Source organism: Sulfitobacter sp. 1A13496, assembly GCF_043557225.1.
Lineage (GTDB): Bacteria > Pseudomonadota > Alphaproteobacteria > Rhodobacterales > Rhodobacteraceae > Sulfitobacter > Sulfitobacter faviae.
Genome location: NZ_JBIFFP010000010.1, coordinates 1 through 57671, shown reverse-complemented (window position 1 = coordinate 57671; position 57671 = coordinate 1). Strand labels below are relative to the sequence as shown.

General features: G+C 55.6%; 52 protein-coding genes. 25 read left to right on the top strand and 27 right to left on the bottom strand.

The genetic code is table 11. The annotated features are described in order from the left end of the window. Positions 1 to 2 precede the first annotated feature (2 nt). From ACGYLX_RS17530 to virB11, 10 genes are all read left to right on the top strand, one after another. Positions 3 to 281, top strand: coding sequence for a type IV secretion system protein VirB3 (locus ACGYLX_RS17530; RefSeq protein WP_007121039.1), 279 nt, complete (start codon positions 3 to 5; stop codon positions 279 to 281). Beyond that, complete coding sequence (locus ACGYLX_RS17525) at positions 256 to 2646, top strand: type IV secretion system protein B4 (protein WP_007121040.1); 2391 nt, start codon at positions 256 to 258, stop codon at positions 2644 to 2646. The genes ACGYLX_RS17530 and ACGYLX_RS17525 overlap by 26 nt, the downstream gene beginning before the upstream one ends. Before the next feature lie 199 nt (positions 2647 to 2845). Beyond that, positions 2846 to 3958, top strand: a complete 1113-nt coding sequence (locus tag ACGYLX_RS17520) for a transglycosylase SLT domain-containing protein (protein ID WP_007121041.1) — start codon at positions 2846 to 2848, stop codon at positions 3956 to 3958. Next, complete coding sequence (locus ACGYLX_RS17515; protein WP_007121042.1) at positions 3955 to 4722, top strand: type IV secretion system protein; 768 nt, start codon at positions 3955 to 3957, stop codon at positions 4720 to 4722. Before ACGYLX_RS17520 ends, ACGYLX_RS17515 begins: the two co-directional genes overlap by 4 nt. Then, positions 4722 to 5141, top strand: a complete 420-nt coding sequence (locus ACGYLX_RS17510) for a hypothetical protein (RefSeq protein WP_254702678.1) — start codon at positions 4722 to 4724, stop codon at positions 5139 to 5141. The genes ACGYLX_RS17515 and ACGYLX_RS17510 overlap by 1 nt, the downstream gene beginning before the upstream one ends. Continuing rightward, the gene (locus ACGYLX_RS17505; protein ID WP_007121044.1) at positions 5142 to 6155 is read left to right on the top strand and encodes a type IV secretion system protein; all 1014 of its coding nucleotides are present in this window, start codon (positions 5142 to 5144) and stop codon (positions 6153 to 6155) included. Between the two features lie 19 nt (positions 6156 to 6174). After that, a complete protein-coding gene (locus ACGYLX_RS17500; protein WP_007121045.1) occupies positions 6175 to 6846 on the top strand; it encodes a virB8 family protein in 672 nt (223 codons plus the stop codon). 4 nt (positions 6847 to 6850) lie between these two features. Then, a complete protein-coding gene (locus tag ACGYLX_RS17495) occupies positions 6851 to 7582 on the top strand; it encodes a TrbG/VirB9 family P-type conjugative transfer protein (protein ID WP_007121046.1) in 732 nt (243 codons plus the stop codon). A gap of 2 nt (positions 7583 to 7584) precedes the next feature. Further along, positions 7585 to 9018 carry a TrbI/VirB10 family protein gene (locus ACGYLX_RS17490; protein ID WP_007121047.1) on the top strand — a complete coding sequence of 478 codons (1434 nt, stop codon included), beginning with the start codon at positions 7585 to 7587 and terminating at the stop codon, positions 9016 to 9018. After that, a complete protein-coding gene (gene virB11, locus ACGYLX_RS17485) occupies positions 9015 to 9995 on the top strand; it encodes a P-type DNA transfer ATPase VirB11 (protein ID WP_007121048.1) in 981 nt (326 codons plus the stop codon). The genes ACGYLX_RS17490 and virB11 overlap by 4 nt, the downstream gene beginning before the upstream one ends. A 139-nt stretch (positions 9996 to 10134) precedes the next feature. Here the strand turns inward: virB11 and ACGYLX_RS17480 are convergent, their stop codons facing one another. Both ACGYLX_RS17480 and ACGYLX_RS17475 read right to left on the bottom strand, forming a co-directional pair. Further along, positions 10135 to 10953 (bottom strand): hypothetical protein, encoded by an 819-nt coding sequence (locus tag ACGYLX_RS17480; RefSeq protein WP_007121049.1) that lies wholly within the window; start codon positions 10951 to 10953, stop codon positions 10135 to 10137. A 315-nt stretch (positions 10954 to 11268) separates the two neighbouring features. Then, a complete protein-coding gene (locus ACGYLX_RS17475; protein WP_040701957.1) occupies positions 11269 to 11901 on the bottom strand; it encodes a tyrosine-type recombinase/integrase in 633 nt (210 codons plus the stop codon). Between the two features lie 384 nt (positions 11902 to 12285). On the opposite strand from ACGYLX_RS17475, the gene ACGYLX_RS17470 reads away from it, so the two are divergent. The 6 genes from ACGYLX_RS17470 (at position 12286) to ACGYLX_RS17445 (ending at position 17859) form a co-directional block, all read left to right on the top strand. After that, the gene (locus tag ACGYLX_RS17470) at positions 12286 to 13137 is read left to right on the top strand and encodes a transketolase (RefSeq protein WP_152467648.1); all 852 of its coding nucleotides are present in this window, start codon (positions 12286 to 12288) and stop codon (positions 13135 to 13137) included. Next, on the top strand, positions 13134 to 14177 hold the full coding sequence (locus ACGYLX_RS17465; protein WP_007120917.1) for a transketolase family protein: 1044 nt from the start codon (positions 13134 to 13136) through the stop codon (positions 14175 to 14177). The genes ACGYLX_RS17470 and ACGYLX_RS17465 overlap by 4 nt, the downstream gene beginning before the upstream one ends. A 49-nt stretch (positions 14178 to 14226) precedes the next feature. Next, entirely contained in the window at positions 14227 to 14979 is a 753-nt protein-coding gene (locus ACGYLX_RS17460; protein WP_007120918.1) for an SDR family NAD(P)-dependent oxidoreductase, read from the top strand. Positions 14980 to 15052: 73 nt separating this feature from the next. Further along, complete coding sequence (locus ACGYLX_RS17455) at positions 15053 to 16018, top strand: TRAP transporter substrate-binding protein (RefSeq protein ID WP_040701884.1); 966 nt, start codon at positions 15053 to 15055, stop codon at positions 16016 to 16018. Next, the gene (locus tag ACGYLX_RS17450) at positions 16018 to 16590 is read left to right on the top strand and encodes a TRAP transporter small permease (RefSeq protein WP_007120920.1); all 573 of its coding nucleotides are present in this window, start codon (positions 16018 to 16020) and stop codon (positions 16588 to 16590) included. The genes ACGYLX_RS17455 and ACGYLX_RS17450 overlap by 1 nt, the downstream gene beginning before the upstream one ends. Positions 16591 to 16602: 12 nt before the next feature. Then, a complete protein-coding gene (locus tag ACGYLX_RS17445; RefSeq protein ID WP_007120921.1) occupies positions 16603 to 17859 on the top strand; it encodes a TRAP transporter large permease in 1257 nt (418 codons plus the stop codon). Here ACGYLX_RS17445 and ACGYLX_RS17440 read toward each other — a convergent pair. The 7 genes from ACGYLX_RS17440 to ACGYLX_RS17410 all read right to left on the bottom strand — a co-directional run bounded on the left by ACGYLX_RS17440 (position 17856) and on the right by ACGYLX_RS17410 (position 26522). Beyond that, the gene (locus ACGYLX_RS17440; protein WP_007120922.1) at positions 17856 to 18842 is read right to left on the bottom strand and encodes a LysR family transcriptional regulator; all 987 of its coding nucleotides are present in this window, start codon (positions 18840 to 18842) and stop codon (positions 17856 to 17858) included. The genes ACGYLX_RS17445 and ACGYLX_RS17440 overlap by 4 nt on opposite strands. 404 nt (positions 18843 to 19246) lie before the next feature. Next, the gene (locus tag ACGYLX_RS17435; RefSeq protein WP_007120923.1) at positions 19247 to 21160 is read right to left on the bottom strand and encodes a type IV secretory system conjugative DNA transfer family protein; all 1914 of its coding nucleotides are present in this window, start codon (positions 21158 to 21160) and stop codon (positions 19247 to 19249) included. Between the two features lie 15 nt (positions 21161 to 21175). Continuing rightward, complete coding sequence (locus ACGYLX_RS17430) at positions 21176 to 23104, bottom strand: relaxase/mobilization nuclease domain-containing protein (RefSeq protein ID WP_007120924.1); 1929 nt, start codon at positions 23102 to 23104, stop codon at positions 21176 to 21178. After that, positions 23097 to 23819, bottom strand: coding sequence for a helix-turn-helix domain-containing protein (locus ACGYLX_RS17425; protein WP_007120925.1), 723 nt, complete (start codon positions 23817 to 23819; stop codon positions 23097 to 23099). The genes ACGYLX_RS17430 and ACGYLX_RS17425 overlap by 8 nt, the downstream gene beginning before the upstream one ends. Before the next feature lie 512 nt (positions 23820 to 24331). After that, complete coding sequence (locus ACGYLX_RS17420) at positions 24332 to 24508, bottom strand: hypothetical protein (RefSeq protein ID WP_007120927.1); 177 nt, start codon at positions 24506 to 24508, stop codon at positions 24332 to 24334. 549 nt (positions 24509 to 25057) lie between these two features. Beyond that, complete coding sequence (locus ACGYLX_RS17415; protein ID WP_040701892.1) at positions 25058 to 25723, bottom strand: DUF6088 family protein; 666 nt, start codon at positions 25721 to 25723, stop codon at positions 25058 to 25060. Positions 25724 to 26183: 460 nt separating this feature from the next. Continuing rightward, positions 26184 to 26522, bottom strand: a complete 339-nt coding sequence (locus ACGYLX_RS17410) for a DUF736 family protein (RefSeq protein WP_007120930.1) — start codon at positions 26520 to 26522, stop codon at positions 26184 to 26186. A 560-nt stretch (positions 26523 to 27082) separates the two neighbouring features. Between ACGYLX_RS17410 and ACGYLX_RS17405 the strand changes: the two genes are divergently transcribed. Both ACGYLX_RS17405 and ACGYLX_RS17400 read left to right on the top strand, forming a co-directional pair. After that, entirely contained in the window at positions 27083 to 27415 is a 333-nt protein-coding gene (locus tag ACGYLX_RS17405) for a helix-turn-helix transcriptional regulator (RefSeq protein WP_050770458.1), read from the top strand. Further along, positions 27405 to 28721, top strand: a complete 1317-nt coding sequence (locus ACGYLX_RS17400) for a type II toxin-antitoxin system HipA family toxin (protein WP_007120932.1) — start codon at positions 27405 to 27407, stop codon at positions 28719 to 28721. Before ACGYLX_RS17405 ends, ACGYLX_RS17400 begins: the two co-directional genes overlap by 11 nt. Positions 28722 to 28945: 224 nt before the next feature. Here ACGYLX_RS17400 and ACGYLX_RS17395 read toward each other — a convergent pair whose 3' ends face one another. The 3 genes from ACGYLX_RS17395 to ACGYLX_RS17385 are packed head-to-tail and all read right to left on the bottom strand — an operon-like array spanning position 28946 to position 31958. Next, positions 28946 to 29857 (bottom strand): dihydrodipicolinate synthase family protein, encoded by a 912-nt coding sequence (locus tag ACGYLX_RS17395; protein ID WP_152464277.1) that lies wholly within the window; start codon positions 29855 to 29857, stop codon positions 28946 to 28948. 19 nt (positions 29858 to 29876) lie between these two features. Next, complete coding sequence (locus tag ACGYLX_RS17390; RefSeq protein WP_152464276.1) at positions 29877 to 31001, bottom strand: aminotransferase; 1125 nt, start codon at positions 30999 to 31001, stop codon at positions 29877 to 29879. Positions 31002 to 31013: 12 nt separating this feature from the next. Next, positions 31014 to 31958 (bottom strand): ornithine cyclodeaminase family protein, encoded by a 945-nt coding sequence (locus tag ACGYLX_RS17385; RefSeq protein WP_152464275.1) that lies wholly within the window; start codon positions 31956 to 31958, stop codon positions 31014 to 31016. A 91-nt stretch (positions 31959 to 32049) separates the two neighbouring features. On the opposite strand from ACGYLX_RS17385, the gene ACGYLX_RS17380 reads away from it, so the two are divergent. The 3 genes from ACGYLX_RS17380 to ACGYLX_RS17370 all read left to right on the top strand — a co-directional run bounded on the left by ACGYLX_RS17380 (position 32050) and on the right by ACGYLX_RS17370 (position 34641). Next, the gene (locus tag ACGYLX_RS17380; protein WP_284376190.1) at positions 32050 to 32856 is read left to right on the top strand and encodes a helix-turn-helix transcriptional regulator; all 807 of its coding nucleotides are present in this window, start codon (positions 32050 to 32052) and stop codon (positions 32854 to 32856) included. 295 nt (positions 32857 to 33151) lie between these two features. Continuing rightward, a complete protein-coding gene (locus ACGYLX_RS17375; RefSeq protein WP_208855124.1) occupies positions 33152 to 33706 on the top strand; it encodes an ankyrin repeat domain-containing protein in 555 nt (184 codons plus the stop codon). A 206-nt stretch (positions 33707 to 33912) separates the two neighbouring features. Continuing rightward, positions 33913 to 34641, top strand: a complete 729-nt coding sequence (locus ACGYLX_RS17370; protein WP_007120933.1) for a hypothetical protein — start codon at positions 33913 to 33915, stop codon at positions 34639 to 34641. A 163-nt stretch (positions 34642 to 34804) separates the two neighbouring features. Here ACGYLX_RS17370 and ACGYLX_RS17365 read toward each other — a convergent pair whose 3' ends face one another. The 13 genes from ACGYLX_RS17365 to ACGYLX_RS17305 form a co-directional block, all read right to left on the bottom strand. Next, positions 34805 to 36091 carry an ATP-binding protein gene (locus ACGYLX_RS17365; RefSeq protein WP_007120934.1) on the bottom strand — a complete coding sequence of 429 codons (1287 nt, stop codon included), beginning with the start codon at positions 36089 to 36091 and terminating at the stop codon, positions 34805 to 34807. A 629-nt stretch (positions 36092 to 36720) separates the two neighbouring features. Next, on the bottom strand, positions 36721 to 37773 hold the full coding sequence (locus ACGYLX_RS17360; RefSeq protein ID WP_243254683.1) for a helix-turn-helix domain-containing protein: 1053 nt from the start codon (positions 37771 to 37773) through the stop codon (positions 36721 to 36723). A gap of 170 nt (positions 37774 to 37943) precedes the next feature. Further along, on the bottom strand, positions 37944 to 38915 hold the full coding sequence (gene repB / locus ACGYLX_RS17355; RefSeq protein ID WP_007120936.1) for a plasmid partitioning protein RepB: 972 nt from the start codon (positions 38913 to 38915) through the stop codon (positions 37944 to 37946). Further along, complete coding sequence (gene repA, locus ACGYLX_RS17350) at positions 38915 to 40099, bottom strand: plasmid partitioning protein RepA (RefSeq protein WP_040701888.1); 1185 nt, start codon at positions 40097 to 40099, stop codon at positions 38915 to 38917. The genes repB and repA overlap by 1 nt, the downstream gene beginning before the upstream one ends. Before the next feature lie 376 nt (positions 40100 to 40475). After that, positions 40476 to 41390 (bottom strand): DUF2493 domain-containing protein, encoded by a 915-nt coding sequence (locus tag ACGYLX_RS17345; protein ID WP_007120938.1) that lies wholly within the window; start codon positions 41388 to 41390, stop codon positions 40476 to 40478. Between the two features lie 331 nt (positions 41391 to 41721). After that, the gene (locus ACGYLX_RS17340; protein ID WP_007120939.1) at positions 41722 to 42744 is read right to left on the bottom strand and encodes a toprim domain-containing protein; all 1023 of its coding nucleotides are present in this window, start codon (positions 42742 to 42744) and stop codon (positions 41722 to 41724) included. After that, the gene (locus tag ACGYLX_RS17335) at positions 42741 to 47132 is read right to left on the bottom strand and encodes a strawberry notch-like NTP hydrolase domain-containing protein (protein WP_176248650.1); all 4392 of its coding nucleotides are present in this window, start codon (positions 47130 to 47132) and stop codon (positions 42741 to 42743) included. The genes ACGYLX_RS17340 and ACGYLX_RS17335 overlap by 4 nt, the downstream gene beginning before the upstream one ends. A gap of 81 nt (positions 47133 to 47213) precedes the next feature. Beyond that, positions 47214 to 47510: a hypothetical protein gene (locus ACGYLX_RS17330; protein WP_007120563.1), complete on the bottom strand. Its 297-nt coding sequence runs from the start codon at positions 47508 to 47510 to the stop codon at positions 47214 to 47216. 118 nt (positions 47511 to 47628) lie between these two features. Beyond that, positions 47629 to 48009 carry a DUF3768 domain-containing protein gene (locus ACGYLX_RS17325; RefSeq protein WP_007120564.1) on the bottom strand — a complete coding sequence of 127 codons (381 nt, stop codon included), beginning with the start codon at positions 48007 to 48009 and terminating at the stop codon, positions 47629 to 47631. 118 nt (positions 48010 to 48127) lie between these two features. Further along, positions 48128 to 50308 (bottom strand): ParB/RepB/Spo0J family partition protein, encoded by a 2181-nt coding sequence (locus tag ACGYLX_RS17320; protein ID WP_007120565.1) that lies wholly within the window; start codon positions 50306 to 50308, stop codon positions 48128 to 48130. Positions 50309 to 50550: 242 nt separating this feature from the next. Continuing rightward, on the bottom strand, positions 50551 to 50730 hold the full coding sequence (locus ACGYLX_RS17315; RefSeq protein WP_394450997.1) for a DUF6527 family protein: 180 nt from the start codon (positions 50728 to 50730) through the stop codon (positions 50551 to 50553). A 146-nt stretch (positions 50731 to 50876) separates the two neighbouring features. Further along, a complete protein-coding gene (locus tag ACGYLX_RS17310) occupies positions 50877 to 52268 on the bottom strand; it encodes a ThiF family adenylyltransferase (RefSeq protein WP_289091960.1) in 1392 nt (463 codons plus the stop codon). After that, positions 52265 to 53407: a multiubiquitin domain-containing protein gene (locus ACGYLX_RS17305; RefSeq protein ID WP_289091961.1), complete on the bottom strand. Its 1143-nt coding sequence runs from the start codon at positions 53405 to 53407 to the stop codon at positions 52265 to 52267. The genes ACGYLX_RS17310 and ACGYLX_RS17305 overlap by 4 nt, the downstream gene beginning before the upstream one ends. A gap of 152 nt (positions 53408 to 53559) precedes the next feature. Here ACGYLX_RS17305 and ACGYLX_RS17300 point away from each other — a divergent pair, with 152 nt between their 5' ends. Genes ACGYLX_RS17300 through ACGYLX_RS17285 form a run of 4 tightly spaced genes read left to right on the top strand, consistent with a single transcriptional unit; the run spans position 53560 to position 55850 of the window. Further along, entirely contained in the window at positions 53560 to 53769 is a 210-nt protein-coding gene (locus ACGYLX_RS17300) for a ribbon-helix-helix protein, CopG family (RefSeq protein ID WP_067296767.1), read from the top strand. Then, complete coding sequence (locus ACGYLX_RS17295; protein WP_289091966.1) at positions 53766 to 54413, top strand: hypothetical protein; 648 nt, start codon at positions 53766 to 53768, stop codon at positions 54411 to 54413. The genes ACGYLX_RS17300 and ACGYLX_RS17295 overlap by 4 nt, the downstream gene beginning before the upstream one ends. Then, positions 54410 to 54898, top strand: coding sequence for a helix-turn-helix transcriptional regulator (locus ACGYLX_RS17290; RefSeq protein WP_289091967.1), 489 nt, complete (start codon positions 54410 to 54412; stop codon positions 54896 to 54898). The genes ACGYLX_RS17295 and ACGYLX_RS17290 overlap by 4 nt, the downstream gene beginning before the upstream one ends. A 19-nt stretch (positions 54899 to 54917) precedes the next feature. After that, positions 54918 to 55850, top strand: coding sequence for an ImmA/IrrE family metallo-endopeptidase (locus tag ACGYLX_RS17285; RefSeq protein WP_289092277.1), 933 nt, complete (start codon positions 54918 to 54920; stop codon positions 55848 to 55850). A gap of 234 nt (positions 55851 to 56084) precedes the next feature. On the opposite strand, the gene ACGYLX_RS17280 is transcribed toward ACGYLX_RS17285, so the two are convergent. Together ACGYLX_RS17280 and ACGYLX_RS17275 are read right to left on the bottom strand one after the other, a co-directional pair. Further along, complete coding sequence (locus ACGYLX_RS17280; protein WP_007120570.1) at positions 56085 to 57437, bottom strand: DUF6880 family protein; 1353 nt, start codon at positions 57435 to 57437, stop codon at positions 56085 to 56087. A 14-nt stretch (positions 57438 to 57451) separates the two neighbouring features. Then, positions 57452 to 57671 (bottom strand): hypothetical protein (locus ACGYLX_RS17275; RefSeq protein WP_394450972.1); only part of this gene is annotated, 220 nt, incomplete at its 5' end.

The window sequence follows — 57671 nt, the reverse complement described above, 5'->3', positions numbered from 1 at the left end:
AGATGGCAGAACGTTCCCCACTTTTCCTCGGCCTCGCACGCCCACCCAAGTATCTGGGTCTCCCTGTCGGATATCTGGTGGTCTTGGCCATGGGGGTCGTTCTGCCATTTATCTGGACGAAATCTCTGATCTTTTTCCTGATCGGGATCATTGCCTATCCAGTCCTTTGGTTCGTTGCGGACAAAGAGCCTCATTTCTTTGAAGTGCTGCGCATCTCCTTTGGCACCGTGCGCCCGACCAAAAACCGCGCACATCATGGGGGTGACAGCTTTGGCGCTTGATGGTGGAACTTTGAGCGGCATCGGCCCTGCGGTGCGTGAAGCTGGGGGAACAGGATTTGCCCGTGAAAGCTACCTTGCGGAGCACCTGCCCTATTTTGCTTTGGCAACGGACGATGTGATGGTGCTGCGCGAAGGCGATCTTCTGGCAACCCTACGCCTTGATGGTCTGAACCCGATGACTACCGAGGACGATCGCCTTGATGCGCTCAAGCGCGCGGTTGCCGCAATCGTGGCCCAAACCGGGAATACGTTCGGTTTTTACATCCACCGCGTCTCTGTTCCACAAAACTTAGACCTTAAGCCCGTCGAGGGTGATACCTTCGCGTCCCAAGTCGATGCCCGTTGGGCAGCTCACATCAAAGGCCTGCGACCTTCCAAGCGGCAGATGTATCTCAGCGTCATTCGCCGCCCCAATCTCGCAGCCCGCATCCCATTTTTGCGCGCACTCGCCCGCAAAGCTTGGGTCAAAGACCGCGCAGCGCGTGTTCAAGAGCTCAACGAGGTTATGGGCTTCTTTGCGGTGGCCCTCTCTTCGGCAAACCCTGTTCGCTTAACAAAGACGGGCGGTGAATGGCTCGGGTATCTGAACACGCTCAACGCAGGCAGCTTTTCACCCATCGCATTTGGTCAAAGCCCCCTGCCCCTGTCTCATACCATCAGTGATTGCCGCGCGACGTTCGATGGAGATGTGGCGACGATTACATGTGCCACAACAGGTGCCGTCAAATATGGCGCGCTCTTTAGCATCAAATCCTATCCCGCACTGACAGACGTGACGCTTCTCGATGCGTTAGATCTGCCTCTCGATATCGTACTGACCAATTCATTCAGTCCAATCCCGAACAACATCATGGCCGAGCGCATCCAGCGCATCATCAGACAGATGCATGCGTCAGATGATGCCGCCGTGTCATTGCGCGACCAATTGGCCTTGGCTGCAGACGATCAAGAGGCGGGACGCATCGCCTTTGGCGACCATCACCTTTCCATCGCCGTCTATGCGCCTGACCGCGACACACTTGAACGCGCCGCCGCACAGATCAAACGGGTCGGCCAAGAAATCATGGCTGTGATCGTGCGCGAAAACATGGCGCTGAAAGCCACCTATTTTGCACAGAGCCCGGGCAACTTTGGCTATCGCGCCCGAAAGACACCAATCTCATCGACCAATTTTTCTGATTTTGCAGCCCTTCACGGCAGTGTTGAAGGGCGTAGCAATGACGAGAGCCCGTGGGGTCAGAGCATTGCGGTTCTGCCAACAGTGGGTACATCAGGCTACCGTTTCAACTTCCACGAAGCGGGTTCTGCAAGCAAAGAACCTACTGTGGGCCACACACTGGTTTTAGGGCGCACGGGAACTGGCAAAACATTGACGACTGCCTTCCTCACCGCGCAAGCGCAACGGATCGGCGCACGCCTGTTCTTCTTTGACAAAGATCGCGGCTTGGAAATGGCAGTCCGAGCTTTGGGTGGCCGTTACAATGAAATCCGCGCAGGCGTGCCCACAGGCCTCAACCCGCTCGCCTCTGAAATCGATGAACGCGGACGCGCTTGGTTATCCGATTGGTTGGCCACCTTGCTGACGCGCAGCGGTGCCTTATCCGGAGAACAATCGCGCCACATCCAGGGTGCGGTAACACAGAATGCAGATGCTGGCGCAGCCTTACAGCGCTTTGCCAGCTTTGAAACCTTGTTCCAGTCCTTGGATGATGATGGCGAGCTGCAGTCCCGCGTCGCAGAATGGGCCCCCGGCGGTCGGTTTGGCTGGGTATTTGATGAACCCGACCGTGGGCAGCGCCTCGATCTCTCTGGCGACATCGTCGGGTTTGATATGACTGAGATCCTCGACATGACAACGGAGCGCATGGCTGTGCTTTCATACATTTTCCGCCAGATTGAACGCGTAGTTGAAGACCGTCGACCCACCATCATCGTCTTGGACGAGGCGTGGAAACTACTGGATGATCCTTATTTCGGCGCACGGTTGGAAAACTGGCTCGTGACCCTGCGCAAGATGAACTGCGTCGTGATCATGATGACGCAGTACCCCAGCCAGTTGCGCGACAGCCGCGTTGGCAAAACCATTGTTGAAACCGTCCCGACGCAGATCCTGTTTCCCAACGACCGCGCCACGGTGGCCGATTACGATTTTCTGCGCGTGAACTCCAAGGAAGCTGCTTTGCTCGTCCAACCCACCATTGGCCAACGCATCGCGCTGGTGCGCTCCGCGGGTGACAGCGTCTTTGTCGATGCTGACCTCTCTGCCCTTGGCGACTTGCTGCCAATCTTGGGCGGCGGTGCCACAGGTGAGGCCCGCGTGCCAGCCGACTGGCGTTCAAACCCAGATTTTTGGAGACCACAATGAGATATTCCCAAACCATTCTTGTGCTTTCGGCTGCGCTGTTGCTATCGGCCTGCGCGCAATACACCGAGAAAACGTCCCCATGCTTTAACCGAAGCGGTGACCCGGTGGTGACACGCGCAACGCTATCCTTCGCGGCCACGGCACCAGTTTCAGCTGCGAGCGGCAAAGATTGTACTTTCGAAGCCCTGCCGCGCCCAGAATGATCCGCCCCGTCATCATATCTGCTGGGCTTTGGCTTTGCCTGCATGCAACCTCGGGCTTCGCCCAAGGTGTACCAACGCAAGACAACGCCGCAATCGGGCAAACCATTGCGCGTGTGACCGCATTGGTTCAGGATTTGGGAACCCAAGGTGACAAAGAAGCCGAGCGTTCTTCCATCGCCGAGGTGCAGGCAGATCAGCTGCGCACGCTCGAGGCAATTTCTGCCGCTATGACGGGTCCGGGCTTTGATATCAGCGCCCTTGAAGGCAACGCTGATTTTGGGGTCGCTTCCGTCTATCCCAACACCGATACAAGTCCGATGAACAGCCGCCTCTTTGGCGAGGGCCGCGAAACCGTCGAAATGATGATTGTGCGCGTTGCAGGCGAATATGCTGGCGCACCAGGCGTCGCACGGGCTGGTCTTTCCGCCACGCAATGGCGCTGCTTGTTTCAGGCACTGATCAAACAGGAAAGCCGCTTCAATATCACCGCCGAAAGCCATGTTGGCGCTTACGGACTGACACAGCTCATGCCCGGCACCGCATCGGACATGGGCGTCAATCGCTACGATCCTATGGACAACCTGCGTGGTGGCGCGCGCTACATCACGACCCAGCTGAACCGCTTTGGCAACATCCCCCATGCGCTCGCAGCCTATAACGCAGGCCCCGGACGCGTGATCGAGTATGGCGGCGTGCCGCCTTTTACCGAGACCCAAGGCTATGTGCGCAATATCTCCAAATTCTACAACGAATACCTTGCCGTTGTCGGTGGTGCGGAGGCGCTTGGCACATTGTCATCCTCAGATTTCGCCCTCGCTGAATACGCCAACATCTCGGATGCAGGCGTCTATTATGCGGCAAGCAGCCACGCCACGACGATGCAGGTCATCAACCGCCTGCGCGCGATCATTCTGCAAATCGACGCCCAACCAAATGCGAAAGCCGCGTGGGAACTCAACACCTACGCCAAAGCTGAAATCGCCCGCATCCTAAATCTGCGCGTCAGGCTGATGGCAGCCAATCAACAACGCGAAGCGACCCATGCCCAACATCTGGTCGCGGACCGCCTATCCGAGCGTGAATTCATGCAAATGGGAGTGCCAAATTGAAACAGCTTCTTCTTTCGGTCGCGGCGATAACCGCCCTTGGCCTTTCGACGCCAGCGCGCGCACAAGGCGTGCCAACGTTTGACGGCTCACAGCTTGGCCAGTTGGTCGCGCAGCTTGAGCACATGGCCGAAGACCTGAATGTTCAGCTGCAACAGCTGGCCACCATGCGGTTGGAGCTCGAGACCCAGCTTTCCCAGCTTCTTAACTTGGACGCCCAGTTGGCATCTCTTATCGAAGGCAGCGGGCTGAGCGGTCTCTTTGCATCGGTTGAAGAATTCCGCGCCTTGCGGGGCAAACTTGTTGGCCCGTTAAATACAGCGCGCTCACTGGCGAGCGGAGATTTCCTGAGTGGCTTTAATCCAGGCGCGGAACTGGAAGCATCAGTAGAGCGTGTGCTCTCCGGCAGTGGGTTCACGCCTGAGACGCTCAGCACTCTTTCGTCATCGCCACAACCTGCTGACAACCGCATTGCGACGTCCGCAGGCGCCAGCGCTATGTTGTCGGTAGCCGCGCAAGAAAGCCATGCAGAAGCAGGCCAAAGTCTGGAACGCCTTGAAACAATGGTTGGCTTGATCGACGATCAAGACGGCTTGAAAGCGGCCGTTGATTTGAACACGCGGGTCACTATCGAACTCGGGATTATCCTGACGCAAATCTGGCGCTTGGAAGCGGCACAAGGTGTTAGCGCAGGACAGCTCGGTGTGGTTGATGCGGCGACACTGGCCGATGAGCGCCGGTTCAGATCAATGGCGGTGGATCCGTGATGATGCGCCTCCCGCGTTCAATTCGGTCTACAGTTGCAGCGCTGCTTATCGCGCTGCCTGTCTCCGCTTTTGCTGAAACACCTGATTCAACATCCGGTGGGCCAAAGCCATTCAGTTCGATGGCTATTACCCCTGATGCTGGGGAGGCCTGCCGCATTCCGCGTCCTCCGGTAGATCTCGCGGAGACGGCTTATCTACGCAACGGATACCGCGCAATATTGCGTATTCTCGTTGCCGAACGGCAGTTGGAAACCGAAACCTGTGATTGCCTCTTGGGAGAATTCACATGGGACATTGCTCTCGCAGAGCTGCCGCGCTTTCGAACGTCCGACAATCCGCGCCTGCCGTTCAAAGTCCTCGACCTCTATGCCATGGCCGATGCGCTCGAGGCTGAGCACGCCGAGGGTTGTGCCGAATAGATGGGGATTATCAGCGATATCCTCGACCAGGTCGATGCAGCTGTAGACAGCGTCGCACAAGATGGCTTCATCTCGTCGGCTGCAGCAGTGGGCAATGTCATCACAGCAGGTGCTGTCCTGTTGTTGATACTGCTGGGCATCAATGTTGTGATGCAACTCAAGCCCATGACCTTTGGCAGCGCATTTGCATTTGGGATCAAAATCTCGCTGGTCGCCATTTTCGCCCAGAGTTGGGATAATTTTAGCGTTATCTACGGCATTGTAACGCAAGTACCGGACTCAGTCGGCGCATCCATTCTCGCTCTCACGGGATCTGGCGATGAGGCCGGCGTATACGAAAGTCTCGACAACATGGTGGCCCGGATCACGGCCTACGGCGACACGATCGGCGATCAAGCCGGCTGGGTCTTTGGGGCTGTGCTTGGCGCAATTTTCTTCGTTCTTTCCGCACTCTTCGCAGCCGTTACTGCTGGGATCATTGCATTCGCCAAAATCGTCTTTGCGCTGATGATCGTGATTGCCCCATTCATGATCATCACATCGCTGTTCAAGCCAACCCAGTCTCTCTTTGAGGCCTGGAGCCGTGCAACTATCGGCTACGCCTTGATGCCCGTCGCCGCTGCAGGTGCTGCTGGCATTATCGTTGCGATCGCAGAAGCCATTGGCGATGCGTCCGCCGATCCCGTCGATGTCGAAACCGTCAGTCTCATCTTGCCATTCTTGGTCATTCTGCTCCTCAGCGCCGGGATTATGGCATCCGTCCCTTACATCGCCTCCAACCTAACCGGCGTGATGGGCATCGCCTCCAACGCTGTCGGCCTGACGGGGCTGGCACGTCGCGGCATCGTCAACACGAGCGATTATGGCACGGGCAGTGCCACGCGCCTCGCAACAGGCAAATCACCGCAAGAGCTCCAGCAAGCGGTGAACAGCGGCGTTGTCAAAACCGGCGAAGCGATCCGCAGAACACCAGCCTCAGCCCTGAACACCGTCAAATCCTTCCGCGCCTCATGATGAAAGACCAACACCAAAAATGAAAAGCCAAACAAGCCAAGATCAAAGTGACGCTTTTGCAGTGGATTTTATTTACGGCCCGCGAAGACGCGAACGCTTTGCCTATTTTGTGGCCGCCGCTGGCGTTCTGGTCGGGCTGGCAGGAATTGTCGCTGGAGCGAGTGTGTTTCCACTCAAGTCGATCGAGACATTCGTTGTCGTCGTGGACAAGGAAACCGGCCAAATGGACCGAGTGGCTGCAGTCCAAGCACTGTCCCTGTCCGAGAGCGATGCCATTATTCAGGCCAACCTTGTGGCTTATGTGGATGACCGAGAAACCTATGACCTGACCGACGGCGAACAACGGATCAATTCCGTTCTTGAACGATCCGACGGAGATGCCGCACGCACCCTGCGCGACCTTTGGACCTCGTCCAACGAAGATTACCCAATCGCTGTTTATGGCCGCGATGCCGTCATCGAAGTTGTGATCAAGTCCGTGAACCAGATCGAACCTGGCGTCGCACAGATCCGCTTTACCCGCACCCTGCGCCGCACGCGCGATACCCGCACCGTGACGCGCAGCTATGTGGCCACTGCTGGCTACGCCTTTGAACCAGAAACTCGCCAGCGCCTTCAGGATGTCTGGGCCAACCCCTTGGGCTTCGTGGTCACCTCATACCGCGTCGACGCCGAGACTTTGGAGAACTGATCCCTTGAATATCGCTGCCCGTTTGATCTGCGCTGCCGCATTGCTTTCGGCGTCCCCTGCCCTGTCAGAGTCCGTGCCGCGCAGCGGCGCGCTCGACGATCGTGTGCGCATCGCCACTTACTTCGAAAACCAAGTCTTCGTCATCGAGACTGATCTGCGCCACTCAACAACTATCCACTTCGGGCCAGGCGAACGGTTTGATGCGGTCATTGTTGGCGACACCGAGAGTTTCCAAGTCGATCCGATCCCCGAGCTCGGAAACGTGCTGACCATCAAGCCGCATGTGCAAGGTGCCTCGACCAACATGACAGTGATCACCAACCGCAGGACCTATTCCTTCCATCTGCGCGAAGGGGCCATTCCGGGTCGCTCGGGCATGTTTTTTGAGGTGCGGTTTCTCTATCCAGAGGATGAGCGTCGCGCGGCAGCTGCTAGTACCCAACCCAAAGGCTTTGAGGCCCCGCGCAACTACAGCTACCGCGTCGCGGGCGAAGGGGATTTCCGTCCAACCCATATCTACGATGACGGGCGGTACACATACTTCACCTTCCCCGAAAACGGACGCCAACCCGCAGTCTTTAAGGCCGACGATCAAGGCCGGGAGCGCACCGTGAACTGGACTCAACAAGGCAACATCGTGCGCGTGCTTGGCGTGAACCAATTCTGGACCTTGCGGATTGGCGACGAGGCCATCTGCGCCTTGCGCGATGACAGCGCAATTTATGTGAGCAACTGATCATGGCTGATGAGAACACACCCGACCTTCAGGACCGCCTGAGCACGTTCAGCCAGAAGAACAAGACCAAACGCCGTGGCGGTAATATAGGTGTCGGGGCATTGGCGATCGCGCTTGCGCTTGGCGGCGGTGGTGCTGCCTACTTTCTGGCAACAAATCTGCAAGAAAGAGCCAAAGGCTTAGAAACGTCTGACGTTGAGACCTTTCAGGATCAACGCACCGGAAATGGTGGGCGGTTGGAATTTCCGCCGGATGAAGCGGAACAACGGGTCAACGATGCACTTATAGCAGTTGAAGAGGCGCTCGATGTGCCGGCCCCTGCGCCGGCACCCGCAGAACCCAGTGCAGCGGTGCTGGAGGAAATCGCGAAACTGAGGGAAGCGCTTGCTGCGAGCCAATCTGCCCGCAACGCCGAAATTCAGGAAGCCGTCTCTGATCTGCGAGAGGCGTTCCAAGTCCAAACCGATGCGCTTGAAGCCTCCATTGCCGCCAAAGACACCGAAATAGAAAACGCGCAGCGGCAGAACGAAGCACGTTTGGCCGGCCTGCAGGCCATGCTGGACGCTGAACGTGCGCAGCGCGAAGGTCTTGAGGCAGAAATGGCGCGCGATGGTCTGATTGCAGATCAACGGTTGCTTGAAGAACGCCAGCGGCAGGAGGAAGAGCAGCGTCAGCGTGAAGCCGAACGTGTTGCGCAAGAATTGCTGACCGCCCAGATCGTTTCTCCTTCGGTCGTTTATGCAGATGGCCCACGGACCGCATCCGCTGACGGAACAAGTCCAAATGCTGCTGTGGCAGGAACAGATGGACCCACCCTGACCGAAAACGAACAGTATCTCCGGCAAGGCGCAAGGCCACTGGAAATTCAAGAAGCGTCCCAGATGGCCTTTCCAGAGAGAACGCTCTCCCAAGGCTCTGTCATTCAAGCTGCCTTGCAAACAGCTATCAACAGCGACTTGCCGGGCTCTGTTGTGGCGGTTGTGTCTGAACCGGTGCCTGCCTTTTCTGGCGATCAAATCCTAATCCCGCGCGGCTCGCGTCTTTTTGGCCAATATCGGTCTGGAATTGAGTTGAACCAGAAACGTATCCTGATCCTATGGACCCGCGTTCTAACCCCAGATGGGACGTCGATTGAAATTGCCTCTGTTGGCGGCGACCAGCTTGGGCGCTCTGGGTTAACTGGGATCGTCGACACAAAGTTTGCTGAACGTTTTGGTGGGGCCGCGCTGATCTCCCTCATTGGCGCAGCACCAGCAGTTGCCGCAAACAGTACTGACAATGAAACAGCCAGCGAAGTGCTTGAGGGGGTTTCCGGAGATCTGGAAGACGCTGTGGGGTCTGTGATCGCCGAGCAGGTTTCGATCTCACCCACTATTTATATTGATCAAGGTGCATCCGTGACAGTTCTCGTCGACCGCGATGTGGTGATCTATTGAGCCAACCCCCGCTGCCTGCGTCCTACTTAGAGCGATATCTTGAGCCGTTTCGCGATTTGCTGCTGCGCGACGATGTCGTCGAAATCGCAATCAACCCTGATGGAAAAGTCTGGGTCGAAGCCGCAGGTGACGCGGCAATGCGTCATGAAGGTCAGACAGTTGACCGTAGCACGGCATTCAATATGGCGCAGACAATCGTCGGTGATGCCAATGCCCGCGTATCAGAGAAAAACCCGCTGGTGTCTGGCAAAGTTGAATATGCAGGCCGACCTCTGAGAGTTCAGGTCGCGGTTCCACCTGCCATTGAACAGGGTGCCTCGATCACTATCCGTCTGTTCGCTACAGCGGGCGTGCAGGGGTACAAACCATCCTATCTTTTTGGCAAAGCTGTCTCGCTCGACCAACTGAGAGCTGAAAAGATGAAAGACATTGCCAGCCAAGCTGAAGAAAACCTCGAAGCCGCGTTAGAGGCCTTGGTACATCAAAGGCTCAATATATTGATCAGTGGTGGCACATCGACTGGCAAGACCACCTTTGCCCGACATCTTCTTACTCATGTCGATGATGGCGAACGGCTGATCACGATTGAAGATGCGTTTGAACTGTTCCCTAGCCAACCCAACACCGTAGCCCTGCTGGCAAGTCGCAGCACTGGATCACAGAGAAGCGCTCACGCGCTTCTGCAGGCGTCTTTGCGGATGCGCCCGGACCGTATCATCGTTGGGGAACTGCGCGGGGACGAAGCCTTAACTTACCTCGAAGCGATCAACACCGGACATGGTGGGTCAGTCTCAACCATCCATGCGGAAACAGCTGAGCTGGCAATCGATCGGTTAGCCATAATGGTCTTACAAGCGGGCACGCCGCTCACCTTCGCTGAGGTGCGGAAGTACATTCAGAAGTCGATCGATGTTATCGTCCAATTGGGTCGAATGGACGGGAAACGTGGAATCGCTGAGTTCTATTTGCCCAACTAGGCTCAATAAAGCGCGACGATTGCGGCCATTCGCTGCGCACCGTATCAACTTACACTACGCGGGACATTTCAGACCTTCGCTGCACGTGCGCGAATGTCCTGTCCAGCGAACCGTTCAACAAACGGTCCTTTTTGGAAGGCTATGTTCGTCTAGCTAAAAACCAAAGAACCAAACAACAGAGTGCCGGCGCTATGTACCATATTTCTGGGCCGTCCAAAAGTTCTAAAAAACGTGTCGGAAAGTCTTTGTCCGGCTGCAAGGCGGGGTCAAAAAATACGGTCCCAAAATTCCGATCCATACTTATGAATCCCAGAAAATAGCTTAGCCGTGAGATGAGCATCCAGGTCATCCAGATCATCAAAGTGGCGAAACCTATTCGCACGACCTTTGAAAAGGTGGAGCGCAGTCGATTAAATCCGGCAATTGTAAAACCGAACAGGCTTAGGGCTAAGAGTATCGCAACTACCACCTTGTTCATTTGTAGCGAATTAAGGATCGCATCAATTTGATAAGACGAGGAGGATGACGACAAAGGTGGATAAAGCGTCCAGCCATCTGGCGCGACAGGACCCGATAACGATGAGGGGAAATTTATACTGGTGATTGGAACGGCGAGGTAACATGCAAGAGCTAGCCACATCGCCGCAACGACCCATGCCTTGAAATGAAGTGGCATGGTTTTTTGTAGGCGCATCACAAGCACTGCGAGGAATGCGGGAATCAGAGCCAAGTAAACTAGGAATGCCAAAGGGGCGCGCGAAATCGCGCTGGCTTGATCAACATTTGCAAAGCAAAATGTTAACTGGCCCTCAGCGCAAATATACTGAAGCCCAGGGGCCATCAACTCCATCCGTAGGATCATCTGCAACGCTAAAAGTGCAAGCCCGACAAAAAGGGCAACTACCGTAAATATTGCTGCAGGGATCTTCGCATTCCTGCGGACATCGGCGCTCATCATTCCTTAAACTTCCATGTCGTTGACGTGCTCTGATCACTGATGGTCGATGCACTGTTTCTCTTCAAGTAGATTTAAATTCTGCCTTGTTCCAAAAACCCTCCTTTTTGGCACAACCACGAAACTCCTCGTTCGATGCTGCCTTAAACCCCGTTCAAAACCCAAGTGGTTGTTGAACGTTTTTGCCTCCACCGGGATAGCAGACTTTAGCTGCATCGCAGAAATTCGGCAAAGAGGGCTCAATCAGAACCACCGCTGCGCCGCGTACGCAAGTCCGGTCTGGATTGGCGAACGGCACATGCCGTCCGCCAACGTGGCTCAAATGTCGATCTGCTCGGCGATGCTCAGAGCGTCTTCCAGCTCAACGCCAAGGTAGCGCACAGTGCTGTCCACTTTGGTGTGACCAAGGAGCAGCTGAACTGCGCGAAGATTGCCAGTCTTTCGGTAAATTTCGGCCGCTTTCGTCCGACGAAGCGAATGGGTGCCATACCCGCTCGGTTCTAAACCAATCGCGGTCACCCAGTCGCGGACGAGCCGACCGTACTGGCGCGTCGAGATGTGTGGGCGGTCATGGAACCGACTCGGGAACATGTACCGGCACGCAAACATCTCGGGCGACTTGACCCAAGCCAGGACAGTTTGGCGCGTGTTTTCCGTCAGTTCGAATTGAACGGGCCGCTTGGTTTTGCTCTGGATCACAGAGACTCGCTCCCGCACGCGGTCATCTTTGACCAGATCAGCAACCGCCAGTTTCACCAGATCGCATCCTCGCAGTTTGCTGTCGATGGCCACGTTGAAAAGCGCAAGATCGCGCAGGTTGCCCGACAGTTCGAGCCGCGCGCGGATCGCCCAGACCTGTTTCGGCAACAGTGGTCGTTTCTGGCCGATGATCCGGCCCTTGTTCCAGGGTCTTCGTTTCGGGGTGACAGCGGGAAGTTGGACTCTTGGCATATTACGCCCTCCAATCCTCCCGCCAAACCCAGACATCAGCACCGCGCTGACACCTAAATTTTACAGGCAGTTTGAATGGCCGTTGTCAGGTCGCCTGTTTTTTGGGACACGCCGCAGACGCATTCGGCAGCAAAGAGCGCATTTTGACCAATGCTGCGTCGGGCGCGAACTGGTACAATCCGTGTCAGACAGACATTGCAGCGGCCAAACTTGGCCGATGCCAACGACCTGATTTGAGAGCGGCCGGTCTGGCTGTAGTCGTTCCGTAGATTATGAAAATCATTTAAGCTGAGCTAACAAAGTCTGTAAATTTAGATAAAAGACCGGTGAAGTGTGCTCTGCTATCAATTCCTCCGACGCCCAACTGGGCAAAGGGAGGAAATCATGGAAACAGTCCGTCGACATTCTGAATCCAACGTCTCGCTCGAGCGACGCGCGTGGAACATCCGGCGCAAAGCGCTCTTGATGGGCGAGGTTCAGGGACAAGGCTATATCGGCCAGGCTCTCGGCGTGGCGGACGTACTTGCCGCGTCGTATTTCCATGCACTCGAATACCGGCCAGAAGACCCTGAATGGGAAGGTCGGGATCGCTTTTACCTCTCTATCGGTCACTATGCCATCGCGCTTTATTCGGTGTTGATGGAGGCAGGAATCTTGCCGGAGGACGAGCTTGAAACCTATGGTATGGACGATAGCCGGATGCCCATGTCTGGCATGGCGTCCTACACGCCCGGTATGGAAATTACCGGTGGATCGTTGGGTCACGGTCTGGGCATCGCTGTCGGCGCGGCTCTTGGCCTAAAGCGCAAGGAAAGCCCCGCCTTCGTCTACAACCTCATGTCGGACGGCGAACTGGGTGAAGGATCGACCTGGGAAGCGGTCATGTCTGCCGTTCAGTGGAAGCTCGACAACCTGATTTGTCTGGTCGATTTCAACAATCAGCAGGCTGACGGGCCGACGCGCGCGGCGCTGGCGCAAGGGGATGAAGAGAAAAAATGGGCCGCCTTCGGCTGGCACGCGCAGCGGGTGGATGGAAACGATCTTGATGCCGTCGTGACCGCATTCGATGAGGCACGCAACACCGACCATGCCGGACCGCGTGTCATCATTTTCGACACACGCATGTGCAAGGGCGTAGATTTCCTGGAAAGCCGCGAAATCACCCACTTCGTGCGCGTGGAAGCCGACGAATGGTCCAAAGCCCTGGCCAAGCTGGAAGAAGGAAAGCCGCAATGACCCTCGCCTCGATGAAGCGCAAATACGAGCCGCGCACGGTCCGGCTGGGCCCGGACGGTCAGAAGGTTGCAACGACCGCGATGATCGCCTCCTTGGCGGCAGAGGGCTATGACACGGTGGCGGCGCCTTTCGGCCTTGCCCTGGTCGAGGCCGCCCGGAAAGACGACAAGATTGTCGGTCTGTCCGCCGATCTCGCCAAATACACAGATCTGCATATCTTCGCCAAAGCGATGCCGGACCGGTTCTACCAAATGGGTATGGCGGAACAGTTGTTGATGTCGGCCGCCGCCGGGCTGGCACGGGAAGGTTTTAATCCCTTTGCCACGACTTATGCTGTCTTCGCCTCGCGGCGCGCTTATGACTTCATTGCAATGGCGATTGCCGAAGAAAACCTGCCGGTCAAGATCATTTGCGCCCTTCCAGGACTCACCACTGGCTACGGTCCCAGCCACCAGGCGACAGAGGACCTGGCGATTTTTCGGGGCCTGCCGAACATGACGATCATTGACCCGTGTGATGCTGACGATATCGCAGGCATGGTGCCGCAGATTGCTGCGCATAACGGTCCAGTTTATTCGCGACTGCCACGGGGCAAGGTTCCGAGCGTTCTGACTCGCCACAAACCAGACTACAAGTTCGAGCTGGGCAAAGCGCAGATCATACGCGACGGGAAGGATGCCTTAATCATCTCGACAGGTTTCATGACCATGCGTGCGCTGGACGCCGCCGTCCAACTTGAGGCGGATGGGGTAGAGGCTGCCGTGCTGCATGTCCCGACGATTAAGCCGCTGGATACCCAGACAATCCTTGCGGAAGCGCAGAAGGGCGGTCGTCTGGTCGTTACGGCCGAAAACCACACCGTTGTTGGCGGGCTTGGTGAGGCGGTTGCGCGGACCCTGCTGACGAACGGAGTAACCCCGACGTTCCGAATGATTGGTCTTCCAGACGAGTTCCTTGAAGCGGGCGCTTTGCCGACTTTGCACGAGATGTACGGCATGACAGTCAGCCAGATCGCGGCGAAGATCAAAGATTGGCTATGACGAATTAGGGTTTAGTCAGTCCAACACAATTTAAGGGAGGAGAGAGGCTATGGGGCTTCTGAAGAACAAGTACGCCATTGTGACCGGCGCGGCCTCGGCCCGAGGTCTCGGCAAGGCGACAGCGCAAATGTTCGCCGAACACGGCGCAACAATTGCCATTCTTGATCTCGACGCTGACGCGGCAAAGGCCGCAGCGGCGGACCTCGGTAAGGGTCATGTCGGTCTCGCCTGTAACGTCACTGACAAAGATGCCTGCAATGCGGCAATCCAGACGCTGATGGACAGCTGGGGCCGGATTGACATTCTGGTCAACAACGCCGGGATCACCCAGCCACTCAAGATCATGGAGATCGAGCCGCAGAACTATGACGCGGTGACAGACGTGAACCTGCGCGGCACGCTTTATGTGAGCCAGGCCGTCATCCCCGGGATGATAGCGCAGAAATCCGGCTCCATCGTCAACCTGTCGTCCGTCTCTGCGCAGCGCGGCGGCGGTATTTTTGGCGGGCCGCATTATTCCGCAGCCAAAGCCGGTGTCCTTGGTCTGACCAAGGCAATGGCGCGTGAGCTGGCCCCCGACAACGTGCGCGTGAATGCCATCTGTCCCGGCTTCATCGCCACTGACATCACAGCAGGTAAGCTGACCGCTGATCAGCAACAGATGGTGCTGGACGGCATTCCCATGGGCCGAGCCGGAGCGGCGTCAGACGTCGCCGGCTGCGCCTTGTTTCTTGCGTCCGACCTTTCCGCCTACTGCACAGGCACTGAGGTCGACGTCAACGGAGGCTCTTTGATCCACTGATCCCCGAGCTAAAAGCCGGCGTCATGAGGAATGGCGCCAAAACCTGAAGTCTTCTCAAAGGGAGGAACCTACAATGAAGACAACACTAATGGCCGTTCTGGCCACCACGACCATAATCGCGGGCACCGCACAAGCGGACGAGATCATCTTCGCCCACGGCTCCAACCCAGGCAATCCGCGCTATGTCGCAGCAGAGAAGTTCGCCGAACTTTTCACCGCGTGCACGGGCGGCGAGCACACCGTGAACGTGGCAGCCTCTGCTACGATGGGTGACGACTCCGAGATGCTAACCTCTGCCACGGCAGGTGTCATCAACATCACTGCGAATAGCCAAGGCGCAATGAGCCAGATCGTACCTGAAGTGGGCCTCTTGGGGTTGCCCTTCCTGTTCAAGGATCTGCCGACCGCTTGGGCCGTGCTTGACGGGGAGGTCGGTGATATGATCGACGCACGCGCCAACAACGCAGGCCTCAAGGTTTTGGGTTTCTGGGACAACGGCATCCGGAACGTCACTCATACTGAGAAGGGCGTTCCAACCCCTGCTGATCTGTCGGGCATGCAGATCCGCACCCCCCCCGATCAGATGACGGTCGACATCTTCGAGGCTCTGGGTGCATCTCCAGCTCCTCTGGCATGGTCAGAACTGCCGACCGCGCTGCAATCCGGCGTCTTTGACGGGCAGGAAAACCCGCTTGTGAACATCTACTCGGCCAACCTGCACGAAATTACCCCCTACGTCACGCTGACCGGCCACAAGTACGAATCCACGCCGGTCGTCGCGGGTCTGGCTTGGTGGTCGGGCCTTGACGAGGCGACGCAAACCTGTGTCACCGACGCCGTGGCCGAAGCTGGCGAGCTTCAACGAAATCTGGTACTGGCCTCTGACGAGGAGCTTCGGCCGACGATGGAAGCCGAAGGCGCGATCTTCGCCGAAGCCGACAAGGCGGCATATCAAGAAGCAACGCAGTCCGTCTACGACCAGTACGCGGAGCAGTACCCTGAGCTCGTTGCGGCACTACGCGAAGCGGCGGGCCTGTGATGTCCGCCGGGGACCGCAAGTCCCCGGAGAATGGCGGGAAGGGGCAGAACAGCCCCTTCCTCAGCCTGGCTCGCGGGGCTACTAACGTACTGGACTGGAGCGGCCGGATCATCGTGGCAGCCTGTCTCGCGTCAATGTTCGTAGCACTTCTCGTCAATGTGATCCTACGCTACGCTCTTGGCTCCGGCATCCCATGGGCTTCTGAAATACATGCGATCCTGCTGCCTTGGTTGGTGGCTGGTGGGCTCGTGATTGCTTCAGCGCGCGGGCGCAATATTGCGATCACGCTGCTTTCTGATCTGCTGAAAGGCCGGGCGCTTCTCGGGCTCAATCTGATCATCCAAGCGATTATCCTGATCATTGCCATCAGTGTTCTCTGGAGTAGCCAGCCAATCCTGAAGGCCTCGCAGTTCCAGACCCTGTCGACCCTCGGCATAAAGCAGGTGTGGGGGTATTCGAGTCTTGTCTACGCTTTCGCGGCCATGGCGCTCATTGCCGCGCTTAACCTCTTTAGGGCGCTGTCCGGCGAAGATGTTGCCAATCACGATCCCCAACACGCAAGCCTGAGCTGAAAGGAGACCATCATGACCGCTCCCCTCGTCTGGATTTTCTTCATTCTGCTGGCAATTTCGGTCCCTGTCGCCCATGCCATGCTGGGCGGGGTCGCTGCTGCGCTCTGGCTCGACGGCAAGCCGATGGCGGTGATCGCACAGCGACTCTATACGCCGACACAAAGCTTCCCGATGCTGGCGATCCCGTTTTTTATCCTCGCTGGCAACCTGATGATGTCGGGCAAGTTCGGCGTCTATCTCGTCAATATCGCACGACTGATTGTCGGCAATTTCAAAGGGGGTCTGGGCCAGGTCTCGATCATCGGTTCGGTGATGTTCGGCGGCGTCTCTGGCTCGGCGGTGGCCGATGCCTCCGCGCTTGGTAATGCGCTGATCCCGGTGCAGAAGAAAGAAGGTTATCCGGCCGGGTTTTCGGCCGCGATCAACTCGGCCTCGTCAACCGTGTCGGTCCTGATCCCGCCGTCTATTCCGCTGATCCTGTTTGGCCTCGTGTCCAATGTCTCAATCGTTGACCTGTTCATCGCCGGTATCCTGCCGGGTGTCATGCTCGGCGTTGGTATGTTCGCGGCAGTCGCCGTGGTGTCGGGAATAAAGAACCTGCCGCGCTCGCCGCTCGAAGGCGGATTCCGGGCGTTTAAGTCGCAGATTTTCGCAGCGATCCCCGCGCTGCTTATGCCTATCTTCGTGATCGGCACCCTGCGCTTCGGCGTCGCCACGCCGACCGAGGTCAGCGTCATGGCGGTGGCCTACGCACTTCTGGTGTCCGGTCTTGTCTATCGCGACCTCACATGGCGCGGAATCTGGCAGGCTTCGGTCGACACCGGGCTGATGACCGGCGCAGTCATGATCATCATCATGGCATCCTCGACGATCCAGTGGGTTCTGACAGCCGAGCGAGTCCCACAGGAGCTTGCTGAATGGGTACAACTGACCTTCTCAGAACCCTGGATGGTTATCCTTGCCTTGAATGTGGTGATGCTGATCGTTGGCGCGTTTCTCGATCTGCCTGCCGCAGTTCTTCTTCTCGGCCCACTATTCGTCACGATCGGCAATGCGATCGGTCTGGACCTTGTGCAGCTTGGTCTGATGATGGTCGTCAACTTGGCGATCGGTCTTTACACCCCGCCTGTTGGCACGACTTTGTTCATATCCTCGGCGATCTCGGGTGCGAGTATTGGCCAGACCGTGAAGTGGTTGCTGCCGTTCTACGGTGTGGCAATCGTGGTCCTTTTGCTCATCTCTTACGTACCCGCCTTGACGATTTACTAAATACCCCAAGGTTTCACATCGATCAGTTCCGGCCCGGATTCGGGCCGAAAGCTGCACCCCAAGCCGGTCAGAAACTTGCGCGCGCCGGCTTCGTGCTCGTCTGCACTGGACTGAAGCCAGCTCGCAAATCGGCTCACGATACGGCGGTTGAAGTGGCGTGGCGGACAAACGAACCAATAGGCCGGGAAATCTATAACGTCGAAATTCGTCGAGAACGGTACAAGCTCACCGCGCTGTAATTCCGGCAGGCAGAGCGTCACGCTGTCAAGCGCAAGCCCGCCGCCCTGCTTTGCCAGTTCAATCGACATCGAGGATCGGTCGAAGCGAAAAGGATATGTCAGGCCCTCGATCTCGATCTTGTTCGAAGCAAGCCATAGATCCCAACGATACAGCATCTTCACGCTGTCGATCAGGCGCGCCGCCTTGATCTGTTCGCGCGGATCGTCGGAGTGTTCCTGCAACGAAGCAAGGTAATCCGGACTGCACAGCGGAAGCACAAGATCATGTATGACGTTGTTGACTGTCAGGCCCGTCCAACCGCCCAAACCGTAGCGCAGGTCAAAATCGACCGCCTCGGTATCGAATGCGGTGAAGTCGGGCGTTGCGTCAATGCGGATGTTCCAGTCGGGATTTTCTGTCGCAAAATTTGCGATTTTTGGACCAAGCCAACGAACGCCGAAGCTGGGGCTGACCCGAAGGGTCAGATTGCGTGTATCCCGCTGGCGCGAGATCGCGCCTCGGGCGTTTCGGATGGCACTGAAGGCCTGGGTCGTGGTTTGAAACAGACGATCTCCGTCCAGTGTCAGAATAAGCCGTCGCTTTTCGCGGCGAAAAAGTTTGACGCCAAATTGCTCTTCTAGGATTCGTAGTTGCTGGCTTACGGCCGATGGCGACACGCCGAGTTCCTGCGCGGCCTTCGTAACCGTCCCGAGCCGCGCCACGGATTCGAAGTATTCGGTTGCTCTGATGTTTATGTCACGCATTTGACGCCGGACCCTGAGGACTTAGAGAGTAGAGTCTATTAAGATGGGCTGAAATTGTCGAGTAGCACTCCTAACAAACGAAGGGGCGGCCAATACGTTGGGATCTCGTGGAGCGCTGCCCGACCTACATCTAATGCAGTCGCGATGCTCATCGACCGGCCGTTGTCGCGCATGCAGTGAATTCACCCTTTGTTCGCAACCTGTGAGTTGCCGCCTCAATCTTTGCTGCGCCTTGCACCAATGGCCGGTTTTCCCGCCGCCTTGCAGCGCCATGAGCAAAGCTGATGCAGCGATTTTCTTGCTGCGAGCGCGCGCAGCGAGAAATAGCAATGACCGCCTCGGGCTCGAATTGTGAATCCGCTACGGCTTGCTCCAACGTCCGCTGTTGTTCGCGACAACAGCCTCTAGTACCCTAACAATTCCTCGATAAGCTCTTCCCGCATATCCAGCGTCTGCTCCCAAGCCTTCGGCACATCCGCCTCTCGCTCGAGCGCCTCTGGCGCAGGCTGCTGTTCCATCTCAACCCCTTCACCCATCACCCGCATCCCCCGCGCCTCGCGCCGTTCCGCACGATCTCGCGCCGGCGGATGGCCCCCGGTTTCATTTGCCCCCTGCGCTCTGTTCTCGTCACTCCCAACACCCCATGGCCCAACACCTTCCACACTTGGCGGATAAGGAAACGGCTTGTCCTTCTGTTTGGCGTCCATCGCCTTAAAAAGCGGATCATCGTAGTACTTGATGCGCTGCGCTTTGATCGGATGCTGCGGCGACGCCAAGATTATTACCTCGTCGGGATCCATCAGCCGCGCCTCTGTCTCCGATAGCAGCGGCCGCTCCTCCAATCGGGCAGATGTCGACGTCGCACCAAGTATCCCTTTGTTCCGCCCGTACATCCGCGTCACCGCTTCCCGTGTCGTGCTGCCCACAGCCACCGAAACCTCCTTTACCGTGCGCTGATCCCGCGGCGTAATGTAAAGCTTCAGCCCTGCACCGTTCTCCAAACTTTCACGGCCCTCGGACCCATAGATGCGATCCAACGATGCCAGCGACTGCGCGATCATCGCTACCCTGCCCCCATAGCTCGCCAGCGAATGGATCGCGCGTTCCAAATACGGCATTGCGCCCATCTGCTGGAATTCATCAATCATCATCATGACTGGCCACGGCTCATCTTGTTCTGGCTCTTTGAGACGGATCGATGCAATCAAGTCCGCGAACATCAGCCGCAATAGTGGTGCCAGCGTCGCGATGTGGTCTTCTGAAACCGCGATGTAGAGTGACTGCGGTGTTTTGCGGAACGTCGCGAAATCGAAATCGCTGACTTGAGTGGCTGAGCGGACCGCCGGATTGTCCCACTGTTTCAAGCCCGCCGTCATCAGCGCCTGAATATTTGAGGTCAGCAACCGCGATGACGCGCTGGCCGCGTTGGTCCAAAGTTCGCGCAGAATAGCTTCCTCCGCCTCATCGGCATAAGTCTTGTATTGGGCGTTCTTGTACTCACCACCCGCAACGATCTTGTTCACCTCGCCAAGGTTTGCTGTGCCGCGCTGGATCGCCAGCAGACAGGCTGCCACAAAGATCGACTTGCCTGCCTCTGAAAACGTATCCAGCGTCTTGTTGTCCTTATCGAGGAACAGATCAGCCAAGATGCTGACTTCCGTAAACCGCTGCGCAAAGGTTGGCGCTTTGGCGATGCGCGACAGCGGGTTGTAACGGTGCGTGGCATTGGACCAATCAAACGGGCTGAAGCGATAAACCTCATCGCCATTGAGTGCACGCAAGCGGGATGTTTTCTCGAAGTTCTCGCCTTTGACATCGAGGACCACCACAGATCCTGCGAAGGCCATCAGGTTTGGGATCACGAAGCCCACACCTTTACCCGCCCGCGTTGGCGCCACCATCATCACATGCGGGATTGCCGCAGAAGAAATAAATCCGCCCTTTGACTTTGGCAGTCCGAGCTTGCCGCAAACAAACCCCTTCCCCGGCTTATGCAGCATGTCGTTTTTCATAAGCTCTGGTTTGGTCTGCCAATGGGCCGAACCGTAGTCATCCCGTTCTTTCTTCCAGGTCCAAGCAAGTGCAAGGCCACCGAGCCCGATGGATCCAAAGCCAACTGCACCGTAAGCCACCTTGAAGGCTTCAGGGTGTGCCGCGCGCAATCCAGGACTGGCGTTCCACACAGCCAGCATGTCGAAATTGCCAAACCCCGTTCGCAGCGCCAATGCCAAATAGAAGCTTGCGACAATGGTCCCGAGGATCGCACCGCAGATTGCGCCAAAGGGCAGTGCGGCCCAAAGAGGAAATGCTTTGTTCATGTGTTCATCCTCGCTCTAGAATTCCATCTCGTCGTCGAGACCACGATCACGCCCAAGGTCTTTGCCTAAGGTCTGCGCCTCTTGCTGCCCTTTGAGCTGCGCCACTTCGGTTGCCTTGTCCTGCTGCAGACTGGATGCACGATCAGTGAAGACCTGGTCGCCGGTTTCTTCAAAGGTCATTTCTAGGAATTCTTGTGTGACGGTGATCTGATCGATCTTGCCCGGCAGCACGTCGTTGAGGACTTCGTAGTTCCCGCGCCGCAGCTCGCCGAGGCCTTCCTCGCCCAGCTCTTTGAACAGCTCAGCCTGCAGAGTGCGCTCAACAGTTTCTTCCTGAACTTCTGACAACTGCCCATCGCGCAACATATCCGCCAGATCCTGCAGATAGGTATTGGGGCTGCGATCATCCTCATCGATCAAGGGCAGATCTGCCGCCTCTTCCTCTGCAAGGCTCAACCCGATTGCGACACCGAGTTCTTTGGCCCGCTCGGTCAGGGCTTCCATCACCCCATCGACACGTTCCAACGCCCCATCGAGTTGCTCATCATTCGCACTCTCGACCGTCAGTCCATCTTTGCTGAGGACGGCATTCATGTCCCGCTCAACCCAGTCTTGCGCCATGCCGTAATTCTTCGTGCCGCCAGCTGTAATCCGCGCCACCAACTCATTGCTATCCATGCCCGCCTCATCGGCTTGCGCTAGGACATCTTTCAAAGCGTCGTCATTGCCAGACTGCAGCGCTGCGGTCAGCACCTCGTTTCCAGCACCGGGCGGATAGGGCTCTTCAAGCTGCTTGCCAAACCGCGCGCGCAGTTCTGGATCGGGCACCATCTGTGACAAGTCCGCAATGACGGGAGCGGCCTTGGCTTCAAACGCGGCGCGCTCGGTTACATCAAGCTCTTCGGCTTTCAGCCGCAACGCTTCGATCGTGCGCTCGGAATAGTCGATGGCATCACCAACGGTTTTGATGTCTTTCATATCGATCTCTCCTTCGGTGAATGTCCAAGGGGTGCCAGTGCCCAGATTGGCGGCCATACCGCGCACGGCGCGGGCCAGATGGCGCTGGTCCATGCGGTCCAGCAGCTCGGCAAACTCTGTGTAGTCTTTGGCAAAGCCCACGACCTGCGCTTGTGCGACGGCGGATTCCTCGGCCGTCATGATGATCTCGCGCGGCAAGCGCGCTTCTTCTTTGGCGCGGTAGATTTCAGCAAGACCCGCTGGCTTCTCAAAGATACCCCGCTCGAGACGGGTCGTCGCGTCGAGTATGACGCCATAGCCTTCTGCGATCTCGGCCTGCTTTTCGCGCATTAGCTGCGGCGACATCACGCCCTCAGCCCAGCAAGAAAACCATGTGCCCTGATCGAGCCCACGGTTGTTCAGAATGATGTGCGCATGTTTGTGGGCGCGGTCGTCATGTACGGCGAGAACGTAATCCCACTGATCACCGTACTCACCGCTCTCGAAAAAATGCTCCGTCCAGTCCATCGCGATGTCGCGCACCTGATCGACGGTGACGTCTGTCGGGAACGACAGCAGCATGTGTGAGGTGAACCCGAGCTTGGTCGATCCGCGCCAGGTCTCCGACCAAGCCTCGATGATATCTGACTTCTGATCTTCAGACAGCACCGCGTCATCCGTCAGCGCATTGGTCATGGTCGAATAAGTGTAGACGGCCTTGTCATTGATATAGGCAAGCTGATTGCCAAGAGAGGCTTGTGTTTTGCACCCCCCTGCCCTGATCCGCTTGAACACAGCCGCCTGGCTCTGGCCACTGGCAGCCTTGGCGACGTTGCGCGCCGACATGGATCCGACGCGCCCAAAGCTGCGCCCTTGCCGCCGGCCCGCGATACGCGCATCAATCCGCGCCGCGGCTTTGCCCCGGATCCGCTCATCCTCCCAGAGCTTCCCCATGACGGAACTGTAAAGAGCGAGCGGATCAGCCATTGGAGATGTTCCGATCAATCACGATCGCGCCCGCTTGCAGCGCAGACCCGCCGTTCGGAACCAAAGCAGCCGATTCCCGCACCCCTTCGCGGCCACCCTCCCCTGCCACCAATCTCAGTCCCGATGCCACGCGCGCAGTCTCATCTGGATGCGCCCGCAGGGTGGCATCCCCTTCTTCCTTTAACGGCCAATCCTGCTTGCGTCGGACCTGCGCTGCATACTTCATCTGGCCGAGCTCACGGCTCATGCACTGCGCAAGATCAAGCAGGTCTACAAGCAATGCGCGGTCCTCAAGCGACACGGAAATCTTGCCGCGATGCACAGCCTTTGCGAGCGCCAAACCAGCATCACTGACGTCCTTGGCTTGTCGCCAACTGGCACAGAATTCAGCAACTAGATCGCGCGGCACATCAAGGAACCCACACCGTCCGCGCAGCACTGCATTGAGGGCTTGGGAGCGGTTGGCGAAACCACGTGTCTGCCACTCTGCATCAAAGGCTGCGAGCTCTGACGCTGAGGCGCGGAAACTGACCCGTTCAGAGGGATCACGCACCGCCAGTCCTTCGCCCTGCTCTTCCTTTGCAAGCCGCGTCACATGCCTGCGAGAGACGCCATAGGCTTCCGCCAATACCTTTGGGGTTTCACCTGCATGATAGCGCCGCGCCAGCTCAATGCGCTGCTCCAGCTTGAGGCGTTTTGGTCTTCCTGTCTTCATCACAAGTGCACCTCGCTACATTCAAAATCAAATATCCGGCGGCGCGTGCGAGGCAGCGCTTGCTTGCAAGCGCGTTCGCGCGTGTTGGTGGATTCTTTCTTGCGTGGCACGCTCTCAGACCCCTCGGACAAATGTCGCAGACAAGTGGCATATCCTGCCAACGTCCTTTTCTTCTCCTTCCTTCATATATCAATAATACATATTGTGCAATTTATCTTTTTGCATGAGTTCAATTTCTATGCGCTTCACGCCGCCTCCCAGAGGCCACACCAACTATCAGAAACATTCTGACTGACCCTGTTGGCAGCTCGCACAAAGCGAGCGCGGGCCTTCACATACAAAACAATACGCAAGGATATGCGCCCCCAAGGCGCATCGAGTGATCAACATGAAAACAGCAAAAAAGCTGACGCCCGACCGCGTCGGTGTCAGCTTCTACAACTGCCTGTCTGGGGCCTCCCACAGGAGGTCGCCCTCCCCTGCGGATCACTCAATCCGCAGGGGTATCTGGCTCAATGAGCCAGATCCTGAGAGCGCAAATCTGCGCAGCGATCTTGGGCAATCAGAGCCTCGGTTGCGAGGCTGTCTATGACTTCAGGATGGTCACCCTCCTCAAAGGCTGAGAGGTAGGTTTCAAAGGCCATGTCAGCTTGCAGTTCTGCGAGGTCGAGAGATTGTTCGAATGTCATGTTGTGATCCTTTCCATTGATCGTCGTTGGACGGATCGTGGAAAAGACCGGAGGCATCAGAGCGGGCTGCACCCAACTTGGGGCGCAATGAAATGGAGCACGTGAAGGGCGATTTTTGTTGTGGGCGATGCAAAGCAGCGCGCAAGGCGCCAGCCGTCCAGAAACCTTGCCCAAGCGTTGCAGCCCGCTCGCCTCCGGGCTAGCGATCTGATGGGCCAACAGGTCAATGGGAAGAGCACAACACGGTGAAGAATTGAACCGTCTCTCACCAGTTTTCCTGCAGGCGAAAGAGGACGGTATCCCACACTCAGATACGAAGTTGCTGCTCACCTGATCTCAACCAAGCCGCTCCAAAAAACCGAACGACAGCTTCAAAGCCACAAGATCAAGCTTGGTTCAATTGGTCCTCGAGAGACCCAGTCGACGCCAGGATTGCATCAAAGGATGGAGCCTCACCGAAGATCATGGCCTCAGCATTTTGGTAATCACCGATCATCCGAGCGGCCATTTCATCATCTGGAGAGAGCGAGGCGTTCAAACCTTCCATGCTCAGCCTCGATCACCCGCAGCCGCACCAAACAGATGCCCACGCAAAATGTCCTGCATCCAAATTGGCGTAGCAGCGAAACCACTTTTCAGATCGTCCAACAGTGCCGGGCCAGTTTCGTGGCTGGCTAGCAGGCGACGCACTGCGCTTTGAACAGCCGCCTGTTCTTCGTCGCTCGACATGACGTCATGAAGCCAGTGCAAGGCCTGCACCAGATACATGCCAGGGCGCCCTGCCCAATACAGCCGACTAGGTGCCGCTTGTTTGAAGACGATCTTTTGATTGTCTAGAGTGACAGGCTTTAACCGCGCATCAACAAGCACTTCGATTTTGGCCGGCACCGCGTTGGTGAGGCCGAGCGTGTTGGCAGCCGTCATACCATCGATCAACCAGCGAACCTGATCGCGACGCGCGATTGCATCGATGACGGCGCGGTAGTCTGGTACGGTAGATTTGCCTGTCAGCGCATTCTGGGATGGTTTGTCGTAGAGCCCGCGCTGGATGCGGCGCAGCTGACCGGACGTGACCATGCGCTGCAGTGCCTTATCGACAGCTGCGCGACCCCCGATGTCGGCAAAATCAGCTGGCGTCCACACTTGTCGCGGCGCGTCATCTACACGAGCGCGTAGGCGGTCTGGCAAAGTTTTCAATTGTGCAGATCCGATCATGTCCGAAATATACCGCAAAATTCGGACAGAAGCGAGTTCAAGCTGATGTACCGCCTTAAACGACGATGGCTTTCAAATTGGCAACCAGATCATCCATATCGGTTTGATGCTGTCACAATCGGTAAAATTGGTTCGTACCGCAGCACACTCGGTCATGCAGATAACTCAGTAAAAAAGAGCTGCTCCGAGATAAGCTTGTAACTGCGGCTTGCAACCTTGCCTTTGGGGCTTGGGTCACCGCAGCGCTCGCACTGCACACAGCATTACGGGTCGCCGACAGTTTCCTGCCTTTTGCCTGGTTAATTTGATCGAGAACAATAATCAAACATCTCTTCAACTATTCGACCCCCGCGCGCTTTGCAGAAAATGTACTGCGCATATCAGCCGCTTATTCCACATGAGCAATGCTCTCTGCCGTGCGGGAAAGTGGCCAGACCGCCGAAGCGGTCTGGCCCGTGTGTTAGGCGGCCTCTTTTGGGCCCCAGGGGATGATGGCTTGCAGAGACATGTCATCCTGGCTCGCGGCCTTGCCAAGGTTGGCGTTGAAGGCGTGATCGCGGACCGTCAGGGTGAAGTAGTCAGAACCGGTGTCTTTGTTCTGCTTCTTCCAGATGCCACCGCATTCAACCAGTTTGCCGCGAGGGGAGCGGCCGAGGACGCGATGCGTTGGTGCCATAGGGTTGCTGCTGGCAACGGGCTCGACTGTGATGTCGAGGTCGAATGTCAGGGTTGAAATTGAGCCGATACCTTTTGCTGTTTCGATGTCGTCGCTGGTGAATTTGATGCAGTTCGTGGTCATTGCTTTTCTCCTTGTTTGCGTTGCAATGATGGTCACCTTGCAGCTGGCCAAGGCCCGGACATACCGAAGGCGAAGCGCAGCGGAGAGGGGCAGGCCCCGCTCTTTTTGTTCCGCGAAGAATGGCCCGCAGGGACAGGGGAAAAAGAGCGGGGACAACCTTTGTGGACGGGGCGACAGCTGCGACCAGAATTATCGAGCAACTCAACACATCAGGAGAAAGCCTATGGCCACGTCGCTGATAGTGAACACTGACAAAAGAAATTGCGGGAAGGCATCTTCATTTCCAATTTGACTGACAACGCGCCGATCAAAAGACCCTGCCTCCGTCAGACCTGGGAACGACACATCTCGCTCTCTTCCATCTCCCCCCAAGCTCTGGTGGGGCCGGTTTGCTGGAATGGATGCACCAAAGACCAGTTTCGTTCACTTACCTGAACATTCGCTTCATTACGTTCAGAATACTGGACAACATCTTGACTCGACGCCAGATTGATAATACTTGTCCAATATACTGGACGTAAGACATCTCACGTTCATCTAATCAGACAATGGCAGCGCACATGAAACGCAAAAGAAGTTACTCACGGGTTACGAAGCAAGCTTTGTCTACCTTCGGCAAGCTGATCCGCGTCGCGCGCACGGAACGCGGCATGACAGCGCAAGACCTTGCGGACCGTGCAAACATTAGCCGCACGACACTGTATAACATCGAAAAAGGTGCACCCGGCCCTGAGATCGGCACGGTCTTCGAGGTCGCAGCGCTTGTTGGCGTGCGTCTGTTTGATGCCGATGACAGTACGCTGGCAATGCACAATGCCCGCCTTGATGAAAAACTAACACTCCTGCCAAAGAGCGTCCGGGCATCCAAGCAAGAGGTCGACGATGACTTCTAATTTTGCCCAAGCCTCGGAGGCCTTTGTCTGGATATGGCTGCCCGAAAGCACCGCCCCTGTCGTTGCAGGGCGCATCACGCAAGATGCGGACCGGTTCGTATTCAATTACGGTGCAAGCTACCTCGAGCGCACCGATGCAATACCGATATACGCACCCGAACTCCCGCTGCGTCGAGGCATCATCGAACCTCAGGCCGGTCTTTCGATGGCCAGCTGCATTCGCGACGGCTCTCCGGATGCATGGGGGCGGCGTGTCATCATCAATCGTTTGGTGGGCGCAAAGGCGAGTACAGCCGAAGTCGGCAACATCACAGAAATATCCTACCTGCTTGCATCCGGTTCTGACCGCATCGGTGCCCTCGATTTCCAAGCGTCGGCGACGCAGTATGTGCCGCGCCGGAAATCCGAAGCCACATATGAGGAACTCATCGAGGCAGCCAGTCTCATTGAAAAAGGCGCGCCCCTGACGCTTGGCCTAGATCAGGCGCTCAATCACGGTACATCAATCGGTGGCGCGCGGCCCAAGGCGCTGATCGATCGCGGAGATCGCAAGTTGATCGCCAAATTCTCGGCAAGCGGCGACCTCTATAGCGTCGTCAAAGCGGAATTCATCGCGATGAAGCTCGCGGCTGCCTGCGGCCTAGACGTCGCGCCCGTCTCGATGATTGAAGCTGGCGGCAAAGACGTGCTCTTGATCGAGCGCTTTGACCGGACCCGCGCAGGTGAGGACTGGCATCGCAAAGCGATGGTGTCTGCACTTACAATCCTTGGGCTGGATGAGATGATGGCGCGCTATGCCTCCTACGAGGATCTGGCCGAGATCATTCGTCACCGCTTCGCCAAGCCCAAGGAGACGCTGCGAGAGCTGTTTGGCCGAATCTGCTTTAACGTGCTGTGTGGCAATACGGACGATCACGCCCGCAATCATGCAGCCTTTTGGGACGGCGAAATGCTTACGCTCTCCCCCGCTTATGACATCTGCCCTCAAGGCCGCACCGGGAATGAAGCGACGCAGGCGATGCTAATCAAGGGCGACAATCGGATGAGCACTTTGGCCAGTTGTCTAACCGCCGCACCAGATTTCCTACTCACCGACGACGACGCAATCGAGGTCATCACGCAACAGATTATCACGATTGCCCGTAAATGGGACGCGGTCTGTGAGCTCGCAGACCTCAGCGCAACAGACAAAGCCCTGTTTGGCGGGCGACAATTCCTGAATCCGTACTGTATCGAAGGCTTGAGTTCGGATCATGATACTCTGACTGATCAATTTGAAGGGTCGCGAGGGCAATTGCTAGCTTAGTCAGGGGTCGTTTCGATAGGTATTTGGCCTTTACGGTAAGCGAAAGCAGCCGTTCGTAAATAGCGCAGCGAATGCTACAGAAGAGCCCAGACTCACTGATGCTGCGCGCTGAACGAATGTCCGGTATTGGGATACTGATAAATCTACCGATAAGCGTTGGAACAAAACACAGAGGTCGGGAATTGGGAGCGGTAAGGTGGTCTGATACCATTGGCATTTGCGTGCTATGTGGGGAAATTCCAAAAGTTAGTTTCTCCTCGCGCGGCCAGAAACTGCTGGTCGGCATCGGACAATGGGCGCAATGGAGGGCGAAGAGTTCGCCAGTTTCCATTCCTAGACCGATGGGCAAGCACCTCTTTCACGGCTTGGGTAACCGGCAATTTTAGCAGAGTTTCAACCCAAGCTAATTCCATGCGAGATTGCGCCGCCCGAGCACTGGGGGAGTTAGCTCGCCAACCCTCAGATATTTCGAAAAGTTCAGCCGGAAGTAAATTTGCCGTGGCCGTAATTGCGCCGTGCCCACCAGCTTCAAGAACCGGCCAGAGCAGGTTGTCATCCCCGGTGAACACTGAAAGCTCGGGGAACTGAGTAACATATTCAAGCGTTGCCGATAGGTCGCCAGAGCTGTCTTTGATACCTGAGAACACGCCGGGATAAGCGGATAAAAGGTGCCGGATGGTGCGAATACCGATCCCCGCACCTGTTGCTTCGGGGAAGTGGTAGAACACGATATTCCTGACTTCAGATCCCAGCTGATCAACCAAACCTGAGTAGAATTCAATCACACCATCATCATCAGCTGGCCTGAAAAAGAAAGGCGGGTGGATCAGCGTGCCTGCGCACCCTTGATCCGTTGCATGTTTGGTCAAAGCGGCTGTGTCTTCGATGGACGCGCAGCCGGTTCCCACGATCAAAGCTGATGGCGCAATGCCATCAGCGATCAGACCTTCGAGGGCGCGCATGCGTTCTGTGAGGCCGAAAGACGGCCCTTCGCCGGTCGTTCCGAACAGGACCGCACCATCACAGCCATTGGCAAGGACCCATGCGCAATGCTGCGAAAGTGTGCTTGTATCAATGGCCCCGCGCGCATCCAATGGAGTCACCAAAGCCGCGCAGAGTTTTGGAAGAGTGTACATTATCGCCTCCAATTGGGCACTATTCAGAAAGTTCAGTCAGGTAGGTGCTTAGCTTTTCTAAACCCGCCCTCAGAACATCGGTGCTGTTGGAATATCCGATGCGCACGTAGCCCTCCATGTCGAAGGCATCGCCCGGGGTCATCATAACACCTGTTTTCTGCAAAAGATCGACGCAGAACCCTCGCGACGTGATTGGCACATCAATCTTGAGCATTGCCGTCGTTCCGGCGCTTGGTTTGACCCAAGAGATGCGCGGTTGTGCGGCGACCCATTCCGCAAGGATCGCAAGGTTGTCGCGGGTGATCTTTTGGCTACGCGCCAATAGTTTGTCTTTGTTTTCCAAGGCCATCGCCGCGAAATGGTCGTTGATCATCCCGACAGAAATCGTGTCGTAGTCACGGTGGATCAGAACCTTCTCGGTCACTTCAGCAGGTGCCACGACCCAGCCGACGCGTAGGCCAGCCAAGGAATAGGCCTTGGACATACCGGCCGTGGCGATGCCTTTCTCGTAGACGTCCACAATCGACGGGGTCATGCCATCGCCGGTTTGCCCTGTGCCACGATAGACCTCATCACAAAGAACATAGGCCCCAACTTCGCGGGCGATCTGCGCGATCTCTTCAAGCATCGGGCGTTCGATCAACGCGCCGGTGGGGTTGTTGGGGTTTGTCAGCGCGATCAGTTTGGTGTCAGGCGTCACCAAGGCACGCAATGCGTCAAGATCAGGCAGGAATCCATCCTCGGCGCGTAGGCGCAAGATTTGAACATCTGCCTCGATGCTTGCAGGGATGGAGTAATGCTGTTGATACGTGGGCACGATCGAAACCACCCGATCCCCGCGCGACACCAATGATTTATGCACCAGCGTATTCGCCGCGATGGTCCCGTGGGTGACAGTGATATTGGCAATGTCTTTATCAGCGTAAAGCGTCGAAATCGCAGTCCGCAGACGGGTCGAACCCTCGATCGCACCGTAGGTCATTTTCATCGGCAGCAGCGCAGATAGATCATCGCTGTTGCGACCGGACATTTGCAGCAACTCATCAATCGTGATGCTGGCAACGCAGGTTTCGGCAAGATTATAGGTGCAGTGGTTTTCCCACTCGTTCATCCAGATCTCGACTTTGAACGGTTCGATATGCATGGCGTAGGTCCTTTACGCTGTGGCGTGTTGATAGACGGCGTAGCCGATCGCGATGTCCTCAAGGCCGAGGCCAATGGATCGAAAGAAGACAGGGCGATCCGCGTCAGGTTTGGCGCAGGATGCAACGCAAAGCTCTGCCAGATCGCCGCAGATATCATTCGCAGACCATCCGCTTTCTTGCGCAATTACCATGTCACCGGCCGCATTTGGTGTCGTGGCGCGGTAGTCGCAATAGACTTGTGCGGTCTTCAGAAATGCTGGGTCAACTTCATGGGCACGCGCCACATTGGTGCTGATCGAGGTGACAAGCGCATTTGAGGCAAAATCGGCCACGTCCACAACAGGCGTACCCGATGACGTACACAGCATGACGACATCTGCCTCTTGGACAGCGACTTTAGCCGTATCGGCTAAGGTGATGCCGGATTGTAGTCCTTGCCATTTTGCCTGTGTTTCCGGCACGCTCGCTAAACTTGGCGAGTACACACGCACATCTGCCCAATCGCGCAGCCCGGCGACATGACGCATATGCGCTTGTGCCACAGCACCTGAACCAATGACCGCAAGCTTGAGGGGACGATCATTTGGCGCGAGCAAATCAACCGCGAGCGCGGTCGTCGCGGCGGTACGTTCTGTCGTTAAAGCGCCCGCGTCCAGCAAGGCCAGCGGTTGGCCCGTCTCCATCGACATCAGAACCGACCACGCGGTGATGATGGGGCCGCCGTCACGCGGCAAGTAGGGTGACAGTTTTGCGCCAAAAACGCCCGCGCCGCCAAGCGCCCCGAGATATGTGATGAAATCACCGCCTTGGGGAAATTCGGTAATGGTCTGCGGCGGTTGAACTGCACGATCTTGTCCAAGCTCTGTGAAAAGGTCTCGCATTGCTTCAACAATATCGATCTTGCCCAATGCGTTAGAAACGGTTTCTCTGTCGAGAGTAATTGGGGTGTTTGCCATTGCGTTAATCCTTTTTGGCCTTGCTAGCTAAGCAAGCCAGACAACGCCATCATCCCAAAGGATGACTCTACAAAGGAAAGTGCCGATAGCCGTGCCGCAGACAAGTTTCCAAGCCTTCAGCGAAAAGCTGGCAAGCGTCATCGATGGCCAATCAGGCGCCGACCGTTTTATCGAGGCCGTATCTGCTTTGTACCCTTGCGAGGCGGCATTTGCCGTGCTGAACCGACCAAATGCATCGCCTGTCTACTTGGCTGACAGCTACGCTGATCTTTCTTCCAAAGCGGCAGTGCAACGCTATGTCACCTCCACTTTTGAAATCAATCCCGTTCATAACGCCATACGGGGTGGTCTCGGCGGCGGCGTTTACCGCATGGCCGACCTCGCCCCTGATAACTGGAGCGCGACTACAGCGGACGTTATTGCGGATGATGCTGAAGAGATAAGCTTCCGAACGCCCGGGTGGCCACAAGGCCTTCGGGAAGTGTCCGTGCTCGTTGAACTAGAAGACGGCATGGTGGGTGAAATAAGCCTTGCCCGCGCCGCTGCATCGAAAGGTATCCCCGATGCGGATTTGGACGCTTTGCGAAGCGTTTTGCCACTGATACGGTCCGCGTTTCTCAGGCTCGCATCGAACTCCATTAATAATCTACCATTGGACCAAACGAAATCACGGTCTTTGGCATCTTTTGGGAACGATATCCTTTCGCCAAGAGAGGCTGAAATCATCCAGATGATCCTGAAAGGGCATTCCAGCCTTTCAATCAGTTTAAGTTTGGACATTGCTCTACCAACAGTAAAATCACATCGCCGTAACGCCTATGCCAAACTTGGCATCAGCACACAGCAGCAGTTGTTCCACGCCTATTTGAAATCGCGTGAACCTGAGGGAGAGAAGTAAATAGAGTAAACCCAGCATACACTGTAGTAGAACTGCTAACTTAGAGGCACTACGTCGCAATTCTTAAATCCGGACATTCGCGCGACCGCAGTGAAGGTGCGCTTTGTCCGCAACTTACCAGTTCGTGGGTCGCGCAGCGAAAGGCGCTGTTTCTCCAACCGGCCACTCGTGGTTCGCGCAGCGAATGCTACTGAAGAGCCCAAATTGACCAATGCTGCGCTACGCACGAATGTCTGTTATCAAAAGTAGATAAATTGAAATCGAACCATATTCGTCGGTAGGGACAAGTCTACAAATGGCCAGAACAGGTTGGGCAGATTACGGATTTAAGAAGGAGGATGACCCTTCATACAAAGAACTGTTGGAGGTTGGAGCCTGGCTTGCAGAGGGAGATTTGTCTAACCTCGAATTTGCGTTGGAAGTGGTCGACAGTTTTCCACACGGCGAGGATAGCTGGCTTAACAGCAGCTGGATTTGTCACGCAGTTGGAAGCGGGTCTGTAGCATCTGTTAAATGGATGATTGAAAAGGGCGTAGATCTAAGCCCTAAAAAGACGGGAGGCTTTCCACCGTTGATGGAATGCCTCGACGACTTGGTTCAAAACAGACATCGGATCCTTGAACTACTGATTGAGGCGGGAGCCGATCTAAATCAACGTGGGATCAACGGTTGGACGCCGCTGCATCTGGCGGCAATGCGGGACGACGAAACGGCGATGCGCATGCTTCTTGAAGCTGGTTCAGACAGGTCCGTTACGACGCTTTGTGACGACGATGCCAACGCCGAAGACGAGGCGCGGAATCTCGGTCACATCAGATCAGCCGATTTTATTTCAAATTTCGAAGTCTGACCAATAGCGGCTATTAGCGCACCCGCAGCGAATTCACCCTTCGTCCGCTTCTTTCCCCTTCGTTGCGACCGCGCCGAATGGCCGGTCTACGGTTACAGCAAGCAACAATCATTGGTTGCATGAGTCAGACGATTGATTATTGAAGTAGGCAACCTTCAAATTTTGCTTCAATCGACATTGGCTCGGCCAAAGTGGTAGGCAACCAGATGATTAAGTTCCATGACATTGCTGATGGTGATCCAGTACTCGATCACTCCCGCCTTCTGAAAGCGATGGAAAACGCATTCGAATATGCCGCAGCGCACGGCGGGATTGGGCTTACGCAAATCAAGGCCTTCAACCGCAAGTTTGCCCATTGGATGGCAGATCATTCGCCCTGGCCGCAATATCATACTGATGAACTGATGCGACTCAACAAAGTCTTGAACGAATGGGACGTGCCGCACGCGATGGTCGTCCACGATTTGATGACTGTCGCCAAGTTCGGGCGTCATACAAAGGGAAAGTTCCAGGTTTCAAAAAAGGCGCAAGACCTTGCCAGCCAGCGTGGTGCGTTCTTCGCGAAGATCTCAGAAACTTACCTGTTCGAATATAGTCACGCGCGAAATGCCCGATCAGAGTTCACAGCTCCCGGAAACTGGGACATCTTCCTCAACATCATCAACGTCGAGGCCGAACAAGGCCTCACAGAAGCGCATCTCGTCAAGACACTCTATGGTCTCGAAAAACGTGCGCATGTGATTGATCGGGAATACTATGACCACGCCGGGTTCATCTTCACGCATGTCCTGCAACCACTCAGCTGGATTGGTTTTCTGGAGGAAACATCCGACGGTGGGAGACTAACAGATCGCACCTACTGGAAAACGCCATTGTGGCGGGCGTGTCTGCAACTGGAAACCGACGGTATGGTCGACGTACCACATCGCCACTAAGGCTTCACTCAAGCTGTTGGCATCAAAATTGAGCCCCCTGCCCTCCTTGCTTTGCGTAAGCGTCTTCGCATCATCTATTTTTGCGGCAGACCAGTGATCATTTGCAATCTCGATGACACGAAGCAAACAGATCAAGCCGGGGATCAGGGCATTTGAAACATAATCAAAAATTGATCGTGCTCCAAAGCGCGCTCACCGGAAGGGCGAAGTTCCTGTCGCCAAAGGTGAGCTTTTCTTGGCCTAGGTAGAACACGATCCCCGTGCATTTTTTACTACGACCAGGCCCGTCTTTTGAAAACCATTTGAGGTGTTTAAAATCATCTCCAGTGACTGATGCAGACGCCTTGATCTCAACGCAGACCAAGTGGCTGCCACCGTCGATCAGGATGTCAATTTCCCGCTGGTCTGCACTGCGCCAGTGATAGAGCCGGTAGTCAGCGTCCTGCATTGGGACGGCACGCTGGATCTCGTTCAGAACAAAGCTTTCTAGCAGGCCGCCAAGCGCCTGCGGTGTGTTGTCGATAGTAAAAGTATCTTGGGTGAAACGCCGAAGGGCACAGGCGATGCCCGTATCTGCAAAATGGTATTTAGGGTTCTTGATCTCCCGCTTGCCCTCGCCTGATGTCCAGGCACCCAGCTTGGTCAACATTGACAGCCGTAGCAGAATATCAAGGTATTGATCGACGGTAACCCGTTGCAGTTTCGTCAGTTTGGAAAGCTCGGACGTGCTGATTTCCTGCGCGGAGCGTGCCGCCATCTGATCTATCAGGATACGCAACGCATCCGGTTTTCGAACCGGCATGATATCAGCGACATCGCGCTCCACCACTGCGTCAATGTAATCCCGATATTGCCGCTGACGGGATCTGATTGACAACTCTCTCACCTCTGGAAAACCACCTTCTAGGATGAGATCTATGTAGTCTCCTCGACTGACCTGCTCTGGATCACCCACCTGCCCTAGTTTCGGTTCGTCCTGCATCGCCCAATCCATGATGCGATTGACGGGTGCCTTTTTGACTTCAGCGACGGATAGGGGCCAGAGCTTAAGTGTTCGCATTCTCCCCGCAAGCGAGTCAGCCACATCAGTGGTTGTGAATACGTTGGAGGAGCCGGTAAGTACAAATTGCCCCTTACGCCGATTGGTATCGACGACCCTCTTGATCGCGAGAGCTAGTTTTTTGGATCGCTGGGCCTCGTCAATGATAAGCGGCTCGCCGTTCAAATTTTCCATTAAGCTGGTAAGCTGCCCCTCCGGGTCCGCTTCAATGGCCGCCAAGACAGCTGCGTCATCCAATGTGATGAAACGGCCATTGCCAAACAAGTCTCGTACAAGTGTTGTCTTGCCAACTTGCCTTGGACCAATGAGGTTGACCACACGTGCTGATGCAAGTGCATCTTCAAGCTCTGGGATGAGGTGCCTTGGCAGATATCTTTCTGTATCAGTCATGAACCTTTGGTCTCTCTCTCGCCTGATGAAGCCCAAACCGAAAAAGAGGTCCGCTTCCTTGTTACAGAATGCATATTAGAGGCTCCACCATTTGTCTATTAGATGCCTCACCATTTGTTCATTAGTGCATCTACAGTTTGCCTAGAACACAGGTTTTCTGGGAATTTCGTAAAGTTCACATTCACTCGCTCTCTCGGCTTAGCCAGGTCACGTGAGCGATATTTCTCGAAGATCACCAAGAATTTTCTAGTGGTAAAACATGGAAGGGCATTGAGTGTAGGGCGCGGCGAAATGCGCGCGGTCCACTGATGCTCCTGTGATGCCATAACTGGTTGTACGCCCTTCTCCGAGATTTACAATTGCTCGCCCTCGATAAGGCTTTTCAAAGAGTGCGAACTGGTCGTTCTCCCAGCTTTTTGAGCAACGCCTTTGCGGATTACCTCGCGGCCGCATTTGGGTGCGCAGCATTGAAATCCATGACAGCCTAGTCTGTGAGAACCATGAAACGAAAGTCTGAGAAAGCGAAACGATTAAGGCATTGAAATCGTTCCAGCAGAAATGAAACGCAAAATTCATCACATTGCGAAGGTAATAGTACAAAATACCAGAACGCAGTCATGCTATCAGTCCTATTTTGACCTCGGTTTCTTCAGGAGCGTACGCCAATTAAGGCTCTTATTCGCAAGGTCTTGGGACAATTTGAACGCGTAACCACGGTGATTGCTGATCGTCTCTGTGCGTTCCAAAAGATATCCTAAGATCATGAAACTGAGCGCTGGACCAAGATCCTTAATCGAAAACCAAGTATTCCCAAGGTTGAGATATCCAGCAATGTCATCCATTAAGCGACGGCAGTCTTCTTGGTTCTTAGCAAACCTGAGTTCTGCGCAGAGCCTTGGGTAGGCGCGCTCCATCTCATCTTGGCCTACTTCTATCTGAAAAGAATTTTCTTCTTTAACATACTGAGTCTTGGAAGTCTCTTTGTGCCCCTCAATTTCGGGGTCAGTGGCCCTCAAATCATCTGGTTTTGCAGAGCTTATCTTCGAGATTTCCACAGTGATTTCATCCAGAAGATCGCTTAAAGCTTGCTTGTCTGGCTGGCGTCTCAATAGATTGCGTGCTTTTGAGAGCAAGCCTTCATCCCAATTGACGTGCATGAGATGTGCTTTGAGGTTGCTCAGGGCGGCTGAGCACATGTCTCTGAGCCGTCCCAGTTCGTTTTGATGATCCTGGTGATCTTGCGCCATGCGCAGGAATTCAGGGTAACGCTCTGCGAGCGGCAGAAGTGACAGGCCTGTAGCAAGGACAATGCTGCCCTGACGGTCTCGGCGGGCCCAGCGTTTGCCATTGCCGCTCGATCGCCGCGTCAGCAGGCCCAAGGACACCAGTTTCGCAATATGACGCTCAACGGTTTGAATACTGACATGGGCGCGTTTTGCGAGGGAGGCATTTGAAGCAAAGCAAATATGCCCGTCGTCGCGTGTTGCATCGACTTGATCTACACGCAGGAACGAGATCATCGCTCTGAGGAGAGAGATGGATGTGCCTTTTAAGCCAAGCGGCTCTCTGATGTCTTCGATTACCTTTAGGAGTTGCCATTTGTTTTGGGCAATACCTCCCTGCCCCGTCGCTTTGTGCGACGAGTGTGCTCCAGCAGGAGCCATTCCTTGAATTGTTCTCATGATTTGCCTGCAGGCAAAGATTTCCCGTTCGCCCAAGAGCGTTTTTTATTGCTTAGCGATTCGGTGACTGCTACGATTCAGGTGTCTAATCTGAGAAGCGTAGAAATACGTTCAGCCCTCGAAGCTTCGGTTTCGGGGGTTTCTCTTTGCTTACGTCCTCCTTTGTTGCTCTAGCCTCTGGTGTCATCCGCAGGGTTTACAGCTGTAAACTCCTGGTAGGATTTCTTGATGATGCCTTCGAGCTCACGGTCGAGCCACTCAGCAAATGCTGCGTTCTCCCCTGCCCTCTTGATGGACATCGCGATTGATCCGCGCCCCGACTTAATTGTGACGCCTGGGACCGGTGTTGCCTCCCTGCCCTCGCTTGGACGTGCGCCGCGCTGCGTAATCTCTCTCATAAGCTGCTCAAGGCGGTCATCTGACGATAGCTCGGCGTTCAACTTTGACAGGATTGCGAAGGATGATGCTGCATTTACCTTCTTGGATGCGAAGGCTTCTGCCAAGGCGGTCCATTTCGGCCGTCCCGACTTTGGAGCGGCTCCAATTTGATCGCCAACATCGTCGGGAATATTGTCCGTGACCTTGGTCAGGTGGGATAGCCCAGACGCGGAAAGGCTGAGAACTTGGCGGATGGTTTTGGTATCGTGACCAGCCGCCCGTATGACGGCGGCAAACCGCGCCTTTTCGTAAAACGACAGGTTGCGACGTGCCGCATTCTCAAGGCCTTTGGCGAGAAGAGCTGTTGCGTCATCGAGGTCCTGAACATTGGCGCGGACTTTCAGGCCGAGCTCTCGGCAGGCCTGCAATCTTCGGCGGCCATAGATGATTTCAAACCTACCCTCGGTCCCTGCCCTGCGAACCAAAATCGGAACCTGTTGGCCGTCGTCTTTGATGCTGGATCTAAGGGTTTCAAAGCCGTCGCCATCATCTTCAGAGTTTACAGCTGTAAACCCATCAAGGCGATCTTTGGGTCCCCAGTCATCAATGAGCGATGGGTCAAGCTCGCGAATGGCTGACAGCGACCCCTGCAGGGCACCCAAGGCGGGTGCTGTGGGTTTGGTGGTTCGATCTTTGGGTTGCGGGCTGGAATTGGCAATCGTCTTGGCAATGCCGCTTAGATCCTGAAGTGATTTACGTGCCATCAGCTACGCCCCCATGCTTGGTGAATCATTGCTTCAACCTCGCTGCCAATAGCATCCATGGATTGCTTGGCGCGGTCATAGGTCGCCCGTGTCATCTCTGAGCGCACGACTTCGTAGATTGATTGTTTGAGCATCGTGGCATCGCTGATTGCGGTGCTTTTGAGCGCAGTGGCTGTCATCACGCGGTCCAAAAAGAGCGCGCGCATGAATGAGGTCAACTGTTGTGACGGCACATCTGTTGGCTCGTCGCGGGTGATCAGAAACTTAAAGTGATCATACTGAAGCTCGGCACCCGCATCCTCGATGACACCCATATAGGCACCGGCAAGCTCAAGAAACTGGGCCGTGGATGACACGTCGAGCATTGAGGGCGTGAGAGGGACGATAAGGGACGTTGCGGCGGCCATGCCGGAGATCGTCAGAAAGCCCAGCTGTGGAGGGCTGTCCATCAAGACGATGTCGTACTGATCTTCTACCTGGGCCAATGCATTGCGGATGCGCAGGAAGAAAGGTTGGTCAGGGTTTGAGTTTACCGCTGATTCAGTCTCGAATTCGGAGAGCAGCAGGCGTGCTGGAGCAAGCGACAGTCCCGGAAAATACGTGGGCATAATGACGTCAGAAAATGGCACCGGATCATCGTAGCGGATCGCATCGTAGACGGTGAGGCCATCGAATTCGATTTCTGGATTGATGCCGCACATAGACGTCAGCGATCCTTGCGGATCCAAATCGACCACCAGCACGCGGTAGCCATGAAGGGCTAGGTAGTGCGCAAGGTGAATTGTCGATGTACTTTTGCTGCTGCCGCCTTTGAAGTTCATCAGCTGCCAGACTTGCAGTCGTTCGCCTTCTTTGCGGCCAGGGACGTATCTGCCCTTTGTTCGAGACGCTTTTTCAAGAATTTGGCGGGCTTCCCACAGCTCTTGGGCACTGTAGTATCGGCGGCCAGCGCGGACGTCTTTTGGCTCTGGTATCGTGCCTTCGCCGTGGACTTTACGCATGAACTGGCCCGACACGCCTAGTAATTCGGCGGCCTCTGGGGCCGAAAAAAGGCGCAGGGATTTTGTGTTGTCTGGCGCGAATGCAGAGAGCAGATGCTCACTGATCGCACGGTTTAGCCGCTCGGATATATCCGTTGCCAACTCTGATGGTCTGTCTGTTACGCTCGGTGTCGCGGGAATCATCTGGTTGCCCCAATTTGCTCAATGTGGCTTTTTTCGCGCCACTTGGGGATAAAAGGTGCGATTCACCTCTCTAAGTCAACGGTTTTCTTACATTTAGTGTCTATCATAGCGCAACGCGCAAGATAAGACACTATTGACTATCCACCAAATCAGTCGAAGTTTACAGCTGTAAACTCATTGGAGGGCGTCCTTCATTTGTCTGGCGATCGGATTTGGCGGCCATCTGGCTGGGCCAAGAGGCTAACGTCATAAGTTTTTTCGACGACGGAACGGTATTTCGCAATAGCGACTCTGGATCAATATCACCGAGCCTGAAAGGGCGGGGGAGGCGACTGACGCTGAAGCGAGACGCCTAACTCAGTCAATCCACACAACCCTACACCCCAATCCTCTTCACGCGGATCCCGAGCTTGCGTGCTTTGTCGACGATGTTCTCGGTGATCCCTGACCCTGGCGTTGCGATGAGACCCTGAGGTAGGATTTCCAACATCTTGTCGTTGCGCTTGAAGGGGGCTGCTTTGCCGTGGCTTTTCCAGTCGGGCTTGAACACCACCTGCGTTACACCCCGTGCATCTGCCCAACGCGCTGCGATCATCTCGGCTCCTTTGGGCGTACCACCATGCAGCAAGACCATGTCAGGGTATTTCTGATGCGTCGCATCAAGAACGGCCCAAATGAGATCGTAGGCTTGATAGTCCCCGCCTGAGAACGCGATGCGGGTGCCTTCAGGGCAATGCACTTCGGTTTCTTTGCGGCGCTTGGCTGACAGAAAGGCCCGACTGTCTACGACTGCGGATGTCAGACCTCTGTGCGAAACCTTTGATCCGGTTCGGGGCATCCAAGGCGAACCTGTCGCAGCTGAGAAGTGGTCACAAGCCAGATCGCGCATTTGCTCGAAGGCGTCGCGGTGGTCCCAGAGCTTCAACCCGATCATTTGCAGGCGTTCCAGCTCGACCGAGGCGACCTCGGAGCCGTCTTGCGCGCTCATGCTTTCACGGACATCGCATTCATTGTCATCAAGACGCCTTTGCAGATGGGTGAGGCGGCGATGAAACAGCGAGGTGAGGGACCAGAGCATTTCTTCGAGGTTGTCTTCCAACTGACTGTCGTCGAGCAGGCTGATGGTGGTGTCAAAGAGCGTCGCCATGGCGAGTTCGACCTGATCCGGCTGGGGCAGGGGGCGATGATCGGTCTCATCTGGTCCGGGCTTTGCGCCATGAAGAGCGAGGTGGTCGAGGATTGCGGATGTGAGGCCGTGATCTTCGGGGTTGGTTTTGTCTTGAAGGGGCATGGTCTTGTTCCTCTGTTTGATCTGACCCGATTTGGATTGGGCGATAACAGGGCCGGCGGCGACCGGACCGCATCCCTTTGGATCGCAGCGCAGCGGAGAATGCGCACACGGCAGAAAATTGTTTCGCGAGGAATGGCCCGCCTTCTTTCTTTGGCGGGGCAGGGGAATTTTCTGATGGGGGCGCATTGCGGTTTGAGCGAGGAGCACTCAGCTCCGACCCGTAGGCCCATCGCTCCCCTTATCCAAACGGGATCGGATTGAACGTTTTGGAACGCCTGCCACTGACAAAATACACCCCAAAGACTACGCTTTACCTCATATTCTCAGACACTTATCCCTTCATGGCTGCAAGAAGCGTGTTGCGAAGCCCGACTCTGCCAAATGCCAACAGATCTTCGTTGAAATCACCAAGCTCTGGGACCAAGTGCCTACACTCAATGCCCGATAATCCCAGATTGGATGCAAGAGTTTGCGCAGCGCGTTCTCCCGCCACGTCGTTATCTCGTGCGATCCAGATGCGCTTGATGCCTGACGGTGGAATGAAGAGGCCAAGATGCGTTGCGGTCAGACAGGAGGCGAGGTTGAACTCAGGAAGGGCTGTGCCAACTGACAGCGTGTTCTCAAGACCTTCGCCGACGATCAAATCGCCAAGATTAGACCCTGCCCAAAACCGAATTGCGTAGCCATGAAGCTGTCCCAGTATCCGTTTGGGATTGCGCAGATCTGCAATCCCGCCAATCGTCGGATCGAGATATGTCCGAGCACATCCCGTAATGTTGCCTTGATTGTCCGTGATCTTCGCCAGAAGGGCAGGGGAGTGCCACGGATGATTTGAGTCTAAGTCATCACCTCGCAGGTAGACCCGTGGGTGAAAGAGCAAGGCAGGCCCGAAGCGCATGAGAGCGCGTCGGTGCAGATAGGCCGCTGCCGCAGTTCCAAAGACAGGCCTGCCAGTAGCAAAGAGCTTGCGTGCTGATGCAATGCGTTTGGTTTCGGCCGCACCATCATCTTTCAACTTCCTCTTGGACGTCCGTTTTTCGGGAAGCGGCGCGTTTCCGAGGAAGTGCTGAGCCTCAAGAAGGGTTTCATGCAGGGATCGTGATCCAAGCTTGGCGTGCAGCAGATCAATGAGGTCACCAAATTCACCTGTGGCGTAGTCCGTCCAGCCACCCGGCTTGCGCCCATCTCCCGCGTTCAAGCGGATAACAAGGCTGCGGCCCGCGGCACCTGACGTATCGCCAACTTGCCAATAATTGCCCTGACGCTGTCCCTCCGCGAAATAGGCGCGGCAGAAACTCTCTGCTCGCGCCCCAAGGTCTGCTGCAATCTCAGCAACCGAAACGCGCCCCGTCATTGCGCCGTGTCACCGACAGCGATGCCAACGGGAAAGCGCGCCAAGAGGGCAGTCAATGCATCAGTGTTTTCTGAGGGTAGAAATACCCGCGTTTTCCATTGGATCACTTCGGTAAAGCAGCCCATGGTTTTCAATTCGGCGAGCATCGCGCCCGTGGCACCGATGACTTCCAATCTGGGCTGGCCCATGACAAGCGAGCGGCGCAGTTGGAAGCCGTTTACGAGGTTCAGTGTGGCACGGGTCTCCATCACGGCGCGCAGAACTTCATCGGGCTCCATTTGGATGTCATTGTCGAGCCCAAGTCTCGCATAAACGTTGATCAGCTGCTCCTGAGATACCAACCGCCCGATAGCGCGTTCACCGTCCTCGGTTTGCAGACGGTAAATCCGCATATTTTCGGCAGGCAGACGATCCCAGATCGGCAGGAGAAGGCCGCAGATCAGCGTGATTTTGGAAGTCGTGAACTCCGGTACGGCATCGACCTCGGCCTGCCAGACCTGTTCAAACGTCGTATCATCGACTTCCTGCCAGTTTGACATGTTGAACTCACCCAATTCGAACAAATCATAGGTCATTGGACGTAGCAGTTTGATCCGACGGATCGGAACACCATCCTCATCCATGTATGCTGGCGCCTGCGTCATCAGGCCCGCACGCTTTGAATTGGCGTTCCAACAGAGCTTTGCATTTGGCGTTCTGGCGCAAATGGACTTCGCCTTGGTGAGCGTCAGCGGCTCGTTGCGGTCCGTTCGTTCAATCGTAAGCGCTGTTGCCGTCGCGGCCGTCGCTTCATGCTCAAAAATGACCTTACGATCGACAATCACAAACCGTTCGGCGCGCAGGGTTTCAAGACCAACATCTAGCGTACCCGCCTGTCGCGCATCTTCGATGATCGCGGAGAGCAGTTCGCCAAAGGCGTCAAAGATTGCGTCCTGCATGCCAATCTTCAACGCAAGACACCTATTGAGGAACTGCTGGATGGGCGGAAGGACCTCTCTCATGCACCCGTCGGCATCATCAAGGGTTAGCCCCGTCACTTCCTGAAACCGCGCGAAAGAGCAGGCATCGATCTTACCTGCGCGCAGTTTGTAGAAGAACTGGCGCAGTGCCGCGCGCGCATAGGGGCTTTCAAGATTGTCCTCGGCGCGGAACATGTTCTGTCCGCCGGTCTCACGTTGGCCCTTTGTAATCGCACCAAGCGTGTCGAGGCGTCGGGCAATTGTGGACAAAAATCGCTTCTCGCCTTTGACGTTTGTGGCAACGGGGCGAAACAAGGGCGGCAGCGCTTGATTGGTCCTGTTGGTGCGTCCTAGACCTTGAATCGCGTTGTCAGCCTTCCAGCCCGGCTCCAGCAGATAGTGCACGCGCAACCGCTGGTTCTTCGCACCAAGATCCGCGTGATACGAGCGCCCGGTGCCACCTGCGTCTGAAAAGACCAGGATGCGCTTGGTATCATCCATGAAGGCTTGGGTTTCGCCGAGGTTGGAGGAGGCAGGTCTATTCTCGACCTTCAGGCGCCCCTCAAACGTCCGCACAATCCGGCGCTTGCGTCCTGTGACTTCTGCCACCACATCCCCGCTGAAATGCCATAGGATCTGATCCAGCGCTCCTTGCACAGGTGCCAATGCGCCAAGATGCTCGATCAGATCATCCCGCCGCTGTTCGGCCTCACGGCATATGATTGGCGTGCCCCTCGCATCCACCGCGGGACGGGATCGCAGATCCCCGTTTTCATCGGTGTAGGGCTCAAACAACTGTGTCGGGAAGGAATGGGCCAGATAATCCATGACGTATTCCCTTGGTGTGATGTCGACCTGTAGATCATGCCACTCAGAAGGGGGGATGCCATCGAGACGACGTTCCATCAGCGCTTCGCTGGTTGAGACGACTTGCACGACAGCGGCATGACCTGCTGCGAGGTCTCCCTCAATGGCTTTGATCAGAGACGGGCACTTCATGGCTGTGATTAAGTGATTGAAAAAGCGCTGCTTATTGCTTTCAAACGCTGATCGCGCTGCGGATTTCGCTTGCGGGTTCAATGTGCCGCCCTCGGACGAGATGCCTGAAGCTTCCAGCGCTGCTTCAAGATTGTTGTGAATGATCTGAAACGCGTCCGCATAGCTGTCATAGATTGCGACCTGGGCTGGCGTCAGATCATGAACCAGCATGTCGTATTCCACACCAGCATAGGACAGCGACCGCGCGAGATAGAGCCCCAAGGCTTTGAGGTCGCGCGAAATCATCTCCATCGCCGCAATGCCACCCGCTTCCATGGAGGACACGAATTCGGCTTGGGTCACAAAGGGAAAATCGCCTGTGCCCCACAGGCCAAGACGGGATGCATAGGCGAGATTGCCGACAACGGTCGCGCCAGTGGCGGAAGCGTAGAGGATGCGCGCGTCAGGAACGGCGTTCTGCAATGCCAGCCCCGCAAGACCTTGCTGTGATGCCTTCTTGTCACCGCGTGCTGATTTCTCACCAGCGGCATTCGCCATGGCGTGGCTTTCATCGAATGCGATGACTCCGTCAAAACCTTCACCGAGCCATGTGACCACCTGATCAAGGCGAGAGGCTTTGCCTTCGCGCTCTGCGGAGCGCAACGTCGCATAGGTGACAAACAAGATGCCCTCAGCTAGTCGGATATCGCTGCCTTGGCGAAACTTCGACAGCGGGACAATATCGCTCTCACGCCCACCCAGAGCCATCCAGTCGCGTTTGGCGTCCTCAATGAGCTTATCGCTCTTTGAGACCCAGACCGCACGCTTCCGGCCGTTCAGCCAATTGTCGACGATGATGCCGGCGACTTGCCGTCCTTTGCCACAGCCAGTGCCATCCCCAAGGAACCAGCCCTTGCGCAGGCGAAAGGCACCTTCATCGGTTTCAGCCGCGGCAACCAGCTGACCGGCAATCTCACTTGGCTTGAACCAACCCTTCAGATGACAAGCATGGGCGTGGCCCGCATAAATGACGCTCTCAAGCTGCGGCGCCGATAAAACACCATCACGCTTCAATAAAGTGGGAAGGAGGGGTTGATAGGTAGGCAGCGGCGGCGGGACAGACGCCATAGCTGCGGACTGCACCAGTGACGTTGGATGGGTGGCAGCACCCTCAATCTCGAAGGCTTGTAGTATATAATCCTCGTACACCGTGTCCTGCAACGAGCCTTGGGGATCGGTCCAGTCCTTTGGTTCATACACAAGCGGACACGCATCAACGCTGTCGAACGGATGCTTGGCGCGCTCTGCAGCGAGATCACGGGTTTCCTGGCGAGCAGCAGCGCGCAGCGCGTGCAGATTGAGCCGTGTCGCAGGTTTTGCAGCGGTCTGACGCACGCCAGTGGGGCAGGGGGGCATCACACTGGGCCGTTCCGGGCAATTGGCCAAAACAGCGGCCAACAGATCACCTGTGGTTTCGCAGAGCGGATGATAGACATCTTCTGCGTCAGTCAATGCCACGTCCTCGCCAGCGGATCGTTTGTCGATGACCGTAAGACGTGTATCGATACTCGTCCCGTGCCGCGCAAATACCTTGCCAGCAATGGCTGCCGAAAAGACAACGTCGGCGACTTCGCCAATGCTTCTGAAGGTCGACTCATGGCTTTTGGTTTTGGGTGCGAAGCTTTCGCCTGTGATCACAACGAGGCGTCCAGCGGGGGCAAGGCGTGCCAAAGCTGACAGAACGTGCTGACTGGTTGCTTTGCGGAACTTGCCGTCGACATGTTGGGCGGCAGAGAAGGGCGGGTTCATGACGATGACAGAAGGTGTAATCGCACGATTAAGCCTGTCGTCGATGGACGCGGCATCGTGTCCAGAAACCAGAGCATTAGCAAAGAGCGACCTCAGCACACCGCGTCGTACCTCAGCCAGTTCGTTGAGGGCGATGACTGCGCCAGCAATCTGCCCGAATACGGCAAGCATGCCGGTACCCGCAGACGGCTCAAGAACGAGGTCAGTTGCGCGAAACCCTGCGGCCTCAGCAACAATCGCTGCGAGGGGCAGGGGAGTCGAGAACTGTTGCAGACGGACACTGTCTTCAGAACGGCGCGTGTGTGAGGGCGCAAGCGCGGAAAGGCGTTCAACCATGCTGAGAAACTGGGCAGGGGAGGCGGCCTGCTTTCGCATCAATGCGCCGTAGCGCGCAATCATCATGATCTGGGCGATCTCGACGGCATCATAGGCGTCCTTCCAGACCCATGCGCCGTTTGTGTCACTTGCGCTGAAGGCATCCTCCATCGTCGTACGAAGCGTTTTGGCATCGATGGGTTTGCCAGTTTCGAAATGCTGCAGAAGGCTGTTTGCCGCGGCAACTAGGCGATGCGCCGTCTCAGATGAGGGCGGTTTTGCGTAAATAGTGTCGGTAAGCGCAGCCGTTTTGGGATGTGCATTCATGTCGTGTCTCCAATGTCTGAAAGCAGGAAAAGGAGGCGATCCAGCTTATCCGGATCGCCTGTACTTGTGGGTTTGGGGATGTCAGGCGGCTGGACGACTGAACTTCTCAGCGGTGCGGTCCTCGAGGTTGAAATAGAGATCCTCGGTCGCCTTCTTGAAGCCCGGCGGCTTTCTGGCCGCGAGGCACCGCACGGACGCACGGCAGCCTTCGCCATGCTCCATCGCAAAATGGGTGACCTGCGCGATGAGGTCGTCCATTCCCGCAGCTTGAAGCCGTTTTTCGGGGTAGCTGTCCATCATCGTGAACTTCGTCACGACAAAAGCGCCTTCGCGATGCGCTGGATATAGGGTGATCTTGTAGTCGCGTGTTTGTGCCATTTTGTGGCCTCCTATGACGGCTGCTGAGACAATCTCGTGCGTTGAAGTCCGCCAGCAGGAAAAGGCCGCCCTCAATCAGAGAGCGGCCTAAAATTTGATTAACAGGAGGGAAGGGACGTCAGTATTCTGATGGCAGAAGCAACGTCAGAACGCGGCGCGTCTGTTCCGGATCAGTTGGCACATCTGAGCCCATTTCATAATTGACGTCATACAAATCCACTTTAAACCAGATCGTTGTGCCAAAGACCTCAACCGCGCCAAACTCATGCCAGCCGTGGGGGTCATTGTCGGGCGTGAACGCCTCAAACGCTGCCACTTGGCGCGTGGCGGCCAGACGTGCGTCCGGACCCAAGGCTGCGACACCGGAAGTCATCACAAACTGACCTTTGGGCGTGTCTTCAGCATCGTTGAAGAACATGATCGATTTGCGGAATGCATCGTTTTGGGCTGCGATCAGTGCGGCCTCGGTCGTAGGGTTGTTTTGCAATACAGTAGTCATGGGTCGTCTCCGTGCAGGCGAGCTGAACCAATTTCAGCCTGGGGCACCCGCCAGTCGGAAAGGGCCGCCCTTTTTGCAAGGACGGCCCAAATAGATACTGCTGTCTGAAAGTGCTGGACTAAGCTGCTGTTTCGCTCAAGAAAGCTGGCAGCGCATCTGGCGCAGTATCTTCAACATCTGAGTCTGTTTCACCGTCATCTTCCGCTTCATCAACGTCTGACGGACTTGGCGAACTGGACGTCTCCACCAGATCATCGGCACCCTTGAATGCCATACCATCAGGAAGCCAGCGGGCCGTTTTGGAGGCAACCACTGCGTCAAAGCCTTCCGTTTCGGCGGCATTCTCAGCGAATGCACGTTCCATCGCGGCCGCAATATCGCCTTTGCGTTCTCTGCTGCGTTCCTCGGCATAATCGTCGCCGACAAGTTTACGGGCCATTGAGACCGCGTGACCTTTGTTGACCCGCCCCCAGTATGTCGAAGCTGTCGGGCGCCAACAGGCTGCAACATCGACGTCCAAACGCGCACCAATTTCCTCGATGATCGGGGTAGGGTGGTTGTCTGACAGAAGCTGCGGCTTGATCGCCAGACCCACGGCCCAAGCGAACAAGGCTTGCTTCTGGGGCCGGGGAAGCGCGGACATCGCTCGAAAGTCGTCTGGTTTTTCCAGCTCCATCCACTCGATCGCAAGATCCTGCTCCAGCGCATCAAGCATCTTTTGTGCGACCGTGTCGACGTGCAGGGTCTCACGGTTTTGGGCCAGGAACGGACTGATTGAGATATTGAGCGCCTCTGTTCCGTAGGAACGTGACAATGCCTGTTCACACAATGCATAGAGCATCGCATCAAAGGCCACGTCATAATCTGCAGCCAAATGCGCGCGCAGAATATGCTGACGCGAAGCACGCAGGTCATCTGCCAGACTTGCTGAGATACCATCTGCTTTGCGCAGCGTTGTCGCCGGGTCCGAGACTGGAACGGGTGCTGAGGACGTCGGAAGGGTCACATTCGGGCGGGTAACAATAATCTCCGCATCACCATCTACGGGATCTTCAGTCTGCTCCGCAGCGACGGGAATGTCCTCAGGACGCACCAAACCCTTCTCGACCCGCAATGCGCCGTCATGACCAATCGTGACGACGCACCCTGCGATCGCCTGATCCGCAGTTGCGTAGGGCTGACGCGCCTTCTGCAGGGCTTCGATTTCGCGCAGCCGCGGCTCAATGGCGTTATATTCATCTGCCTCGGCATCCGTCCAATCTGCACCGTCACTAGCCGCTGCCAGTTCTTCTTCTCGTGCCATCAGAGCATTCTCTTCGGCCAGCAGGTCAGCATCAGGTTCAATGTCTTGTGGATAGACGCGCCCAAAACTCCGGAAGGCACCGTAATCGATGGACAAGTGCACTTCGACCCACTTCCAATCTGCTTCGTATACTTTTGCCGCGTCTTGAAGCTTTTCGACCGCAAGACGTTCCAGAAGCTCAGGGTTTTCCATATGGGCTGCCGCATTATCGTCGAAAAGGTCACGTAACAGGACACCACCTGCCGCTTCATAGGCCTCAATGCCGACAAAGCGCCCGATGCTTGAACTGGCAGAATGTGCCGTCTCGGTCAGCTGACGTTTGATGGACTGCGGATGAATGTGATAGCTGTCTTTGACTGCGTTCCAGACCGTCAATTGACGATCATGATCATCGGTCAAGGTGAACGCCATGACGCATTCCAGTGTCAGCTCACCGGCGCGGAATTGCTCGATAAGTTCTGGCGCGATACGGGCCAATTTGAGACGACGGCGCACCAGATCAACACTGACGCCAAACTTTAGTGCAATGTCGTCTTCTTTGCGGCCCTCGGCGATCATCTGCGCAAATGCTTCGAATTGGTCTGCAGGATGCATGGCCGCGCGCTGGAGATTTTCCGTTGTCGAAGTGACAATCGCGTTTTGCTCATCTTCGACCAAACACGAGACAGGATGATCGTTCGGGATGATACCATCAATTGCCAGCTGCTTGAGCGCCTTCAAGCGACGACCACCTGCATCCACTGCGAATTTCCCGTCAGGCAACACATGAACGACAAGGTTTTGCTTGATACCGTTTTCGCGAATACTGGCGAGAAGTTCTGCGTCGTCGGTCGCACTCGCCGCAACTTTGCGCACATTGAGCTGGCTAAGTTCCAACTGATCCAGCGGGATCATGCGGAGGTCCTGGGTCATTGCGATCGCGGTCGTGGCGGCGTCAGCAGTTTTAGTGGCCACCGGCGGCTTTGTAATCTTCGCTTTGGTTTGGGATTTTGCCATGGGTTTCGTCCTTTTGGACGGGCCCGGATGAGACTCTCTCAATCCTTTCAAGCCCGGCAATCGGGCTTCCCTTTCTCTGGCTCTTATAGAACTTAGAGCTAGAGCGAAGTTCATGATATTTGCACCGAACGTTTATAGCCATAGAAACATGACAGTTGAGGCGCGGCGGATAGCTGCGGACGCAACACCCAAAGCAAACGTCTGGCAATAGCTTGGACTCTATTTAGTGAGGCGGTTCTATTTTAACACCAGTGAATATGCCCCTCGCGAAGCCAAAAATGTGACCCGCATCCCGACTTACGCCAAACGGATGGCCGAAGGGTCGGTGCGTCCCCGTTCTTGGTCTCGAGTGACCAATTCGGCTTCACCTCAGACAGAAGCATCAATTCCAGATCGTCTCCGCACCCGCATGGACACCGCATGGCTGCTGACCAATCATCGCCTTCATCGCGGCAAAGATAGACATGTCGTGATGGAATCGGCGCAGGGGGTGTGTCGTCGTCTATGACTATCAGCCGCCTTTTTGGGCCATGGCGCTGCCAAATTGAACGGAACCAGAAACGGAAATTCATGCTGCATCCTTTCGAACGGGCTGTCCAAGATCGGGTAGTCCGAGCAGTGGCTCGAGAAGCCCTCGGCCCAGTTCGTTGATGTCGCCAGTTTCAAAGTCATCGTCGGAGCTAAATTCAACTTCGCCTGCCGCGTGCGAAAAGAGTGTCCGCACAAACCCTTCATTGCCATCCAGCCGGTAGGGATATTGTCGCTCGACCCATTCCAGAACCGCGTCAGATGCAGCTCTCATGTTCAACGCCATGACTGACGGTGCCTCTTCATGGACGCCCTTGATGTAACCGGCTGCGATCTCTCGTTCGGCAGCGTCAGGCGCATTCTCAAGCAAATATTCCCGCCGTAGACCTTCAGCGGTCACAACGCCACGATCTGTCAGGTTGGGACCGTCTGGTCTAACGTAATCAATGCGGCCGCAGACGTCAGCAACATGCGGATGGCCGTCGGTATCCTTCCGTGTTGGAATCGTGACACCGAGGTCGATCAAGGGAATTAGACAACTTTGCGAAATCAGTTCGGCGATGCTTCGGCCAGCCATGCTGTCGACACAGGAGAACAACACGTTTGCTGAAGATGCGGCGATCACCGCTTCTCGGCTTTCAATCGACGTATCGATGATGGTGACCTTGGTATCAGGCGAATATCTCGCAATCGCCTCAGCCATCATCCGTGTCTTGGACCGGTTCGCGTCGGCGTCGGCGACGGTGGAATTTACGATGCGGTTAAGGTTCTTCCGCTCAATCGTATCGAAGTCAATCAAGACCAGATGGCCGATACCTTTACGCGCCAAGAGTTCAGCCATCAGCGATCCAGTGCCAGATACGCCAATAACGCAGGCAGTTTGACGTCCAAAGGAAGCGGCCATCTGCGCGCCGAAAGGCATGACCGGGTTTTCAGTTATTGCTGCGACATCGGTGATGTTCTGCCCGATACGCCAGGTCCTGCTGATTTGCATCGCCTCACCTGTAGGGTTGTAGACACGAGCTTTGATCGCGCCGTTCGGCGTCATGATCGCAGACCCATGGTAAAAACCATTTGCCTCTATAGCGGCGAACAGACTGGGCATGGTTGAGCGATCGCTTGCATCATCAATCTTGGAAAAATGTAGCCAACCGCCGGGATGGCTGTGAATGAGCACGATTGCATCGCCGTGAAGCTCGGCGATGTCGATCGCCTCCTCGATGCTCGCACCAGGCCAACTGATGTAGTCCGGCTTCCGCACTATGCATGCGCAATCGGGCACATCCAAGATTTTGGAGACGATCAACCGCTCACGATCTTGACCGGTATATCTGCAGATCAAGATGGCAGCAGATTCAAACCCGTCGCCGGGGAAAATCATGCTTTGAAGCACTTCGTGTTGGCACTCGGTAAGGGTGAGACTTCCAGTCATTCGCCAACTTCCTTCAATAGAGCGGCCTCAATCACGGCGAGATGCGTCATTACACTGTCCGTTGCCGGGTTCCATCGTGTTTGGCCATTCAAGTGGCGTGACCATTGCTGGAAGGTCTGACCGGCGATCGCGGTCCGCCCTGAAGTTTCTCCAATCCCGCCACCGGATTTCAAAATTAGGTGGGGGAAGCAGTGAAACATGTCGATCTCAGCGCGTGGATATGTTGATGGCACATCAATCGCGATATCGACGACTGAATGATTGTAGCCTTCAGGCAAGACGTAGTTGCGCAGAAGTAGCCAGCGTCGTCCGCCGTCGACGAATGTTTCCCAGTGCAGACTGCGCTCATAGAGATACGCCTCGTCCTTCTCTAGAAGCGCGAACTCTCGGCGGGGCGCAGTATGCGCCTCGCCGTTGTTGATCTGAGCTGGCGTGAGCCGAAGCTTCTCGATCCCGGGTAGCGTGAGATCAATGGTGTCGTTCAGCGCAACCTGCAGCTTCGCTTCACCCTTGCGCTTCAAGATCGCGATCCATCCTGTACTGGGATCAAACCCCGCCTGTGTCAGAGCATCTTTGACCACTACTACGGGCGTAGTCAGGGTCAGCAATACACCTTGCACATTGAGCTTCCACGATGGTTGGCGCGAGACCAGCCGCTCAAGACCCTTGCCAGACAACCTGACCGAGTCGTCCTCAGTAAGCTCCTTGTCTGGCGCATCGTTGCGCTCAAGAAAAAGAGACTCATGTTCCGGAATGCGGGCAACAAGACGGGTGAGCGCAACGGAGATCGTCGAGGCACCCCAGCTGAAGCGGCGTCCGTTCGTGACGAAGTTCAAGAGCCGGTCCGTCTTAAAGGCGAAAAAGCGCTCCGGACCTCGTTCCCGCAGATCGAGCGTCTCATCGATGGCAATTTCTTCGAGTTTACCGTTGCGGGGCAGGTAGAGCAAAACATGCTCGTCGGCCGGGAAGCGTTCGAAAGCCTCAAGAATCTGCCGACCTGTTGGTTCGGCGTCGCTCAGAGTGCGTTTTTCGTCAAAGCCATCACCATCCCACAGCCGCAGGCGGTAGTTCGTTGCATCAGGAATTTGCGCGTTTGGCTGGTCGCGTACCCAGTCTTCAATGTCGACAATGTCAGTCATGACGTGTGTCCTATCGTTCTGCGGAGGCACCATGCCAGCGCTTAATCCACATGTAATAGCTAAATATTAGCTAGTCAATGGCTGTAAACAGAATGTTTTTTGTTGACTTTTGTTCATGAAAAGAGCATATAGCAGTCCGAAGGAGTGCCGAGATGTCCAAGAAAACCATGACATTGAACCTGACAGAGGCCGAAATGGCCGTGCTGGAGGAGCTGTGTGACAAGAAAGATTTGAGCAAGACCGTCCTGCTCAGACAGGCGCTGCGGCTTTATCAACGTGTCGAGGAGCGCCTCGAAAAAGGCGATAAGCTTTTCTTTGAGGACGAAGCGTCAAAAGAGAAGGCGGAGATCATGATGCTATGATCGCGACCGCCCCTTCTGATAAAACGCCCGTCTGGCTGATAGACAGAAGAACCCAAAAGGCCGTCGATGCGGAACTTTGGCATGGTATCGTCGACAAGAACCTCGCTGATTGGGAAGCCGAGTGGATTCCTGATTTGCAACGTCGGCTCAAACTTCTGAATCAGCAAAAAGTCGAGCGCCGGTTCTGGCCGCAAAGCAGGCATTGGGATTGGCGAGACAAGCTGCGCGAGATTGAGCGTCGGCTGGCTAATTTGTCCTTTGCCATCGTGGCGGAAGACATGACCCAAGCCATGATGACAATTGATCTCACCAAACGTGCTCGGATGCCGGGCCATGATGGTCAGCATCTCGTCTACATCGATTTTCTGGAGGCCGCGCCCTGGAACCGAAATGATCTCGCAGAAGAACCCGCCAAATTTGGCGGCTGCGGCTCAATACTTATCAACGCAGCTATCCAGCAAAGTATGTTGGAGGGCTTCAAGGGTCGGATCGGACTTCACTCACTGCCGCAAGCGAACAACTTCTATGCCAACGCCTGCGGAATGACCGATCTGGGACAAGACGCAACCTATGAAAACCTGCGCTACTTCGAGCTAGACCCCGACAGCGCGCGCAGTTTCATTGAGAAAGGAAAAGGAGAATGACATTCGATATCAACAAAACTTGGTGCCGCAATGCAGGTGCCAGAGAAGACGGTCTTGATATTGGAGCAGGCGTTATCGCTGCAGACCCAATGTTCATACATGAGGGTGGCGCCGATGAGAGCCCTGAAGCGTCCCGACTTGCTCTGGGCCGGTTCATAAACCTCATGCGCCGCAATCAAGGACTGTCGATAGAAGCGCTCGCCGGGAAGGCAGATATTGAAATCGGAGAACTTCTCAGTCTCGAGAATAATGCTTCACATCTGCCTGATGTGCGAACGCTCTATCAGCTGTCCGAGGTCTTTGGCGTATCCCAAGAAAAGCTCATGGGTTTGTCAGGGCTTACACATACAAACGATGACGACTATGTCGAGGAGGCTGTTCGATACGCAGCAAAATCGGCGTCGGTGGAGGTTCTCTCCGAGGATGAGCATGCGATTTTGAATGGGCTAATTTCAGTCTTGAGCGAGAACGCAAAGCACAAATAGCAACGAGGATGATCGTCAAGTGGCGAAAAACGTAATCATAAAGACGAAAAACGCGCTTGATATTGATCGCAAGGTTGAACGGGTCCTCAAGGATCTTGGCAATCCTGAACCACCACTTGATCTCGAAGTAGTGCGCGACCTTCTGAAGCTCGACTTGGCATACTACACTGCCAAAGACCCAGGTGTTCTCCAAGAAGTCATTTCCAAAATGACAATGGCGGGCAAGCAGGTGCTTGCCCGCCCATCCCGTATTCTGGACGCGGTGCGGAAATTTGACCTGCGAGCCCTCTATATTCCTGATCGAAAGAAGATCCTTCTTGATAAAGATCAACCAAAGCTCAAACACCGTTGGCATGAAGCCCACGAAGTCGGTCACAGTCTCTTACCTTGGCACAACGGCGCGATGATGGGAGACAATGAGCACACACTTATCCCATCTTGCCACGAGAAGCTGGAAGCCGAAGCGAACTTCGCCGCTGGCCGGCTACTCTTCCTCCGTGACCGTTTCGCTGAGGAGTGCCTTGCTCAAGATCCATCTTTCGATGCTCTCAAGGAGCTAAAGCAGACCTATGGCAATACGCACACGACAACTTTCTGGCGTGGAGTAGAGACTTGGGGCAAGGAGCGGCCAATCGTTGGTCTGGTTACCGACCACCCCCACATAGTCCATCGGGGAACAGACTTTGATCCAAATGCGCCCTGCAAGCACTTCGTGCAATCTTCAGCATTTGCCGAGAAATTCTCATCTGTCCGCGAAACAGAGATCTTCGATGAAGTGGTTGATTACTGCAAAGGGAATAAAGGCGGACCTTTAGGGGAGGCCGACGTCGTGCTGACAGACGACAACGGTGACCAGCACCTATTCCATTTTGAAAGTTTTTCCTTCTACTACCAGACTCTAACGTTAGGTGTGTACCAAGCTCCATACAGTCGCTTGACCTCCGTTGCCTGACGTTTCATGGTTTTCAGGGAAAAATTTATAAGTAGAAGCTATCGGGTTTGCACCCGCAGCAGGCAGCAGAATGTCGCTTATGGGTCGATTGAGCAGGGTAGCAATTTCAAAGCTCATCAGAACATTTTGAAGCGCAGTATGCCCTGATGCGTGCTGGATTTAACATAAACCTCATTATGCGAAAAAGAACAAAGAATGAACACGGGTCCTCTTACCCTCACCGTGAGCTGAACACTAAGCAACCGCCCCCCAAAATGAGGTCTTCTTTCCATGAGACTGTTTCAAGCCATCAAGATAAGCCTCATGCGTATCAAATTGTGCGAAGTCGTCAACTCTCGCGGCTAGGTTCTTGCACTCACGCAAGTGACGCGCAGCATGGCGATACCGTTTGACCCGTGAATTTTGCAACGCAAAATCGATCAAGCCGCGTTTCAAAAGTGTGGCGGCCAGTGGATGGCGATCCTCAAGGGCGTCGGACACCGGTCCCAAAAGCTCATAGTGATTTCCATCAATCTCTGCGGCACGGTTTGTGATAAGAACTGCAGCCTGCTCAATCGCGGGCCAAGTCATCAGAAAATGGAGAGCTGTCGTGAAACTCTCAAACCCAAGCGCGTGTTCAAGGGCTCGGCTCTCTGCTTCGACGTCTTCAAAATCAGGTAGTCCGCTGAGCCATGCGCGTAGATGGTCTGCATTTAGGCTGCGTGCAAAACACGTCCACATAAAGTCCCGCGCCACCTCGGGCTGCCCCATCGCGCGCATCACGCTGATCCGGGTCACTTCCCAGTCATAGGGAATCCATCCGCGATCTTTCTCATCGGGCGCATTGATGGCCTCCCATGCTTCCTCAACCCGCCCCGCTTCAAGAAGACGACGCGCGATTTCAGCAGCAACCTGTGGTGCCTTTCGTGCCAGATCACTTTGTTGGTCAATGTAGGCGTCTACATCACCTTCGACATCCGCAATCTGCTCGAGCGCCATGCGCAGCGCGTAGTTGTTCGACAGATCAATTCCCGAAGTGGTGATCCCAGCTTTAAGGTGCTGCAATCCTTCTGAACCCAAGACTGAAGCAAGACCTGATATCAAAGTTGGATAATGCCCATAATCATCATCGGCCAAGGCCTCCAGCAACTGGTCTGCCAGGACAAGCGGGTCCGGCGCGGCAACCTCGGCCATATCGATCAAGCCTTCACAGGCTTCGTAAAAAATCGACTGCACCTTGCCCGTACTGTCATCGCAACGTTCATAGACCCCATTCGCAAGAGCCACGAACCGCCAAATCAGATCAAACGCCCCTGCTGGATCGACCGGCCCAACTTGAGAAACGATGGCGCGTCTCTGCATGTCTAAGTCAGCCGCGAAAGCATTGCGGCCCTGCCAGTCAATAAACGATCGTGATCTTGCAATGCTACTGAGCCGCTTGCGGATCTCCCGAGCGACATCTCCGGAACCGGCTTCGCTTGCCAGCTCCAGCCTCAGCTGCCGCTTTGCGTCAGCATTACCTTTGGTGATATCAAGAAGAAGGTCGGCCAACCGCTCAGCGCCGAGCGCCGCAAGGTTCTTTGTATTCAATGTAGTCTTCGAAGCCATGCAGGAAATTTAGGTCAATATGCAGCTCGAATGCCAGCCCCCTCCTCAAGTTTATGACCATCGCAGATTTGGGAAGACCTGCCCTTCGCTGCATAGCGCATGAACTGACACAGTGCGGACAAAGCGCCATTTTGCTGCGGCTGCGCAAATGGCTGCTTTAGGCCTGGCGCACCAATAGAACATTGCAGCAGGACACGTCGGTTAATCCGTATAGCTTCGGCAGGCATCGACCCC

Excerpts from the sequence above, each read along its gene's own strand:
- ACGYLX_RS17315 (WP_394450997.1), bottom strand. The coding sequence starts at position 50,730 with ATGCGGTGTCCATGCGGGTGCGGAGACGATCTGGAATTGATGCTTCTG.
- ACGYLX_RS17295 (WP_289091966.1), top strand. The coding sequence starts at position 53,766 with ATGATCGCGACCGCCCCTTCTGATAAAACGCCCGTCTGGCTGATAGAC.
- ACGYLX_RS17345 (WP_007120938.1), bottom strand. The coding sequence starts at position 41,390 with ATGCCCCTTCAAGACAAAACCAACCCCGAAGATCACGGCCTCACATCC.
- ACGYLX_RS17390 (WP_152464276.1), bottom strand. The coding sequence starts at position 31,001 with ATGCATATCGAACCGTTCAAAGTCGAGATCTGGATGAACGAGTGGGAA.
- ACGYLX_RS17420 (WP_007120927.1), bottom strand. The coding sequence starts at position 24,508 with ATGACATTCGAACAATCTCTCGACCTCGCAGAACTGCAAGCTGACATG.
- ACGYLX_RS17300 (WP_067296767.1), top strand. The coding sequence starts at position 53,560 with ATGTCCAAGAAAACCATGACATTGAACCTGACAGAGGCCGAAATGGCC.
- ACGYLX_RS17400 (WP_007120932.1), top strand. The coding sequence starts at position 27,405 with ATGACTTCTAATTTTGCCCAAGCCTCGGAGGCCTTTGTCTGGATATGG.
- ACGYLX_RS17280 (WP_007120570.1), bottom strand. The coding sequence starts at position 57,437 with ATGGCTTCGAAGACTACATTGAATACAAAGAACCTTGCGGCGCTCGGC.
- ACGYLX_RS17310 (WP_289091960.1), bottom strand. The coding sequence starts at position 52,268 with ATGACTGGAAGTCTCACCCTTACCGAGTGCCAACACGAAGTGCTTCAA.
- ACGYLX_RS17385 (WP_152464275.1), bottom strand. The coding sequence starts at position 31,958 with ATGGCAAACACCCCAATTACTCTCGACAGAGAAACCGTTTCTAACGCA.
- ACGYLX_RS17290 (WP_289091967.1), top strand. The coding sequence starts at position 54,410 with ATGACATTCGATATCAACAAAACTTGGTGCCGCAATGCAGGTGCCAGA.
- repA (WP_040701888.1), bottom strand. The coding sequence starts at position 40,099 with ATGATTCCCGCGACACCGAGCGTAACAGACAGACCATCAGAGTTGGCA.
- ACGYLX_RS17370 (WP_007120933.1), top strand. The coding sequence starts at position 33,913 with ATGATTAAGTTCCATGACATTGCTGATGGTGATCCAGTACTCGATCAC.
- ACGYLX_RS17360 (WP_243254683.1), bottom strand. The coding sequence starts at position 37,773 with ATGAGAACAATTCAAGGAATGGCTCCTGCTGGAGCACACTCGTCGCAC.
- ACGYLX_RS17455 (WP_040701884.1), top strand. The coding sequence starts at position 15,053 with ATGAAGACAACACTAATGGCCGTTCTGGCCACCACGACCATAATCGCG.
- ACGYLX_RS17415 (WP_040701892.1), bottom strand. The coding sequence starts at position 25,723 with ATGATCGGATCTGCACAATTGAAAACTTTGCCAGACCGCCTACGCGCT.
- ACGYLX_RS17490 (WP_007121047.1), top strand. The coding sequence starts at position 7,585 with ATGGCTGATGAGAACACACCCGACCTTCAGGACCGCCTGAGCACGTTC.
- ACGYLX_RS17395 (WP_152464277.1), bottom strand. The coding sequence starts at position 29,857 with ATGTACACTCTTCCAAAACTCTGCGCGGCTTTGGTGACTCCATTGGAT.
- ACGYLX_RS17505 (WP_007121044.1), top strand. The coding sequence starts at position 5,142 with ATGGGGATTATCAGCGATATCCTCGACCAGGTCGATGCAGCTGTAGAC.
- ACGYLX_RS17480 (WP_007121049.1), bottom strand. The coding sequence starts at position 10,953 with ATGATGAGCGCCGATGTCCGCAGGAATGCGAAGATCCCTGCAGCAATA.
- ACGYLX_RS17430 (WP_007120924.1), bottom strand. The coding sequence starts at position 23,104 with ATGGCTGATCCGCTCGCTCTTTACAGTTCCGTCATGGGGAAGCTCTGG.
- ACGYLX_RS17405 (WP_050770458.1), top strand. The coding sequence starts at position 27,083 with ATGAAACGCAAAAGAAGTTACTCACGGGTTACGAAGCAAGCTTTGTCT.
- ACGYLX_RS17510 (WP_254702678.1), top strand. The coding sequence starts at position 4,722 with ATGATGCGCCTCCCGCGTTCAATTCGGTCTACAGTTGCAGCGCTGCTT.
- ACGYLX_RS17445 (WP_007120921.1), top strand. The coding sequence starts at position 16,603 with ATGACCGCTCCCCTCGTCTGGATTTTCTTCATTCTGCTGGCAATTTCG.
- ACGYLX_RS17330 (WP_007120563.1), bottom strand. The coding sequence starts at position 47,510 with ATGGCACAAACACGCGACTACAAGATCACCCTATATCCAGCGCATCGC.
- ACGYLX_RS17460 (WP_007120918.1), top strand. The coding sequence starts at position 14,227 with ATGGGGCTTCTGAAGAACAAGTACGCCATTGTGACCGGCGCGGCCTCG.
- ACGYLX_RS17530 (WP_007121039.1), top strand. The coding sequence starts at position 3 with ATGGCAGAACGTTCCCCACTTTTCCTCGGCCTCGCACGCCCACCCAAG.
- ACGYLX_RS17340 (WP_007120939.1), bottom strand. The coding sequence starts at position 42,744 with ATGACGGGGCGCGTTTCGGTTGCTGAGATTGCAGCAGACCTTGGGGCG.
- ACGYLX_RS17450 (WP_007120920.1), top strand. The coding sequence starts at position 16,018 with ATGTCCGCCGGGGACCGCAAGTCCCCGGAGAATGGCGGGAAGGGGCAG.
- ACGYLX_RS17425 (WP_007120925.1), bottom strand. The coding sequence starts at position 23,819 with ATGAAGACAGGAAGACCAAAACGCCTCAAGCTGGAGCAGCGCATTGAG.
- ACGYLX_RS17465 (WP_007120917.1), top strand. The coding sequence starts at position 13,134 with ATGACCCTCGCCTCGATGAAGCGCAAATACGAGCCGCGCACGGTCCGG.
- ACGYLX_RS17435 (WP_007120923.1), bottom strand. The coding sequence starts at position 21,160 with ATGAACAAAGCATTTCCTCTTTGGGCCGCACTGCCCTTTGGCGCAATC.
- repB (WP_007120936.1), bottom strand. The coding sequence starts at position 38,915 with ATGGCACGTAAATCACTTCAGGATCTAAGCGGCATTGCCAAGACGATT.
- ACGYLX_RS17375 (WP_208855124.1), top strand. The coding sequence starts at position 33,152 with ATGGCCAGAACAGGTTGGGCAGATTACGGATTTAAGAAGGAGGATGAC.
- ACGYLX_RS17440 (WP_007120922.1), bottom strand. The coding sequence starts at position 18,842 with ATGCGTGACATAAACATCAGAGCAACCGAATACTTCGAATCCGTGGCG.
- ACGYLX_RS17305 (WP_289091961.1), bottom strand. The coding sequence starts at position 53,407 with ATGACTGACATTGTCGACATTGAAGACTGGGTACGCGACCAGCCAAAC.
- ACGYLX_RS17365 (WP_007120934.1), bottom strand. The coding sequence starts at position 36,091 with ATGACTGATACAGAAAGATATCTGCCAAGGCACCTCATCCCAGAGCTT.
- ACGYLX_RS17475 (WP_040701957.1), bottom strand. The coding sequence starts at position 11,901 with ATGCCAAGAGTCCAACTTCCCGCTGTCACCCCGAAACGAAGACCCTGG.
- ACGYLX_RS17325 (WP_007120564.1), bottom strand. The coding sequence starts at position 48,009 with ATGACTACTGTATTGCAAAACAACCCTACGACCGAGGCCGCACTGATC.
- ACGYLX_RS17525 (WP_007121040.1), top strand. The coding sequence starts at position 256 with ATGGGGGTGACAGCTTTGGCGCTTGATGGTGGAACTTTGAGCGGCATC.
- ACGYLX_RS17520 (WP_007121041.1), top strand. The coding sequence starts at position 2,846 with ATGATCCGCCCCGTCATCATATCTGCTGGGCTTTGGCTTTGCCTGCAT.
- ACGYLX_RS17320 (WP_007120565.1), bottom strand. The coding sequence starts at position 50,308 with ATGGCAAAATCCCAAACCAAAGCGAAGATTACAAAGCCGCCGGTGGCC.
- ACGYLX_RS17410 (WP_007120930.1), bottom strand. The coding sequence starts at position 26,522 with ATGACCACGAACTGCATCAAATTCACCAGCGACGACATCGAAACAGCA.
- ACGYLX_RS17335 (WP_176248650.1), bottom strand. The coding sequence starts at position 47,132 with ATGAATGCACATCCCAAAACGGCTGCGCTTACCGACACTATTTACGCA.
- ACGYLX_RS17470 (WP_152467648.1), top strand. The coding sequence starts at position 12,286 with ATGGAAACAGTCCGTCGACATTCTGAATCCAACGTCTCGCTCGAGCGA.
- ACGYLX_RS17500 (WP_007121045.1), top strand. The coding sequence starts at position 6,175 with ATGAAAAGCCAAACAAGCCAAGATCAAAGTGACGCTTTTGCAGTGGAT.